Source organism: Bradyrhizobium sp. UNPF46 (genome assembly GCF_006658625.1).
In the GTDB taxonomy this organism is placed as follows: domain Bacteria; phylum Pseudomonadota; class Alphaproteobacteria; order Rhizobiales; family Xanthobacteraceae; genus Bradyrhizobium; species Bradyrhizobium nitroreducens.
Map to the genome: position 1 here is coordinate 1 of NZ_LFJB01000011.1, position 56,230 is coordinate 56,230.

General features: G+C 64.7%; 51 protein-coding genes (1 of these 51 cut by a window edge). 14 read left to right on the forward strand and 37 right to left on the reverse strand.

The annotated features are described in order from the left end of the window. Nucleotides 1-93: 93 nt before the first annotated feature. Nucleotides 94-1,032, reverse strand: coding sequence for a c-type cytochrome (locus UNPF46_RS06515; RefSeq protein ID WP_142249470.1), 939 nt, complete (start codon nt 1,030-1,032; stop codon nt 94-96). A 155-nt stretch (nt 1,033-1,187) separates the two neighbouring features. On the opposite strand from UNPF46_RS06515, the gene UNPF46_RS06520 reads away from it, so the two are divergent. After that, nucleotides 1,188-1,604 (forward strand): CHRD domain-containing protein, encoded by a 417-nt coding sequence (locus UNPF46_RS06520; RefSeq protein WP_142249471.1) that lies wholly within the window; start codon nt 1,188-1,190, stop codon nt 1,602-1,604. Between the two features lie 74 nt (nt 1,605-1,678). On the opposite strand, the gene UNPF46_RS06525 is transcribed toward UNPF46_RS06520, so the two are convergent. The 7 genes from UNPF46_RS06525 to UNPF46_RS06555 form a co-directional block, all read right to left on the reverse strand. Next, complete coding sequence (locus tag UNPF46_RS06525) at nt 1,679-2,962, reverse strand: cystathionine gamma-synthase family protein (RefSeq protein ID WP_142249472.1); 1,284 nt, start codon at nt 2,960-2,962, stop codon at nt 1,679-1,681. Nucleotides 2,963-3,304: 342 nt separating this feature from the next. Then, on the reverse strand, nt 3,305-3,751 hold the full coding sequence (locus UNPF46_RS06530; RefSeq protein WP_100177335.1) for a c-type cytochrome: 447 nt from the start codon (nt 3,749-3,751) through the stop codon (nt 3,305-3,307). A 167-nt stretch (nt 3,752-3,918) separates the two neighbouring features. Further along, nucleotides 3,919-6,228 (reverse strand): xanthine dehydrogenase family protein molybdopterin-binding subunit, encoded by a 2,310-nt coding sequence (locus UNPF46_RS06535; protein WP_142249473.1) that lies wholly within the window; start codon nt 6,226-6,228, stop codon nt 3,919-3,921. A 291-nt stretch (nt 6,229-6,519) separates the two neighbouring features. Next, nucleotides 6,520-7,437 (reverse strand): NADP-dependent oxidoreductase, encoded by a 918-nt coding sequence (locus UNPF46_RS06540; protein WP_142249474.1) that lies wholly within the window; start codon nt 7,435-7,437, stop codon nt 6,520-6,522. A gap of 568 nt (nt 7,438-8,005) precedes the next feature. Then, nucleotides 8,006-8,410, reverse strand: a complete 405-nt coding sequence (locus UNPF46_RS06545; RefSeq protein WP_142249475.1) for a DUF1127 domain-containing protein — start codon at nt 8,408-8,410, stop codon at nt 8,006-8,008. A gap of 347 nt (nt 8,411-8,757) precedes the next feature. After that, nucleotides 8,758-9,207, reverse strand: a complete 450-nt coding sequence (locus tag UNPF46_RS06550) for a c-type cytochrome (RefSeq protein ID WP_142249476.1) — start codon at nt 9,205-9,207, stop codon at nt 8,758-8,760. 225 nt (nt 9,208-9,432) lie between these two features. Further along, the gene (locus UNPF46_RS06555) at nt 9,433-9,729 is read right to left on the reverse strand and encodes a hypothetical protein (RefSeq protein ID WP_246668608.1); all 297 of its coding nucleotides are present in this window, start codon (nt 9,727-9,729) and stop codon (nt 9,433-9,435) included. Nucleotides 9,730-10,036: 307 nt separating this feature from the next. Between UNPF46_RS06555 and UNPF46_RS06560 the strand changes: the two genes are divergently transcribed. Beyond that, nucleotides 10,037-10,594: a hypothetical protein gene (locus tag UNPF46_RS06560; protein WP_100177339.1), complete on the forward strand. Its 558-nt coding sequence runs from the start codon at nt 10,037-10,039 to the stop codon at nt 10,592-10,594. Nucleotides 10,595-10,614: 20 nt separating this feature from the next. Here the strand turns inward: UNPF46_RS06560 and murJ are convergent, their stop codons facing one another. The 5 genes from murJ to UNPF46_RS06590 all read right to left on the reverse strand — a co-directional run bounded on the left by murJ (nt 10,615) and on the right by UNPF46_RS06590 (nt 17,153). After that, nucleotides 10,615-12,141: a murein biosynthesis integral membrane protein MurJ gene (gene murJ / locus UNPF46_RS06565; RefSeq protein ID WP_142249477.1), complete on the reverse strand. Its 1,527-nt coding sequence runs from the start codon at nt 12,139-12,141 to the stop codon at nt 10,615-10,617. Between the two features lie 226 nt (nt 12,142-12,367). Further along, entirely contained in the window at nt 12,368-13,519 is a 1,152-nt protein-coding gene (locus UNPF46_RS06575) for a DegT/DnrJ/EryC1/StrS family aminotransferase (RefSeq protein WP_174719308.1), read from the reverse strand. 39 nt (nt 13,520-13,558) lie between these two features. Next, complete coding sequence (locus tag UNPF46_RS06580; protein ID WP_142249478.1) at nt 13,559-14,563, reverse strand: Gfo/Idh/MocA family protein; 1,005 nt, start codon at nt 14,561-14,563, stop codon at nt 13,559-13,561. 180 nt (nt 14,564-14,743) lie between these two features. Further along, nucleotides 14,744-16,156 carry a mannose-1-phosphate guanylyltransferase/mannose-6-phosphate isomerase gene (locus UNPF46_RS06585; protein WP_181769819.1) on the reverse strand — a complete coding sequence of 471 codons (1,413 nt, stop codon included), beginning with the start codon at nt 16,154-16,156 and terminating at the stop codon, nt 14,744-14,746. A 7-nt stretch (nt 16,157-16,163) separates the two neighbouring features. Further along, nucleotides 16,164-17,153, reverse strand: coding sequence for an NAD-dependent epimerase (locus UNPF46_RS06590; protein WP_142249480.1), 990 nt, complete (start codon nt 17,151-17,153; stop codon nt 16,164-16,166). 209 nt (nt 17,154-17,362) lie between these two features. Here UNPF46_RS06590 and UNPF46_RS06595 point away from each other — a divergent pair, with 209 nt between their 5' ends. Both UNPF46_RS06595 and UNPF46_RS06600 read left to right on the forward strand, forming a co-directional pair. Further along, entirely contained in the window at nt 17,363-18,322 is a 960-nt protein-coding gene (locus UNPF46_RS06595; RefSeq protein WP_100177346.1) for a lysylphosphatidylglycerol synthase transmembrane domain-containing protein, read from the forward strand. 35 nt (nt 18,323-18,357) lie between these two features. Next, nucleotides 18,358-19,353 carry an MraY family glycosyltransferase gene (locus UNPF46_RS06600; protein WP_430649798.1) on the forward strand — a complete coding sequence of 332 codons (996 nt, stop codon included), beginning with the start codon at nt 18,358-18,360 and terminating at the stop codon, nt 19,351-19,353. Here UNPF46_RS06600 and UNPF46_RS06605 read toward each other — a convergent pair. The 5 genes from UNPF46_RS06605 to rfaD all read right to left on the reverse strand — a co-directional run bounded on the left by UNPF46_RS06605 (nt 19,341) and on the right by rfaD (nt 26,088). After that, nucleotides 19,341-20,327 (reverse strand): glycosyltransferase family 4 protein, encoded by a 987-nt coding sequence (locus UNPF46_RS06605; RefSeq protein WP_245448313.1) that lies wholly within the window; start codon nt 20,325-20,327, stop codon nt 19,341-19,343. The genes UNPF46_RS06600 and UNPF46_RS06605 overlap by 13 nt on opposite strands. Nucleotides 20,328-20,329: 2 nt before the next feature. Then, the gene (locus tag UNPF46_RS06610) at nt 20,330-22,243 is read right to left on the reverse strand and encodes an SDR family NAD(P)-dependent oxidoreductase (RefSeq protein ID WP_174718934.1); all 1,914 of its coding nucleotides are present in this window, start codon (nt 22,241-22,243) and stop codon (nt 20,330-20,332) included. 84 nt (nt 22,244-22,327) lie between these two features. After that, the gene (locus UNPF46_RS06615; RefSeq protein WP_100177350.1) at nt 22,328-23,614 is read right to left on the reverse strand and encodes an O-antigen ligase family protein; all 1,287 of its coding nucleotides are present in this window, start codon (nt 23,612-23,614) and stop codon (nt 22,328-22,330) included. Further along, nucleotides 23,611-25,083: a D-glycero-beta-D-manno-heptose-7-phosphate kinase gene (gene rfaE1, locus UNPF46_RS06620; protein ID WP_174719309.1), complete on the reverse strand. Its 1,473-nt coding sequence runs from the start codon at nt 25,081-25,083 to the stop codon at nt 23,611-23,613. The genes UNPF46_RS06615 and rfaE1 overlap by 4 nt, the downstream gene beginning before the upstream one ends. A 24-nt stretch (nt 25,084-25,107) precedes the next feature. Beyond that, nucleotides 25,108-26,088, reverse strand: a complete 981-nt coding sequence (gene rfaD / locus UNPF46_RS06625; RefSeq protein ID WP_100177352.1) for an ADP-glyceromanno-heptose 6-epimerase — start codon at nt 26,086-26,088, stop codon at nt 25,108-25,110. Nucleotides 26,089-26,248: 160 nt separating this feature from the next. On the opposite strand from rfaD, the gene waaF reads away from it, so the two are divergent. Further along, entirely contained in the window at nt 26,249-27,331 is a 1,083-nt protein-coding gene (waaF, locus tag UNPF46_RS06630; protein WP_100177353.1) for a lipopolysaccharide heptosyltransferase II, read from the forward strand. 61 nt (nt 27,332-27,392) lie between these two features. Here the strand turns inward: waaF and UNPF46_RS06635 are convergent, their stop codons facing one another. The 3 genes from UNPF46_RS06635 to UNPF46_RS06645 form a co-directional block, all read right to left on the reverse strand. Continuing rightward, on the reverse strand, nt 27,393-27,776 hold the full coding sequence (locus UNPF46_RS06635) for a helix-turn-helix domain-containing protein (protein WP_347338549.1): 384 nt from the start codon (nt 27,774-27,776) through the stop codon (nt 27,393-27,395). After that, a complete protein-coding gene (locus tag UNPF46_RS06640) occupies nt 27,776-28,072 on the reverse strand; it encodes a type II toxin-antitoxin system HigB family toxin (protein WP_174719310.1) in 297 nt (98 codons plus the stop codon). The genes UNPF46_RS06635 and UNPF46_RS06640 overlap by 1 nt, the downstream gene beginning before the upstream one ends. Nucleotides 28,073-28,268: 196 nt before the next feature. Continuing rightward, on the reverse strand, nt 28,269-29,306 hold the full coding sequence (locus tag UNPF46_RS06645) for a glycosyltransferase family 4 protein (protein WP_100177355.1): 1,038 nt from the start codon (nt 29,304-29,306) through the stop codon (nt 28,269-28,271). Nucleotides 29,307-29,432: 126 nt separating this feature from the next. On the opposite strand from UNPF46_RS06645, the gene galE reads away from it, so the two are divergent. The 3 genes from galE to UNPF46_RS06660 all read left to right on the forward strand — a co-directional run bounded on the left by galE (nt 29,433) and on the right by UNPF46_RS06660 (nt 33,104). Then, entirely contained in the window at nt 29,433-30,446 is a 1,014-nt protein-coding gene (gene galE / locus UNPF46_RS06650) for a UDP-glucose 4-epimerase GalE (RefSeq protein ID WP_100177356.1), read from the forward strand. Between the two features lie 118 nt (nt 30,447-30,564). Next, the gene (locus UNPF46_RS06655; protein WP_100177357.1) at nt 30,565-32,367 is read left to right on the forward strand and encodes an ABC transporter ATP-binding protein; all 1,803 of its coding nucleotides are present in this window, start codon (nt 30,565-30,567) and stop codon (nt 32,365-32,367) included. Nucleotides 32,368-32,402: 35 nt separating this feature from the next. Continuing rightward, nucleotides 32,403-33,104: a fumarylacetoacetate hydrolase family protein gene (locus UNPF46_RS06660; protein ID WP_100177358.1), complete on the forward strand. Its 702-nt coding sequence runs from the start codon at nt 32,403-32,405 to the stop codon at nt 33,102-33,104. A gap of 66 nt (nt 33,105-33,170) precedes the next feature. On the opposite strand, the gene UNPF46_RS06665 is transcribed toward UNPF46_RS06660, so the two are convergent. The 4 genes from UNPF46_RS06665 to UNPF46_RS06675 all read right to left on the reverse strand — a co-directional run bounded on the left by UNPF46_RS06665 (nt 33,171) and on the right by UNPF46_RS06675 (nt 35,937). Beyond that, nucleotides 33,171-33,629 carry a YybH family protein gene (locus tag UNPF46_RS06665; RefSeq protein ID WP_100177359.1) on the reverse strand — a complete coding sequence of 153 codons (459 nt, stop codon included), beginning with the start codon at nt 33,627-33,629 and terminating at the stop codon, nt 33,171-33,173. An 11-nt stretch (nt 33,630-33,640) separates the two neighbouring features. After that, nucleotides 33,641-34,570, reverse strand: coding sequence for an aspartyl/asparaginyl beta-hydroxylase domain-containing protein (locus tag UNPF46_RS06670; protein WP_100177360.1), 930 nt, complete (start codon nt 34,568-34,570; stop codon nt 33,641-33,643). Between the two features lie 143 nt (nt 34,571-34,713). Next, a complete protein-coding gene (locus UNPF46_RS37330; RefSeq protein WP_174718935.1) occupies nt 34,714-34,869 on the reverse strand; it encodes a hypothetical protein in 156 nt (51 codons plus the stop codon). A 144-nt stretch (nt 34,870-35,013) separates the two neighbouring features. Further along, nucleotides 35,014-35,937: a LysR family transcriptional regulator gene (locus UNPF46_RS06675; protein WP_142249481.1), complete on the reverse strand. Its 924-nt coding sequence runs from the start codon at nt 35,935-35,937 to the stop codon at nt 35,014-35,016. Nucleotides 35,938-36,144: 207 nt separating this feature from the next. Between UNPF46_RS06675 and UNPF46_RS06680 the strand changes: the two genes are divergently transcribed. Then, nucleotides 36,145-36,855, forward strand: coding sequence for an SDR family NAD(P)-dependent oxidoreductase (locus tag UNPF46_RS06680; RefSeq protein ID WP_100177362.1), 711 nt, complete (start codon nt 36,145-36,147; stop codon nt 36,853-36,855). 35 nt (nt 36,856-36,890) lie between these two features. Then, on the forward strand, nt 36,891-38,135 hold the full coding sequence (locus UNPF46_RS06685; protein ID WP_100181173.1) for a YbfB/YjiJ family MFS transporter: 1,245 nt from the start codon (nt 36,891-36,893) through the stop codon (nt 38,133-38,135). A 19-nt stretch (nt 38,136-38,154) separates the two neighbouring features. Here UNPF46_RS06685 and UNPF46_RS06690 read toward each other — a convergent pair whose 3' ends face one another. From UNPF46_RS06690 to UNPF46_RS06710, 5 genes are all read right to left on the reverse strand, one after another. After that, nucleotides 38,155-39,621 carry a flavin-containing monooxygenase gene (locus UNPF46_RS06690; RefSeq protein WP_100181174.1) on the reverse strand — a complete coding sequence of 489 codons (1,467 nt, stop codon included), beginning with the start codon at nt 39,619-39,621 and terminating at the stop codon, nt 38,155-38,157. A gap of 50 nt (nt 39,622-39,671) precedes the next feature. Beyond that, entirely contained in the window at nt 39,672-40,091 is a 420-nt protein-coding gene (locus UNPF46_RS06695; RefSeq protein ID WP_100177363.1) for a nuclear transport factor 2 family protein, read from the reverse strand. 163 nt (nt 40,092-40,254) lie between these two features. Continuing rightward, nucleotides 40,255-41,676 (reverse strand): adenosylhomocysteinase, encoded by a 1,422-nt coding sequence (ahcY, locus tag UNPF46_RS06700; protein WP_100177364.1) that lies wholly within the window; start codon nt 41,674-41,676, stop codon nt 40,255-40,257. A gap of 124 nt (nt 41,677-41,800) precedes the next feature. Then, nucleotides 41,801-42,997, reverse strand: a complete 1,197-nt coding sequence (gene metK, locus UNPF46_RS06705; protein ID WP_100177365.1) for a methionine adenosyltransferase — start codon at nt 42,995-42,997, stop codon at nt 41,801-41,803. Nucleotides 42,998-43,059: 62 nt separating this feature from the next. Beyond that, nucleotides 43,060-44,415: a hypothetical protein gene (locus UNPF46_RS06710; RefSeq protein WP_100177366.1), complete on the reverse strand. Its 1,356-nt coding sequence runs from the start codon at nt 44,413-44,415 to the stop codon at nt 43,060-43,062. A gap of 173 nt (nt 44,416-44,588) precedes the next feature. On the opposite strand from UNPF46_RS06710, the gene UNPF46_RS06715 reads away from it, so the two are divergent. Next, the gene (locus tag UNPF46_RS06715) at nt 44,589-46,307 is read left to right on the forward strand and encodes a caspase family protein (RefSeq protein ID WP_100177367.1); all 1,719 of its coding nucleotides are present in this window, start codon (nt 44,589-44,591) and stop codon (nt 46,305-46,307) included. A 163-nt stretch (nt 46,308-46,470) separates the two neighbouring features. Here the strand turns inward: UNPF46_RS06715 and UNPF46_RS06725 are convergent, their stop codons facing one another. The 6 genes from UNPF46_RS06725 to UNPF46_RS06750 all read right to left on the reverse strand — a co-directional run bounded on the left by UNPF46_RS06725 (nt 46,471) and on the right by UNPF46_RS06750 (nt 52,361). Further along, nucleotides 46,471-47,589, reverse strand: coding sequence for a cobalamin-independent methionine synthase II family protein (locus UNPF46_RS06725; RefSeq protein WP_100177369.1), 1,119 nt, complete (start codon nt 47,587-47,589; stop codon nt 46,471-46,473). 23 nt (nt 47,590-47,612) lie between these two features. Next, a complete protein-coding gene (locus UNPF46_RS06730; RefSeq protein WP_100177370.1) occupies nt 47,613-48,329 on the reverse strand; it encodes an ABC transporter ATP-binding protein in 717 nt (238 codons plus the stop codon). After that, nucleotides 48,322-49,077, reverse strand: a complete 756-nt coding sequence (locus UNPF46_RS06735; RefSeq protein WP_100177371.1) for an ABC transporter ATP-binding protein — start codon at nt 49,075-49,077, stop codon at nt 48,322-48,324. The genes UNPF46_RS06730 and UNPF46_RS06735 overlap by 8 nt, the downstream gene beginning before the upstream one ends. Then, a complete protein-coding gene (locus tag UNPF46_RS06740; protein WP_100177372.1) occupies nt 49,074-50,102 on the reverse strand; it encodes a branched-chain amino acid ABC transporter permease in 1,029 nt (342 codons plus the stop codon). Before UNPF46_RS06740 ends, UNPF46_RS06735 begins: the two co-directional genes overlap by 4 nt. Before the next feature lie 8 nt (nt 50,103-50,110). Next, a complete protein-coding gene (locus UNPF46_RS06745; RefSeq protein ID WP_142249482.1) occupies nt 50,111-50,980 on the reverse strand; it encodes a branched-chain amino acid ABC transporter permease in 870 nt (289 codons plus the stop codon). A gap of 202 nt (nt 50,981-51,182) precedes the next feature. After that, nucleotides 51,183-52,361, reverse strand: a complete 1,179-nt coding sequence (locus UNPF46_RS06750; protein WP_100177374.1) for an ABC transporter substrate-binding protein — start codon at nt 52,359-52,361, stop codon at nt 51,183-51,185. A gap of 597 nt (nt 52,362-52,958) precedes the next feature. Between UNPF46_RS06750 and UNPF46_RS06755 the strand changes: the two genes are divergently transcribed. Next, a complete protein-coding gene (locus UNPF46_RS06755) occupies nt 52,959-53,252 on the forward strand; it encodes a hypothetical protein (RefSeq protein ID WP_100177375.1) in 294 nt (97 codons plus the stop codon). A gap of 77 nt (nt 53,253-53,329) precedes the next feature. On the opposite strand, the gene purU is transcribed toward UNPF46_RS06755, so the two are convergent. Beyond that, complete coding sequence (purU, locus tag UNPF46_RS06760) at nt 53,330-54,193, reverse strand: formyltetrahydrofolate deformylase (RefSeq protein ID WP_100177376.1); 864 nt, start codon at nt 54,191-54,193, stop codon at nt 53,330-53,332. A 149-nt stretch (nt 54,194-54,342) separates the two neighbouring features. Between purU and UNPF46_RS06765 the strand changes: the two genes are divergently transcribed. Next, complete coding sequence (locus UNPF46_RS06765) at nt 54,343-55,182, forward strand: uroporphyrinogen-III synthase (RefSeq protein WP_100177377.1); 840 nt, start codon at nt 54,343-54,345, stop codon at nt 55,180-55,182. 123 nt (nt 55,183-55,305) lie between these two features. Beyond that, nucleotides 55,306-56,230, forward strand: the 5' portion of a protein-coding gene (locus UNPF46_RS06770; protein WP_100177378.1) for an MFS transporter. It continues 338 nt past the right edge of the window; the window shows 925 of its 1,263 coding nt (coding positions 1-925); its start codon is at nt 55,306-55,308; its stop codon lies off the right edge, out of view.

The following is a 56,230-nucleotide window of genomic DNA, read 5'->3' on the forward strand; positions in this document are numbered from 1 at the left end:
TTCGGTTCTGATTGAATCAGAACCGAAGCTCTAGATTCTTGTTTTGACGCGTTTTCTTCACGCGAACCGGTGTCCACTTCGCTCGAGAACGCTCTAACCGGCTTCCTTGCCGGTTTCCTTGCGCTTCGGCCGCGGCGGCCCTTCCACGGGCGGCAGCGATTTGAGGTACTCCGCCATCGCCGCAATATCCGCCTCGGACAATTGCGAGGTGTTCTTGATCACGCGCGTCATCGCGCCGCCGACGCTGTCGCCGTCGGGCAACTCGCCGTTCTTGAGGAAATAGGTGATATCCTTCGTGCTCCATTCGCCGAGGCGTTTCTGGGTGATGTTGGGCACCCAGCCCTCGCCTTCCGGATTGGGCCCGCCGGCGAAGCGCTGGCTGGCGATGATACCGCCGAGCGCGTTGCGCGGGCTGTGACATTCGGCGCAATGGCCAAAGCTGTTGACGAGATAGGCGCCGCGATTGAATTGCGGCGACCTGGTGCCGTCGGCAACGAGCGGCTTGTCGTCCAGAAACAGGAATTTCCAGATGCCGACATTGCGCCGGATGTTGAAGGGGAAACGCATGTCGTGATCGCGCACCTTGCCGGCCACGGGCGGCAGCGTCTTCAGGTAAGCGAAGAGATCGAGCACGTCCTCGCGCCTGGCGTGCTGGTAGGAGGTGTAGGGGAAGGCGGGAAAATAATGCTGCCCGCCCGGCGAAACGCCGTGCATCACCGCGTTGACGAAGTCCGCCTCCGTCCATTTGCCGATACCGTCGTTCGGATCGGGCGAGATGTTCGGCGCGTAGAACGTTCCGAACGGCGACTTGATCGCGACGCCGCCGCCGAGCTTGACGCGATCGGGCTGGTCGGGTGTGGCATGGCAGGACGCGCAGCCTCCCGCGTTGAACATGGTCTCGCCATTGGCAAGGTTGGCCACATGGGCCGGCGCATTGCCCGCGGCGGCCACCATGGGCGCGCTGAGCCACCAATAGACGCCGAGGGCCGCGACCAGTGCGAGCGCTCCTGCGAGAATTGTTCGTTGCAGCATGCGGATCCATTCACTCGTCGCGGCGAACCTAAGGCCGATGTCGTCGCGGCTCCAGCCACGAAGAATTTAGCCCGCCCCGCCCGGAAACGGGAATAAACTGAAATGCCGGCTGTTGGAAGGTTGGCAGCCCGAACGGGTTCAGCAGGGAGAACGTCATGAACAAGACCGTCATTGCCGCCTTAGCGCTCGGTGCCATTGCCTTTGCAGCTCCGGCCAGCGCCGAAAAGCTGAAAGCAACGCTCGACGGCAAGTCCGAGGTGCCGGCGACGACCAGCAGCGCCACCGGAACCGCCGATCTGAATTATGATGCCGCCAGCAAGAAGCTGTCCTGGACGGTCACCTATTCCGGGCTCTCAGGCCCCGCCACCGCCGCCCATTTCCACGGGCCTGCCGAAGCCGGCAAGAACGCCGGCGTGGCGGTCGCGATCCCGAATGCGGCCGCCAGCCCGGTCAAGGGCGAAGCGACGCTGACCGACGCGCAGGCCGCCGATCTGCTCGGCGGCAAGCTCTACATCAACATCCACACCGCGGCCAACCCTGGCGGCGAGATCCGCGGTCAGGTGACGAAGTAAGCCGCAACGCTGCTTCGTTGCGCGAAGGCCGGGCGCAGGAGGGGCGTCCGGCCTTTTCGATTCCGCTCCGCGGTTCAGGCCGCGTTCAGCGCTTGCGTGAGGTCGGCGATCAGGTCGGACGGGTTCTCGATGCCGATCGAGAGCCGGATCGTGGAATCCAGCACGCCGATCTTCCGGCGGATGTCGGCGGGCACGCCGGAATGAGTCATGGTGGCAGGCAGGCTCGCGAGCGACTCGGTGCCGCCGAGGCTCACCGCCAGTTTGAGGATCTGCAGCGCGTTGAGGAATTTCACCGCTGCGTCCTTGCCGCCGACGATGTCGAACGAGAATGTGGATCCAGCACCGAGACACTGCCGCGCAAATACACGTCCGGCCGGTGAAGCCTCCTCGTGATGACCGAGATAGTGCACCTTGGCCACCTTGGGGTGATCGCGCAAGAAATCCGCCACGAGGCGCGCATTCGCATCGGCCCTCTCCATGCGCAGGCTCAGCGTCTCGAGCGAGCGGCTGATCATCCAGCAGGAATGCGGATCGAGCTGGGTGCCGATGGCGCCGCGCAGCGCCTTGATGCCCTTCATGATCGCCTTCGAGCCGAGCGCGGCGCCCGCAATCAGGTCGGAATGGCCGCCGACATATTTGGTCAGCGAGTACAGCGACAGATCCGCGCCATGCTCGATCGGCCGCTGAAACACCGGCCCGAGCAGCGTGTTGTCGCAGGCGATGATCGGCGTGTGCCCCTGCGTCTTGCCGATGGCATCGGCGATGCGACGGATCATGGCGACGTCGACCAGGCCGTTGGTCGGGTTGGCGGGCGTCTCGATCAGGATCATCGAGACGCGGCCCTTGGCCATCGCCTCTTCCGAGGCCTGCCTGACGCCCGCTTCGTCGATCCCATCGGCAAAGCCGACCGCGCCGATCGACAGGCGCGCAAGCGTGTTGGTCAGCAGCGTCTCCGTGCCGCCATAGAGCGGCTGCGAGTGCAGGATGACGTCGCCAGGGCGGACGAAAGCGAGGATCGTGGTCGCGATCGCCGCCATGCCGGACGAGAACAGCGCGCAGCTCTCGGTACGTTCGTAGACCGCGAGCCTGTCCTCGACGATCTCGCTGTTGGGGTGGTTGAAGCGCGAATAGACCAGGCCCGCGCCCATGCCTTCCGGCGGCTCACGCCGGCCGGCGACGTAATCGAAGAAGTCCTGCCCGTCTTCGGCGGTCTTGAACACGAAGGTCGAGGTCAGGAACACCGGCGGCTTGATTGCGCCTTCCGACAGTTGCGGATCATAGCCATAGGTCAGCATCAGCGTCTCAGGATGCAGCATGTGATTGCCGATATGCGTCTTCGACGGGAACGGTTTGACCATGGCCTGTCTCGCTGTTGATTGAGATCCTCGCCGCGCGCTGGAGCTCCCGCTGTCATAAGACAGTCAGGAACGAGATACGCCTTATCGCATCAACGTCGCGGCGTTGCTGCGAAGATAACCCCTCCGAGCATCATCCGTCAGACCTTGCGGACAGAAAAAGGGCGGCTGCTTTCGCAACCGCCCCTCGTGATTCCTGTAGCCCGGATGGAGCGTAAGCGTAATCCGGGATGGACTTTCAACTCGGATAGAACCCCGGATTGCGCGGAGCCTGTCATCGGGCGGCGCTTTGCGCCGACCCGTTGGCTGCATCCGGGCTACGAAGCTTTATCCGAGCTACGAGCCTCAGCCGTTCTTGACGCGGTAGGTCTCGTGGCAGCCGCCGCATTCCTTGCCGATGGCAGGCATGTTCGCTTTGAGCGAGTCGAGATCCTTGATCTTGCCCTTGGCCTCGCTGACGATCTTGGCAAAGCCAGCGATCTTGGCGTCGAAGCCGGCTTTGTCCTCCCAGACCTTCGGCGAGGTCGAATAGTCGCCGTCGAGCTTCACGCCCTTGGCGCTGGCCGGAAACAGGTTCGGCAGCTTCTTGGCGGTATCCTCGAATTGCGCCAGCGCGCTATCCACCGTGGCCTGGTCGTAGGGCTTCTCGCCCTTCACCATCGCCGACATCGCGCCCGCGTTCTTGCCGTTGCCTTTCATGAGCGTCTGGACCTCCTTGACGGAGTCCTGTTGCGCCCAAACCGCGCCCATCCCGAGCAGCAGCGCGCCCCCAACGATCAACACTCGCTTCATTCGCAAAATCCCTTTCCTCGATCTCAGGATCGTGCCGACCCCTCCATGGGCCAACACCGATTGGCAGATTTCATTCCCGCCGGAGCGCGACGAAAAATCGTCGCACGCCGGCTGATGGGTGTGCAAACGCGTCCGCCCCGCAAAACGGGTGCCGCGTTTGCCGGATACTAAAGGCTGTGACGGCGATGGTGCTCGCTGATCGCGATCCACACCCGCTCAGGGGTCGCCGGCATGTCGATGTGGTCGATCTTGTATTCGCGCCAGAGCGCATCGACGATGGCGTTGACGACGGCCGGACAGGAGCCGATCGCGCCGGCCTCGCCCGCCCCCTTCACGCCCATCGGATTGGTCTTGCAGGGGACGTTGGCGGTCTCGAACACGAAGGCCGGCCCGTCCGCCGCCCGCGGCAGCGCATAGTCCATGAAGGTCGCGGTGATGAGCTGGCCGTCGGTCGGCCCGTAAACCACCTGCTCCATCAGCGCCTGGCCGATGCCCTGCATGGCGCCGCCATGCACCTGGCCGGCCAGCAGCAGCGGATTGAGCGTCTTGCCGAAATCGTCGACGATCACGTAGTTGACGATTTTGATGATGCCGGTGGCCGGATCGATCTCGACCTCCGCGACGTGGGTGCCGTTGGGATAGGTGCCGTCGGCGCTGGCAAAGGTCGCGCTGCCGTTGAGCTTCGACGGATCGACGCCGGGCCGCTTGGCGAGATCGGCGAACGAGATCGAGCGGTCGGTGCCGGCGATGCGCACGATGCCGTCGGTGATCTCGAGGTCGCCGGCGCTGGCTTCCAGCGCCTGCGCCGCTATCTCCTTCAGCTTCGAGCCGAGCTCGCGCGTGGCCCGCTCGACGCTGACGCCGCCCGAGGGAATCGAGGCCGACCCGCCGGTGCCGAGGCCCGTTGCGATCTCGTCGGTATCGCCCTGTCGGACGTGGACGCGCTCGGGCGCGACGCCGAACTGCTCGGCGACGATCTGCGCATAGGCGGTCTGGTGGCCCTGCCCGCTCGATTGCGTGCCGATCAGCACGGTGACGTCGCCATTGGGATCGAGGCGAACGTTGGCCGTCTCCTCGCCCATCACGCCACAGACCTCGACATAGCTCGCGAGCCCGATGCCGCGGATCAGGCCGCCCTTCTTGGCGAGCTTCGCGCGCTTCGGAAACTCCTTCCACTCGGCGATCTCCATCGCGCGCTTGAGATGCGCGGCGAAGTCGCCGGAATCGTAGACCTTGCCGGTCGCGGTCTTGTAGGGCAGCGCCTTCGGCGGGATGAAATTCTTGCGGCGGATCGCATCCGGCGTCATGTCGAGTTTTCGCGCGCAGGCATCGACGAGGCGCTCGATCACGTAGGCCGCTTCGGGACGGCCTGCACCGCGATAGGCATCGACCGGCACGCTGTGGGTGAAGATGGTGCGCACCCGGCAGTGGAAGGCCTGGATGTCGTAGAGGCCCGGCAGCATGCCGGCGCCGCCATGGGGAATATAGGGCCCGAAGGTGGACAGATACGCGCCCATGTCGCCCATCAGGTCGCAGTCCATCGCGAGGAACTTGCCGTCTTCAGTCAGCGCCATCTTGGCGGTGGTGACGTTGTCGCGGCCCTGCGCATCGCCCATGAAATGCTCGGTGCGGTCGGCCGCCCATTTCACCGTCTTCTTGAGCTTCTTGGCCGCAACCGCCATCAGGGCGTATTCGCGGTACGGGAACAGCTTCGTGCCGAAGCCGCCGCCGACGTCGGGGCAGATCACCCGCATCTTGTCGGTGGGGATGTTGAGCACGTTCTGGCAGAGGATGTCGCGCAGGCGGTGGCTGCCCTGGCTGCCGACCGTGAGCGTCAGATGGTCGCGCTTGGCATCGTATTCGCAGACCGCCGCGCGCGTCTCCATGAAGCTCGCGACCACGCGCGGATTGACGATGGCGATTTCGGCCACCGCATGCGCCTTGGCGAAGGCCGCTTCGGTCGCCTTCTTGTCGCCGATCGAGACGTCGAACAGCACGTTGCCGGCCTTGTCAGGCCAGACCTGCGGCGCGCCCTTCTTCACGGCGTTGACGACGCCGGTCACCGCCGGCAACGGCGACCATTTGACCTCGATCGCCTCGATCGCGTCGCGGGCCTGGTCGATGGTCTCGGCAACGACGAAGGCGATGGAATCGCCGACATGGCGCACCTCGTCCTTGGCCAGGATCGGGTAAGGCGGGCCGGTGAAGGGATCGGTCTCGAGATTGAACAGGCACGGCAGGTTGCCGAGATCCTTCACATCATCAGCGGTCAGAATCAGCGCGACGCCCGGCAGGCCGCGGGCGCGGCTCGCATCGATGGTGTATTTGGCGTGCGCATGCGGCGAGCGCAGCATCAGGCAGCGGAGCGCGGCCTGCGGCGCGTAATCGTCGGTATAGCGGCCCTTGCCGCGGATGAGCGCGTCATCCTCCTTGCGCAGCACGCTTTGGCCAACGCCGAACTTGATGGGAGCCGCCATTTGAAATTCCCGTTCTCATGGTTGTTTTGCCGGCATATTGCCGTGGAAAAACTGGCAAGGCAAACGGGTTTAGGCGGAGATCGTCCGTGAAAGAACGTCTCCGACCCGGCGGACGTCCCTGGCGCGCCCCCCTCTTTGTGGCCCACGACAAGCATTATTGATCGTGCGGTCCAGCGTCGGCCGATGGCGGCAAAGGGGAGGTTTGCAGATGGCGAGTGACCGCTCGGACATGCTCCAGCCGGCCGACCTCGACGAGCCGGCCGGCTGTGCGAATCAGCGGACGCGCATCGCTCAGGGGCGAACGCGGATGATCGTGCTGCCCTTGCGCCGCTCGGTCGGATTCAAGGCGGCGACGGCATTGTCGAGGGTCGAGACGTTGCCAATATTGGTCCGCAGTCGTCCGTCCCGCACCCGCTGGGCGATCTCAATCAGTTGGCCACGATCGGCCTCGACGACGAAGTCGATCGCCTGCCCGCTGGAAGGCCGCGCCTCCACCGGCCCGACGATGGACACCAGTGTTCCGCCGGCTCGAATGAGTGCTGCGGACCGCTTCTGGATGTCACCACCGATGACATCGAACACCAGATCGACTTGGCCGACGTCCTCCAGTGCGTCGTTGTCGAGGTCGACGAACGCGTTCGCGCCAAGATCGAGAACTGTCTGACGATCGGCGGCACGTCCGGAGCCGACGACGTAGGCTCCGGCCGCTCGTGCGAGTTGCGTCACCATGGATCCGACTGCGCCTGCCGCCCCGTGAGCCAGCACGCTCTGCCCCGCCTGAAGACGACCATGCTGGAATAGCCCTTGCCACGCCGTGAGGCCCGAGATCGGCAGGCTCGCGCCGACAGTAAAATCGACGTCGCCCGGAAGCGGCGCAAGGTTGCGCGCCTCGATCGCCACATACTCGGCCAGCGCGCCATCGCGATACCAGTCCGCGAGGCCGAACACCCGTTGTCCCACCGACAGCCCCATCGTTCCATAGCCAAGGGCAGAGACCACTCCGGCCAGTTCGTGCCCTGGGATCGACGGCGTTCGAGCGCGATCCAGACGATCGGCCCAGCTCGAGGGCCATTCAAGCTCGGTCGGGATAAATCTCGATGCGTGAACCTGGACGACGACATCGTTTATCGCTGCCTGCGGCTCGGGCCGGTGCACCAGCTTCATGCCGCCTGTTCCCGCGGCTTGCTCCGTTACAACGATTGCCTTCATGGGATTTTCTCCTTGGTCATTTGTCTCTTCGGTGAAAGCGTGAGGAAGCGCGCACGCGCCGGCTTTCCACAAAATGCAAGGCAGTGTGGAACTCCCGTCTCCGCGTCAGCGATCGAGTTGTCTGCGCTGACCGGAACTCCCGCTGAGCCCAATGGACCGTGCTCGCCCCGATCCATGGTCGCAGCACGTAGATGCGTTCGGCCGGGCTATAAAAAAGTACCAAGATCGATGATTACGACTGTACCAGCCGATGCGTGATGTCGGCCTCGAGACTGCGAGCCGAAGAGAATCGCAAAACTGGGGCTTTGCTGGTTGCTGCGGAAACCAACGGACTGCACTTGTCCGAGCTCACGGAGAGTCCTAACCGCGCACCGGCGAGACCAGCCATCCGTCGGCGAAAGACCACCTCGCGCCCTGTCAGAGCGGGATTGGGCGGAACGGCCGCAGCTCGGTCATTTCCCTGTGAAGATCGATGATCCTGCACCGCAGCGCGCGCCTTGCGAAACAAGCGACAGTCTTGACTATCACTTGTTCGCAGAGCGCATGTCCGCGTCGGGCCATTGATCGTTTACATCCCACTGCGATTCAGCAGATGCCTCGTACGGTCTCTCAACGCGTCGAGCGCTCGCCCAGGGGCGAGGTGGCCGATCTCGCCGCGCGTCAGGCCAATATCCATCAGTTCCCTGTCACTCAGGTCCTGCAGGGTGACCCGTGAATCCTGGTGCCATTGCCGAAATGCACACCAATATTGCTTGAGCAGACCGAGGACGCTGAGCCCCGGTTCGGCCACGGCACGAGCCGCTTCCCTACCCAACAAAGCGTCGCCCGGCGCTGCAACGGACGCATCAACGCGCGCCGCTGCCGCCAGGACCTCGTCCATGGCTCTCTTCGCCGCCGCGATCGAGCGGTTGAGGCGAAGCACCGCAGCATCTCGCTCGGCTTCGGATGTGATGGTCGTCAATTGCGGTGGCATCGGATGCTCCTGCTGTTGAGCCGGCAGGGAACGTGGCCACGAAAAAGGCCCCGTCCGATGCCGGCGGGGCCTGGTGGAAAAGATGTCGTCGTCGAATTGCTAGCGCACGACTCCTCCCACGGCCCAGCCGAAGCGGGTCATGTGGTTGCGGTTGACGATGCGCGAGCGTTTAGTCATGCAGCGCTGATATCACGGCAATCGCACAAAATCAAGAGATGTGGAGAGGTTGCATGCATCCTTGAGGCGAACACCTCGTTTCGGCGGATGCATCGTCCAAGGCCTCGGATCGCCTTCCGTAGGCAGGCGCTCCAGCGGAATGGGCGAGCGATCTCGATGCTTGCCGGCTGCTACTTTTGCTGAATACGACCGATATAATCGACGACAGAGAGGATGCGCTTTCGCACGACGACTTCCGGACTTTGCTCGGGGCCGGCTTTCTGCCAATAGGACGGATCGACATAGTGAGGCAAATTGACGATGGGGTTGAATCGTTCTCCCCAGATCGGCATTTCACGCGTGCCGTGGGCGGGAATCGTCTTCATTCCATCGATGACTTCATAGACGGTGTTCGTTGGAAACACGCCGTTGTTGTTTTTGGCCAGGATCGTCAAATCGGGCGGCGGTGTCTTGAGCTGATCGCTGACCGGTCCTTTGCCCCTGGCATCCGCACCATGGCAACTCGCGCACGAGGACTGAAATTCCAACTTGCCGACGTCGGGATCTTCAGCCTGAGCCGCCGCGGCGAAACCAGCGGCAAGACCGGCAATGATCAGACATTTCACAGCAGATTTCACCATGTCCTGCTCCCCCCCCCGCCTGGCCGGCAAAACTAGCCGCTTCGCCCGCCGGGAGTTTGACTCACATCAAGACTGGCTTCCAGCCTAAAGGTTGCGAAAACCTGTCGCGTACGATCGGTCCGCGCCTAAGCATGGTCCGGAAAAGTGCGAAGCGGTTTTCCGAAAAGATCATGCGCAAACAACAACCTAAAGCGCGATGATAATTGATCCAAATCTCATCGCGCTTTAGCCGCGCACCAGCGAGACCAGCCAGCCGCGGCCGAACAGGACGAGGATCGCGAGCGCGTAGACGATGACGCCACCGACCGCGAGCAGAACCAGCATCACTTCATCGTGGAAGTGCATCGGGCCCAGCGTGGGTCCGCCAAAGCGCGCAATCAGCCAGAACGCGGCGGCGAGGACGATCCCCCTCAGCAAAAATTTGCCGAGCGACAGCAGCCAGGCGCGGTCCAGCACGAGAAAGCCGCGCCGGACGGCGAAGAACAGCACCAGCAGCAGAATGTTCGTCAGTTGCGGTGGCATCGCATGCTCCTGCTGTTGTGCCGGCAGGGAGCGTGGCCAAACAAAAGGCCCCGTCCGATGCCGGCGGGGCCTGGTGGAAAAGATGTCGTCGTCGAATTCCTAGCGCACGACTCCTTCCACGGCCCAGCCGAAGCGGGTCATGTTCTAGAGGTTGACGTTGCGCACGGATTTGATCATGAGGCGTCAGTACCACGGCGATCGCACAAAATCAAGAGATGCGCGGAGGCTTGTTGCATCCTGGAGGCGAGCCCCTCATGCTGACCACGTTCCAAGCGCGTTCTGCTGCGGGCAAACTTCGCAGGTCCTGATGTCGATCCGAAAGATCATTTTGCTGAACGCCCTGCTCGTTTCGAGCGTTGGCGTATTGGGCGTGCTGACAGACGAGCCGTACTGGCGAGCCGTAGGACATGCCCCATGGCTCTACGACTATTTTTTCTGGCTGGCGCTGGCGCTTAACGGACCGTCCGGCTTCCTCGCTGACTACGCGGCCTGGCTCGCCATCGATAGCTTCCATCTCCATCGGCAAATGCGGGTGCTGGCGGAGCACGAATGGCAGTTTGCCATTCAGTATGCGCTTTGGCTTTTGCTTCTCTGGCCCCAGTGGCAGGCCTACGATATTCTCGTGCGCTGGTGCAGAGGTCATCCCCATCGCGAGGCCGCGCTCCGCATGGCGGCGTTGAGCATCGCCTTGGTTGGCTGCGTCTGGGCTTACCAATCCTGGCAACCGAGCCACCGGGTCGGGCTCTTTTTCATCGATCGCTTTTTTTGGGTTGCGCGCGCGATCGGTCTCGGACTCTCAGGTATCGTCGTCCTTCTCTATGGCCAACTGGAGCAGGTCCGCACTTCGCAGGTGAAGCGGATCTGACGAACCTAATCGATACGCGCCTAGCCGCGCACCAGCGCGACCAGCCACTTGCGGCCGAACAGCACGAGGATCCCGAGCGCGTAGACGATCGTGCCGCCGACGGCGAGCAGGACCAGCATCAATTCATCCCGGAAGTGCATCGCGCCCAGCCAGGACCAGCTGAAGCGCGCAATCAACCAAAACGCGGCAGCGAGGATGAGGCCGGTCAGCACGAACTTGCCGAGCGACAGCAGCCAGGCGCGGTCCAGCACGAGAAAGCCGCGCCGCACGGCGAAGAACAGCACCAGCAGCAGATTGGTCCAGACGCCGACGGCGGTGGCGAGCGCGAGGCCGATCTGCGCGAGCGACCCCATCAGGGCGACCTTCAGCGCGACATTGACGGCGATACCGGTCAGCGACGCCCGCACCGGCGTCGCGGTGTCCTTGCGAGCGTAGAAGGTCGCGACCGCGCTGCGGATCAGCACGAAGGGGATCAGGCCGATGGCATAGGCCGCGAGCGTGCCGCCTGCGGCAACCGCATCGGCCTTGGAGAATGCGCCGCGGGCGAACAGCGCGCGCATGATCTGGTCGGGCACGGTGAGGAAGGCCGCGACGAACGGAATCGAGAACAGCAGCGTGAAATCGAAGGCGCGGCGCTGCGCCTTCATCGCGCCGTCATGGTCGTTGGCCGTGATCCGTTTCGACATCTCCGGCAGCAGCACCGTGCCGATGGCGATGCCGATGACGCCGATCGGGAGCTGGTTGAGCCGGTCGGCATAATAGAGCGCCGACAGCGCGCCGGCGGGCAGGAAGGTCGCGATGATGGTGTCCGCGAACAGCGCGACCTGCGTGCCCATCGAGCCGAGCGTCGCGGGGCCCAGTGCCTTGAAGAAACCGCGCACGTCCTCGTCGAGCTTCAAGGGCGCAAAGCGCGGCAGGCCGCCATGGCGGGCGAGATCGCCGGCCAGCAGGAAATATTGCAGGAAACCGGAAATGAGAACGCCCCAGGCGGCGGCATGGCCCGCGGTCGGAAACCAGACGGCGACCGCCAGCGTCATCATCATCGCGACGTTGAGGAAGATCGAGGCGGCCGCGGCGCTGGCAAAGCGCTGCATCACGTTGAGCATGCCGCCGTAGAGCGTCACCAGGGTGATCAGCAGAAGGTAGGGAAAGGTGATCCGGGTCAGTTCGATCGCGAGCTTGCGCTGCTCGGCGTCTTCGGAAAAGCCCGGCGCCAGAATGCTCATGGCTTGCGGCATGAACAGCCAGGCAACGATCAGCAGCACCACCTGCGAGGCCAGGAGCAGCGTGAAGATGCGGTCGGCGAACAAATGTGCAGCCGCCTCCCCCTTCTCGCCATGGACATGCGCATAGGCCGGCACCCAGGCGGCGTTGAAGGCGCCCTCGGCGAAGATCGCACGAAAATGATTGGGCAGCCGCAGCGCCACGAAAAAGGCGTCGGCCACGGGGCCGGCGCCGAGGATCGCCGCGAGCATGATGTCGCGGGCAAACCCCGTCACCCGCGAGAGCAGCGTGTAACCACCGACCGTGAAGATGCGTCCGAGCATGCGTCTGTTTTAGAGACTTAGCGAACAGAGGTCGAATGCATCTTGCGATGCGCATTACTGAGCCCTCTCCCCTTGTGGGAGAGGGCGGCGCCGGAGGTAGACACAAACTCACTCGGGTGAGGGGTCTCCCTCGCAGCATTCCGTGCGGAGAGAGACCCCTCACCCGTCTCGCCGCTTCGCGGCGAGCCACCCTCTCCCACAAGGGGAGAGGGGAAGAAAAGCAAGCTCAGCCCGCCAGCGCGCCTTGCACGGCGGCGATCACCCGCTCCTGGTCGGCTTCGGTCAGATAGGCATGCATCGGCAGGCTGATGACGTCCTGCGACAGGCTCTCGCAACCCGGCAGGCCGCCGTCGGCGACCGGATAGTGCTTGTAGGCGGTCTGCTGATGCATCGACTTGCCGTAATAGATCGCGGTCGGCACGCCCTGGGCCTTCAGCGCAGCGGCAAAGCCGTCGCGGTCAGTGCCTTTGGGAAGACGGATCGTGTACTGCGCCCAGACCGAGGTATTGCCGGGCGCCAGGCGCGGCACGGTCACGACATTGGACAGCCCACGCGCGTAGCGCTCCGCTACCCTGTTGCGGGCCGCGATCTCGTCGTCAAAGATCTTCAGCTTCTCGATCAGCACCGCGGCCTGCATGGTGTCGAGCCGGCCGGTCAGGCCGAGGCGGACGTTGTCGTATTTGTCGACGCCCTGCCCGTGCACGCGGATGCTGCGCAAGGTCGCCGCGAGCTCGTCGTCATCGGTGAAGATCGCGCCGCCGTCGCCGAAGCAGCCGAGCGGTTTAGCCGGGAAGAAGCTGGTCGCGGTGGCGAGCCCGAAGGTGCCGAGCTTGCGGCCCTTGTAGCTGGCGCCAAAGCCTTGAGCGGCGTCGTCGAGCACGAACAGGCCCTCGGCCTTGGCGATCTCGGCGATGGCGTCGTGATCGGCGGGCTGACCGAACAGGTCGACCGGAATCACCGCAACCGGCTTGAGGCCGGCCTTGCGCGCGGTCGCGATGCCGCGCTTGAGCGAATCCGGGCTCATGTTGAAGGTGGTCTCGTCCACGTCGACGTAAACCGGCGTCGCGCCGGTTCGCGCCACCGGCGATGCCGTCGCGATGAAGGTGAAGGACGGACACAGCACGGCATCGCCGGGCCCGACGTTCTTCGCCATCATCACCATCAGGATCGCGTCGGTGCCGCTGGCGCAGGCGACGACGTGCCTGGCGCCGCTGTAGGCCGCGAGCTGCTTCTCGAGCTCGAACACCTCGGGGCCATTGACGAACTGGCAATGGTCCATCACGCGCTTGACGGCTTCATCGAGCGAGGCTCCGAGCCGGCGGCGCTGCGAGGCGACGTCGATGAAGGGAATGGGTTCGGAACGCAGATGCTGGTTCATGACGCCTTGCTGGTTTTGAGCGGTCGACATGGAAAGGGATCAGCCGGCAACGCGGCGCGGGCCCTTGAGGGCGGGCGATTTGGCCGCGGGCCGCGACGGCGTCTCGAGGCACTGGGTCGCGATCTCGAGGCTGGCGACGCCCTCGTCGCCGGTGACCGCCGGCGTCTCGCCGTTGCGCACCGCCTTGAGGAACGCGATCAGCTCGGCGCGCAGCGGCTCGTCATGTCCGACCGGCAGATGCCGCATCGAGTAGCTGCCATCCGGCTTGAAGCCGAAACATTCGGTGACCTGGCGCGTCAAGAGATCGCCCATCACGTATTTGCCGCGGGTCGCGACCGTGACGCTGCGCGCCTTGAACGGCGTCAGCCAGTTGGTGTTGATGTGCGCGAGCACGCCGTTGGCGGTGCGGAACTGCAACAGCGCGATGTCCTCGCGCTCGGCGACCGCGCTCGACAGCTGCGGCTGCACCTCGACGATGTCCGATTCGGTGAACCAGCGGATCAGGTCGATGTCGTGCACGGCGAGGTCGATGACGACGCCGACATTGGACATGCGCGGCGGGAACGGGCCGACGCGGGTGATCGCGATGGAGAGAATGTCCTCGCCCGCAATCGCCTGCTTGACGGCGGCGACCGCCGGATTGAAGCGCTCGACATGGCCGACCATCAGCGTCACGCCCGCCTTGTGCGCGGCGGCGACGATCTCGCGGCCCTCCGCCACCGTGGAGGCGATCGGCTTCTCGACCAGGACATGGATGTTCTTGGCGATGCAGGCGAGCGCGACCTCGTGATGCAGATGGGTGGGAGCCGCGATGGTGACGGCGTCGACGCCGGCGGCGAACAGCTCGTCGAGCGTCTCGAAGCTCGGACAGTTGGCGAGCTCGGTCGCGCGGGTGCGATGTGCGTGTGAAGGATCGACGACGCCGACGAGGTTGACCCCGGGCAGGCCGCTGAGCACGCGCGCATGGTTGCTGCCCATCACGCCGGCGCCAATGACACCGACGCGCAAGCCGGCCTTTGCCGGTGCAGATCCTTTGGAACTCATCTGAGCAAACCCCGATTCAACGCAAATCCCCGGCGCGCTTCTAGCACGGACGCCACATTTGTGGCGAATGCCACCCTCGCGGCCCGGACACGATTTGATTCAAAAAGTTACACGTTCCCCGGGCCTTAGCGGAAAAATATCGCCTGTGGGACCCGGGTCGCGTGATTCGGAGCTTGCTGGTTACGACCTTTGATAGTCGTCTTCAATCCGGATGATGTCGTCTTCCCCGAGATAGGAGCCGGTCTGGACCTCGATCAGTTCCAGCTGGATCTTGCCGGGATTCTCCATCCGGTGGACCGCGCCCATCGGGATGTAGATGGACTCGTTCTCGTGCACCGTCTTCACGGTCTCGTTCACGGTCACCTGCGCGGTGCCGCGGACCACGATCCAGTGCTCGGCGCGATGGTGGTGCTTCTGCAGCGACAGCCGCCCGCCCGGCTTCACCACGATGCGCTTGACCTGGTGGCGCTCGCCATTGTCCACCGACTGGTAGCTGCCCCAGGGCCGGTGCACCTTGAGATGCTCCTCGGTGACCTTCGGCGCGACCGTCTTCAGCTTGGTGACGAGCCGCTTCAGGCCGTTGGCATCCTTCTGGCGCGAGACCAGCACCGCATCCGCGGTTGCGACCACGATGAGATCGTCGACGCCTTCGAGCGCGACCAGCGCGGAATCGGTGGTGACGTTGCAATTGCGGGAATCCTCGAACACGGCGCTGCCGTGCGACGCGTTGCCTTGTGCGTCCTTCTCGGACAATTCCCACACCGCGTGCCAGGAGCCGACGTCGGACCAGCCGCAGGACACCGGCACGACCGCCGCACGCGATGTCTTCTCCATCACGGCATAGTCGATCGAGATCGCCTTCGCCGCGCCGAACGCCTCCGGCTCCAGCGTCACGAAGCCGAGATCGCGGCCGGCATTGTTGACCGCATGGGTGACGGCCTCGACGCTTGCCGCGTCGACCTTGCGGTATTCGTCGAGCAGCACGCTCGCCGGGAACATGAAGTTGCCGCTGTTCCAGAGATAGCCCGAATTGACGTAGTCGGAGGCCTTCACCGCGTCCGGCTTCTCGACGAAGCGCGCGACCGCATGCACCTCGCCGGAGATCACCTCGCCCGGATTGATGTAGCCGTATTCCGTCGCCGGCCGCTCCGGCTTGACGCCGAAGGTGACGATACGCCCGGTGCTCGCAGCAGTGAGACCCTCGCGGCAGGCGGCGACGAAAGCCGCATTGTCCTGCACCACGTGATCGGCGGCGAGCGCGAGCACAATGGCTTCACTGGCGCGGTTCTGCGCGAACACCGCGCCCGCGGCAATCGCTGGTCCGGAATCGCGCCGCATCGGCTCGAGGATCACGTCGGCCTCGATGCCGATCTCGGCGAGCTGCTCCAGCACCATGAAGCGATAGGAGGCGTTGGTGATGACGATCGGGCGATCGAACAGGGAGGGGTCGGAGACGCGCAGCAGCGTGTCCTGGAAGGTCGAGCGCGTACCGAACAGCGGCAGGAACTGCTTGGGCCGCACCTCGCGCGAAGCCGGCCACAGCCGCGTGCCGGCGCCGCCGCACATGATCAGGGGGATTATGCGTTTGTCCATCGTCATCTCAAACCTTGAAGTAGTCCCGATACCAGGTGACAAAATTATGGACCCCATGCTCGATCGGCGTTGACGGTGCAAAGCCGGTGTCGCGCATCAAATCCTCGACATCCGCGAACGTTTCCAGCACATCTCCCGGCTGCATCGGCAGCAATTCTTTGATCGCCGTCCGGCCCAGCTCCCGCTCCAGAAGACCGACAACGTGCATCAGTTCCTCGGGGCGGTGATTGCCGACATTGTAGAGCTTAAACGGCGCATTTGCGGCAGCCGGATCGTCCGCGGGCACGAGATCGATCAGCTTGGACACGACACGCGTGACGTCATCAATATAGGTGAAGTCGCGGCGCATCTTGCCATGGTTAAAGAGCCGGATCGGCTTGCCCGCCATGATGGCGTTCACGAACAGGAACATGGCCATATCGGGCCGTCCCCATGGCCCGTAGATGGTAAAGAAGCGCAGGCCCGTGACCGGCAGGCGATAGAGATGGCTGTAGGACTGCGCCATCACCTCGTTCGCCTTCTTGGTCGCGGCGTAGAAGCTGACGGGATGGTCGGTCCGGTCCGCAACCGCAAATGGCATTTTTGTGTTGGCGCCATAAACGGAAGATGACGAAGCGTAGACGAGATGGCGGCAGCCGTTGTTGCGGCAGCCTTCGAGCACGTTGAGGAATCCGACGAGATTGGAATCGACATAGGCGTGCGGCTGCTCGATCGAGTAGCGCACGCCGGCCTGCGCCGCCAGATGCACGACCTCGGTGAAACGATGCCGCGCAAACAGCGCCGTCATCGTCTCGCGGTCGGCCAGATCGGCCTCGACGAAGGAGAAACGGGAGTCGTTCTGCAACAGCGCCAGGCGTGCCCGCTTCAGCGCCGGATCATAATAGCTGTTGACATTGTCGAGCCCGACGACAGTGCGGCCCTCGCCCAGGAGCTGCCGGGCGACGTGGAAGCCGATGAAGCCGGCCGCCCCCGTGACCAAAATCGCCTGATCTGTCATCCTGTTCCCTGGGGCTCGCTTGCCCCAACCTGTTTAGCCGCCACTTTGATGGGGTCGCAATAGGCGCACCGCTCCCCATGAGGCTTCCTCATGGCGTCCTTAACGACGGCTATTGCAAGATCGGCGCCAAAACCATACCAAAGCGGCCGAATTCGGCGCCTCGCGTCGGGTTGCCTCAAATCATCGCAAACCGAGCTCAAGCGGGCGAGATGCGCCGAATTCTGCTGTCGACGGCCAAAATCCTGATTTCCGTAGCGCTGCTCTACCTGGCACTGCGCAAGGTCGACCTGACCGAGCTGCTGTCGCGCTTCACCGTGACCAGTCTGTTCTGGATTGGCCTCGCGATCGCGATCACGTTCCTGCAGATCTTCGTCGGCGTGCTGCGCTGGCGCGAGATCAGCGCAGTCTGTGGTGCACCGCTCGAGCTCGGCCGGGCCATGCGCTACAACGTGATCGGCTCCTTCTTCAACCAGACCCTGCCCTCGGCAATCGGCGGCGACGCGGTCCGGCTGTGGCTCGTCGCGCGCGCAGGGGCCGGCTGGCGTGCGGCCACCTACTCGATCTTCGTCGACCGCGCGATCGGCCTGATCGCGCTCGCGGTTCTCATCGTCGCGAGCCTGCCCTGGAGCTACACCCTCATCACCGACGCGCACGGCCGCTCGGCGCTGCTGCTGGTCGACCTCCTGGCGCTTGCCGGCGGCGTCGGCTTCTTGATCTTCGGCGCGCTGAATTGGCGGTGGCTGAAGACATGGTGGGCGACCCATCACCTTCACGCCTGCGCGGTGATCGCAAACCGCGTGATCTTCAGCCGCAGCCGCGGGCCGGCCATCGCCATCCTCTCCATCCTCGTCCACGTGCTCGCCGTCGTCATCGCCTGGTGCGTGGTGCAGTCGATCGCGGCCCCTGTTCGCTTCAGCGACGTCTTCCTGCTCGTACCGCCGGTGATGCTGATTACGATGATGCCGATCTCGATCGCCGGCTGGGGCGTGCGTGAGGCCACGATGGGCCTGGCGTTCGGCTTCGCCGGACTTGCCGCCAATGAGGGGGTCAACGTCTCGCTGCTGTACGGCGCCGTGTTCTTCATCGTCGGTGCGTTCGGCGGCCTGGTCTGGATCCTCAGCGCGGAAAAGGCCGCGCAAGGAACGGCTCCGATCGGGGTGCCGGAGTGACGACGTTCGTCTCGGGTCCGGACCTTGCGGCCGGACTGGTGCCGCTCGCGCTTCTGCCGGCCGTGCTGGCTGGACTGATATCCGCCTGCATCACCTGGCTGAGCATGCCGTTGCTGCAGCGCTATGCGCTGGCGCGCCCGAACGCGCGCTCGTCGCACAAGATCCCGACCCCGCAAGGTGCGGGCATCGCCGTCATCGCCGCCACCCTGCTGGTCGCTGCGCCGTGGTCGGCGTGGGCCACCGGCGCAATTCCCCTGCCCTTGATCGGCTCCGCGCTCGTGATCGCTCTGGTCGGACTTGTCGATGACATCAGGCCCCTGCCCGTCCTGGCCCGCCTGGTGTTGCAGGCAGCAGCCGTGGCCGCCGTCGTCTTCTCGGCACCGGAGAGCGCACGCATCGTGCCGGCGCTGCCGCTCGCGCTGGAGCGCGGTCTCATTTTGCTTGCCGGAATCTGGTTCGTGAACCTCGTCAACTTCATGGACGGGCTCGACCTGATGACAGTGGCCGAGGTGGTGCCCGTGACGGCCGCGCTCGGACTGCTCGGCTGGTTTGGCGAGCTCTCGTCGTCTGCCGGACTGCTGGCCACGGCGCTGTGCGGGGCCATGCTCGGCTTTGCGCCGTTCAACCGTCCGGCCGCGAGAGTCTTCCTGGGCGACGTCGGCAGCCTGCCGATCGGTCTTCTGCTCGGCTGGTGCCTGCTCGAGCTCGCCTGGCACGGACATCCCGCCGCGGCGCTGCTGCTGCCGGCCTATTACCTTGCGGATTCCACCATCACGCTGTTCCGGCGCATCGTCAGGCGCGAGCCGTTCTGGGCGGCCCACCGCACGCACTTCTATCAGCGCGCCACCGACAACGGGTTCACGGTCCGACGCGTGAGCGGCGAGGTCTTCACGCTCAATCTCGTGCTGGCTTTGCTTGCCTTCGTCACCGTTCGCGCCGGCTCGACGGCGATCACGATCCTGTCCTTGCTCGCAGGTGCCGTCGCGGTCGCTTTGGTGCTGCGGCGCTTCTCCCGCGCTCAGGCGTCCTGAGCCGCCAGCGCCAGCCGCAACCCCTCGTCGAGCGAGACCTGCGGCTGCCAGCCGGTCGCGATCGCCTTGGAGATGTCGAGCTCGAGCGAGCCGATCAGGCCGTCATACGTATCCTGCCGGCCCATAGCGCCGAGCAGCGTGCCGAGCACGCTCGGCGGCACGTTCGCCGCCGCCTGCAATTGCTTCAGCCGTTCGAAACCGATGCCCCAGCCCGACAGCATGAAGTGGATGTCCGTCTCGTCCTGCAGCAGGCGCGCCGCCTCGAACACGATCTCCGGATCATGGGTGAAGCCGAGATTGCCCGACAGACCGACGATGAAGCGCGCGGCAATCGCCTTGCGGAACGGATTGTCCGGCGTGACCGGCCGCGGCGCGGGCACCAGCGTCGCCCAGTTCGGGATGAAGCGGATCTTGTTTCGCGTCATTCCGGAATAGCTCAGGAGCGGCCGCTCCGCGTCGCGGCCGATGGTGATGACGGCATCGAGTCCGCGGAACATCAGGCCGTTGACCGCCCGCATCGTCCGCGTCACCAGCGAGCCGGGCTTCAGCAGGCCCGCCATTACCAGCACGTCGGGAAAGAGGTCGTGCATGATCAGCGCCGAGCGCGCGCCCTTCAGCCTCGCGGCCGCCGCCACCGCATAAGGCAGCGTGAACGGCGCGGTGACCGTGAGCACAACGTCGCCTCGCCTCAGCTCCCGCGCCAATGCGAAGAACGTGCGTGCCACGAACAGGAGCTCCGACACAGCGCGCCGCACCAGCGCCGCCTTGCCCGAAATGCGGTTCCTGATCGCAACCACGCGCGGCTTGCCCGGACCGGTCTGCGAGGGCGGCAATGCGCCCGGCCAGCCCGAGAGCACGACGACCTCGTGCTCGCTGGCGAGACGGCAGGCGATCTCGGCCATGATCGCCGCCGTCGTGCTGGTATCCGGCGGGTAATGCTGGCTCGCAACGACGATCTTGCCCAAAGGCTGCATGGTCAGGCCGCGGTCGACCCGAATTCGGGCACCGCATCCTTCAGGATGGTCCTGATGGTGGCGCGATCGTCGCGCGCGATCGCCTGCTCCAGCGCCCCGATCCATTTGCGCAGCGTCTGCATTGGCGGCTCGTTCGGCTGCGCCGCCATGATGCCGGCGACGCCGATCTCGCGGGTCGGCTCCTCGGAGGCGAACAGGATCTCGTGCAGTCGTTCGCCCGGCCGCATGCCGGTGAACACGATCTCGATGTCGTGGCCGGGCTGCAGTCCGGAGAGGCGGATCATGCGCTCGGCGAGATCGACGATCTTCACCGGCTGGCCCATGTTGAGCACGTAGACCGAGACGTCGGGACGCTGCGTTCCGAGTGCGTGGGTGGCCGCGGTGATGACGAGATCGCAGGCCTCGCGAATGGTCATGAAGTAGCGGACCATGTCGGGATGCGTCACCGTGACCGGGCCGCCGGCCTCGATCTGCGCCTTGAATTTCGGGACCACCGAGCCGTTCGAGGCCAGCACGTTGCCGAACCGGACCGAGATCAGGCGCATTGGCGGCTTGGCACCGTGCGCGCCGGCAGCGAGATCGTGATCCAGCGCCTGGCAGTACATCTCGGCAAAGCGCTTGGTCAGGCCGAGCATCGACACCGGCTCGATCGCCTTGTCGGTCGAGATCATCACCATGGCCTCGGCGCCGGCGGCCACGGCGGCGTCCGCCACGTTGATGGAGCCGAAGATGTTGGTCTTGACGCCCTCGCTCCAGTCTCGTTCGAGGATCGGCACGTGCTTGAGCGCTGCGGCGTGGAACACGATGTCCGGCCTGAATTCCATCATCAGGCGCGTGATGCGCTCGCGGTCGCGAATGTCGGCAATCCGCCCTTCGATCTCGGCGGACGCGCCCCTCGCGGCGAGCGCTTCGGTGATCGCGTAGAGCGCCGGCTCCGAGTTCTCCACGATCAGGAGCCGCGCAGCGCCGAAGGCGACGACGCGCTCGCAGATCTCGGAACCGATCGAGCCGCCGCCGCCGGTGACGATCACCGCCTTGCCGTTGATCAGCGCCTCCAGGCGGTCATAGTCGATCGTCTCGCTCGGCCGCAGCAGGAGGTCTTCGACCGCGACGGCCGTGAGGCGTGGCGTATCGCCGCTCTCCAGCGAGGGCATCCGGTTGACGATCACGCCCAACTTGCGCGCCCGCATCAGGATCGATTCCGGGTGCGCCTCCGGCTCGAACGCCGACGGCGTCATGACGAGGCGCGCGATCGCCTTGTTGCGCTTGGCGAAGTCGGCGATGACGTCCTCGACGTCGTCGATGCCGCCCAGCACCGGCACGTTGCGGATGAACTGGCCGCGATCCGAGCTCGATGGCGACAGCACGCCGACCGGCCAGATGCGCTTGATCGCCCCGCTCTCGATGCCGCGCAGCAGCACCTCGGCATCCGCGGCGCGGCCGATCAGCAGCGTCGGCGCGGCATCCTCGCCTCGGGCGTGACGCCGCACCCGCGTATAGCGGAAGTAGCGGTAGGCCATGCGCAGCGCGCTGAGAAAGGAGATCTCGAGGAACCAGTAGAGGACGATCGTCACCTTGCCGAGAAAGAAGGCACCGCGGACGTTGGGGGCGACGAAGATGTAGTCGAGCACCAGCAGGGCGACCGTCAGCACGGTCGCGACGCGGATAATGTTCAGCGCGTCAGGCAGCGAGATGAAGCGCCATTTCGTCGTGGTCAGGTTGAAGATGAAGAACACGACCACGCTGAAGGCGAGGAAGTAGGGCAGAAGCTGGAACAGCAGCGGCAGGCGGTCGAAGAAGCCCTCGCCGCCCTCGAATCGCAGATAGAAGGCGGCAAAAAGCGCCGCCGTGGTCGCCAGCAGGTCGTGGAGTGCGATCAGGAAATTGCGCAAGGTGAGATGCGAAAGACGCGTCATCCGCCGACCGATGAAAACCCAGTTAGATGCAACCTGACCGCGCTGATAGCCCATCTGGACCAGACTTGCCAGCCGCGCAGCCGCTCAGGAACCGGCTTCCCCCATCTTCGCCTCGGCCTGTTGTGTCCGGAGCACCATGCCGCCGGCGACACCGACGCCGATGACGTACATCCAGCCCTCGTGGAAATCGAACAGATGGGAATTGAACAGCGAGGTGAAGACATTCTGCACCACCACCAGGAGCCCGATCCAGTTGGCAAGCCCGTCGCCGCGAAACAACCGCAGATGCAATATCCAGATCGCATAGAGAATGGCGATACCGATCACGCCCCATTGCACGGCAACGTTGAGCGTCTGGTTATGCGGGTTGCCGATCACCTCTGCAGACGCCTGGTACCGACCGGCTGGCGTCGCGACGCGCTCGAACAATCCGCGCGTCGAACCGGTGCCGTGCCCTATGATCGGGGCCTCCACGAAGAAGCCGAGCGACTTCCGCCAGAATTCGAGCCGCAGGCCGAGCGAGGTCGGCTCGCCCTTTTCGACATAACGCGTGTAATCGTCGGAAAACCTCTCGGCCGTATGGCGCAGATAGGGCGAAGCCTGCCAGGCGACAATGGCGACGGCGAGCAAGCCGGCGGAGATGAGTGCGATGCTGCGCCCTTTGAGGTGAAGCAGCGCGAACACGCCGAGCATGATCGGCACGGTGACGAGCGCGGTGCGCGACACCACGACGAAGGTCATGTTGACGAAGAAGCCCAGTGCCAGCGCCGTCAGCAGCCCGGCGAACCAATATCGCTTCTCACGCAACAGCATCACGATCGGAAAGGCGAGCGCGACCGCGCACAACGCGAATTCCTGGCTCTGGTCGATGTAATTCTTGACGAAGATGCCGCGCTCGGGCGGATCGGTCTTGAGTGCGAGGTTCGGGTAGAAGGCGACCAGCCAGGACATCACCGACAGCAAGGCGCAGGACACCAGAAAGGCGACGAAGATCCAGTGGCCGCGGCTGGATCGCTCGAAATGATAGAGCAGAACCGGCAGCACGAGCAGCTTCATGGTCGGGTTGACCGCATAGAAGCGCGCGCCCCAGCTCGCGTCCGACCAGAGTGTCCCCACCAGCGCGAGCAGGACCAGCGCGATCGGCGCAATGCAGATCGGACGCTTCAGCGATTGCAGGAACGCGCGGACGTCGAGGAACGGCACCATGCAAAGCAGCATCAGTGCATTGAAGATCCCGGCAAGCGAGGTCGACCAGGGCAGCGAGGCCGCGGTCAGCACCGCCAATATATCGACGGTCTCGCGCCAGGCAGCCGGGCTGCGCAGACGGCGAAGCAGCATTTCGCCGGTCGTCTCGCGGGCAAGCGCCGTCACTTGCCGCCTCCCCGGGCGCGATGGACCAGGGCCGTCGTGCTGAAGCCCTGGAGGATGTCGACCAGCACGACCACCCCGCCCGCTGCCTCGACGACCTCGTGGCCGACCACCTGCTCGCGGGTGTAGTCGCCGCCCTTCACCAGCACGCCGGGCTTGATGCGCCTGATCAGGTCGATCGGCGTGTCCTCTTCGAAGATGACGACGAGATCGACGGCCTCGAGCGCGGCGAGCACTTCCGCGCGCGCGCGTTCGTCCTGGACGGGACGATCCGTGCCCTTGAGCCGCCGCACCGAGGCGTCGCTGTTGAGCCCCACGATGAGGCGGTCGCAGGCGGCGCGTGCCGCGGTCAGTACCTTGACGTGGCCGGGGTGGAGGATGTCGAAACAGCCATTGGTGAAGCCGACGCGCTGGCCCTGCCGCTTCCACTCGGCGAGCTGCGGATCGAGCGCGGCCGGATCGAGCACGATCTTCTCCTCGGCCGCGAGGGTGGCATGTGGCAGGATTTTTCGGCGTAGCTCGGCCGCGCTCACGCTGGCGGTGCCTTGCTTGCCGACGGCGACGGCAGCAGCGGCGTTGGCGATGCGCAGCGCAGCGTCCCAGTCGGCGCCGGCCGCAAGCGAGACCGCAAGCGCAGCGGCGACGGTGTCACCGGCGCCGGAGACGTCGCGCACCTTCACCGGGAACGCCGGAACGTGAACGGCCTCGCCTGCCCGCGGCACCAGCGTCATGCCGTGCTCGCCTTGGGTGACCAGGATCGCCTCGCAATCGGCAAGCCGCATCACGTCCTCGCTGGCATCGACGATGCTCTGCGGCGTGTCGGCGCGGCTGCGTGTCGCCTCCGAAAATTCCTTGCGGTTGGGCGTGAGCAGCGTGGCGCCGCGATAGATCGCCCAGTTCAGGCTCTTGGGATCGACGATCACGGGCTTGCCGAGTTTCCGCGCGGCGTCGATGGTGTGGCGGATGACGCGTGCCGTCAGCACGCCCTTGGCGTAGTCCGAGAGGAGCACGATGTCGGCGCGCGCGATCTGCGGCAGGATCGCCTCGATCAGCTTCGTCTCGATGTCATCGGAGGCAGGCGCCGCCTGCTCCCAATCCGCGCGCAGCATGTGCGTGGAGAAGTGCTCGGAGACGAAACGGACCTTTCGCGTGGTCGGCCGCGACGGGTCGCACACCAGGATGCATTCTATTCCGGCCTGCTCGCCAAGCGCCGAAGCGAGCCGCTTGCCCGCATCGTCCTCGCCGACGAGGCCGACGAAGATGCAGCGCGCGCCGAGCGAGGCGACGTTGCGCGCGACATTGCCGGCGCCGCCGATATGAATCTCGCTGCGCTGGGCCGCGATGACGGGCGTCGGCGCTTCCGGCGAGATCCGCGACACCTCGCCATAGACGAACTCGTCCAGCATGATGTCGCCAATGCACAGCACCGTGCGGCCTGAGATGGCTTGCGCGATGGCGTCGAAATCGAGAATGGGCGTCGGCATGGTCAAAAAGCCTCAGCGGAAGCGATCGGGCCGGTCGAGGTAGTCCCCGACATAGGCCTTCACCGCGTCCTCGAGCGTCGTGAAGCCGCAATTATAGCCGGCGCGGTGCAGGCGATCGACCTCGCTCTGGGTGAAGTATTGGTAGGCCGCGCGGATCTGCTCGGGCATGTCGATATATTCGATGTTGGGCCTGGTGCCGAGCGCCGCATAGGCAGCCAACATGAGATCCTTGAAGCTGCGCGCCTTGCCGGTTCCGACGTTGAAGAGCCCGGACACCGACGGCGTTGCCAGGAGCCACATGACGACGCGCACGACATCGTCGACATAGATGAAATCGCGGCGCTGATCGCCGTCGGCAATGCCCTCGCGATGCGACTTGAACAATTGCACGACCCGGCCGGCCTTGACGTCGTCGAAGCGGCGCGCCAGCACGCTCATCATCGAGCCCTTGTGGTATTCGTTGGGACCGAACACGTTGAAGAACTTCAGGCCCACGCATTGCGGCGGCAACGGATCGCCGTTCGTGCGGCGCTCGACCACCGCGAGATCGAACATGTGCTTGCTCCAGCCGTAGAGATTCATCGGCCGGAGCTTCTTCAACGCGGGGATCGAGGCATCGTCGTCGAAACCGGTCTCGCCATCGCCATAAGTCGCCGCCGAGGAGGCGTAGATGAACGGCACCGCGTTCGCCGTGCACCAGTCCAGAAGGCGCGTCGACAGGCGGAAATTGGTCTCGAACACGAGGTCGCCGTCGGTGGCGGTGGTCGCCGAAATCGCCCCGAGATGGATCACGGCATCGAGCTTGCGGCCCTTCAGCCAGTCCATCAGCTCGGCCGGGGGGACGATATCCACAAGCTGCCGCTTGGCGAGGTTGCGCCACTTACCCTCGCTGCCGAGGACATCGCAAACCACGACGTCGCTTCGGCCCGACTCATTGAGCGCGGCCACGACATTCGACCCGATAAAACCGGCCCCGCCGGTCACCAGCAACATTCCGAAATCCCTGCCCGATTTTGTGCGGCCCGGCCCTGCCGTAGCGCATGAGCCGGCAAAGTGTAAGCGGTTTTGGGATGGAGCGGTCTGGCGGCTTTACCTGCCGGCCCGGAACAGCTACCGAACCGCCACAAATCAGATCGCCCGACCCCATCAACGAATGAACCAAGATTCGCAATTTAGCGGGAACGCAGATCGGGACGACACTCGCCCGATTCTGATCATTCCCTACATGTGGATCGGCGATTTCGTCCGGAATCACACCGTGGTCCGGGTCCTGAAGGAGCGCTGGCCGAACCGTCCGGTCGATCTCCTGACCACACCCCTGTGCGCCCCACTGGTCGATTACATGCCCGGCGTGCGTCAGGGCATCGTCTGGGACCTGCCGCGCGGCCGGCTCGCGGTGGGCCGCCAGCTGGGCCTGGCCAAGCTCCTGCGCGAGCGGGACTACGGCACCGCCCTGGTGCTGCCCCGGACCTGGAAGGCGGCCATTGCGCCCGCTTTGGCCGGTATCCCTGAAAGGGTCGGCTTCGTCGGCGAGTTCCGGTTCGGCCTGCTCAATCGCTGGCGCTGGGGCGAGAGGAAGCTGCCCCGCTTCATCGACAAGAACGCCGCCCTGGCCCAGCCCGACGGCGCCCCCCTGCCCCCGGAATGGCCGGTGCCGCAATTGCGGGTCCCGGCAGAGGACGTCACGCGCTGGCGCCAGGCCAACGGCCTCAGCGCGGGGGCGGCGGTGGCGCTCGCCCCAGGCTCGGTCGGCGTGTCAAAACGCTGGACCTATTATCCGGAAGCCGCCCGCCTGCTGGCCGAGCGCGGGCTGGAGGTCTGGGTCGTCGGCGGCCCCGCCGAAAAGGGCCTCGCCCAGGAGATCGTCGCGGCCGGCGGTGCTGGGACCGCTGGCGGCCCGGGGGTGCGGGACCTCACCGGCAACGACTTGCGCAACGGCGTGCTGGCCATGGCCGCGGCGGGCGTTGCCATCTCCAACGATTCCGGCCTGATGCACATCGCAGCCGCGCTCGGCACGCCCACCATGGGCATCTTCGGCCCGACCAGCCCCTATCTCTGGGCGCCACTGAACGGCCTTGCCGCAACCGTGGTGCAGGACAAGGAAAAGCTGTCCTGCCAGCCCTGCCAGAGCACGATCTGCAGGATGAACGACCACCGCTGCATGCGGAACATTGCGGCCAGCGAGGTGGTGGGGATTGCGGAGCGGGTGCTGAGCGAGGTGGGGGCGCCGGTTTAGCCGTCATATGCGAGGACGGCTCGTTATCTTGGGGACGTGAGCGTCAGAATTCGCCAACGGACTACGCAGATGCACGCCCCAGCTCATATTGAGCCGTCAGAGCACCAATCGGAATATTCCATTCCTTGCTGATGGTCCGGATCATGTCCAGCGTCAGCGGGCGGACGCGATTCAAAATCTCGGACGCACGATTGCGTCCAATCAACGCCGCCAATTCTGCCTGCGATCGCCCCATGGACTCGATTGCGAAATGGAGGACATCGATCGGATCGCGGTGAGTGATCGCGAAGTGATTGTCTTCGTATTCCTTGATGAGCGACGACAAGACTTCGAAGCGATCACCGTCAGGCGTGCCAGGAAGCGGCTCGGCCTCGAAATAGCGAGATACTTCGCGGATGGCCCAGTCGTAATCCTGTTCGTTGTGGAGAGGCCTTACGTCCATCATCACACGATCTCCGCGTCTATTCCGTCGTACTCTGCGTGCGTGCCGACAAACTTGATGAGGGCTGTCTTGAACTTGTAGGAGAAGTGAACCACAAGGCGATACTTGTTGCCGCCTATGTCGAAGATGGCTCTGTTGTCACCAACGAAGTCCACGTTGTTTCCAAACGCCCTCTTGAGGTCTGCCGGACCGCTCCAGTCACCCTTCGAAACGATTTCGTACCAAACGCCCAAGGGGGTCTCCGCTTGGGGGTATCGGCCCCAAAAGACCTTGAGCGCCTTCCTCGCAATTACGTTCATAGCCATAGCATGTTCCCACTATGGGATCAATTCAAATTCCCAACACGGGAACGCTACCTCGCCTGCCCCATGGATCGAACCAGATTCGTAAATCTGCACTCTGCCCCAGGGGACTCCAAGCCGTTGATTTTGCTGGCCCCGCCTACTGTGCATGGGGTTGTTTTCGCGATTTTTGTTGGCCGGCGAGATGGCGGGCTCAAAGCAGCGGCCGATAGACCTCGCCGATCCGCGCTGCTTCCGCATCGAGGCTGAATTTTTCGAGCACCCGCGCCCGCCCGCGTTGCCCCATCGCCGTGGCGGCAGCCACATCGCGCATCAACGGCTCCAGCGCCGCCGCCAGCGCATCCGCGTCACCGGTCGGGACCAGCACGCCGCTGACGCCATCCTCGACCACGAGCTCGGCCGCGCCGGCGCGCGCGGCAACGAGGGCGCTGCCCGCCGCCATCGCCTCGATCAGCGTCAGGCCAAAACCTTCATTGCGCGAGGTGAAGGCGTAGATCGTCAGCCGCTGATACCAGCGCTGCACGTCTTCGATCGGCAGCTCGCCGGTGATGACGATGCGCGATTGCAGGCCCGCGGCCTCGATCCGCTTCTTCAGAGCGTTGGCAAAGGGCGTCTGCTCGGCCGTAACTTGCCCCACGACGACGGCGGTGAAATCCGGATAGAGCGGCAACAGGCGGCACATCGCGTCGACGAACACATCAGTGCCCTTCTGCGCGCGCACGCGACCGAAGCAGCCGATGGCGTAGCGGCCCGGCAGACCGCTTTCGGCGAAGGCCGCAGCGCGATCGACCGGCGGCGCGTAGACGTCGGTGTCGACGCCATGCGGGATCACGGTCGCCTTCACCTTCAGGAACGAGGCCGAGATATCGCTCGTCGCGATGATCGCGTCCATGCGCCAGATCAGCCAGCGCGTGATCCAGCTGTGATGCCGCTGCGCCGCCGAGGTGAACACGAGCTTCAGCGGCCAGCCGAGCGCGCGCAGCACGACGCCCGCGATCATCTCGTTGTTGCGCCGCGCGTGCCAGATCAGCGGCGCCTTGCGGCGCCATAGCTTCAGGAAACCCGCACCCCCGAGCCGCGCGATGCCCTCCGGCGCGTCCGAGCCGAACCAGGCGGCGCGATACAGTTTCGCCAGCCGCGGCGCCACCATCCGGTTGGTCGCGGTGACCCCGGAATAGCGCCTGTGCAGATTTGGCACGATCAATTCGAGATCGCCGGGGGAATTGGCCACGTCATGCTCCGTTTGACCGGCCCCCTATACGCAACATTAAGCATAGTGACCAGTTCAGCTACGCCGAAACCCCCTCTTCACCGCGCAAACGTTAACGTGCCGCGTTGATCGAAGACGGGTGAGATCATGACTGTGCTAGTCACCGGCGGCGCCGGCTATATCGGAAGTCACACGGTCCTCGCGCTGGCGGAAGCCGGCGAGGACGTCGTCGTGATCGACGATCTCTCCACGGGCTTTTCCGCTTATCTGCCCGAGGGCGTGCCGCTGTTCATCGGCGATGCCGGCGACGAGAACCTGCTCGAAGGCGTGATCGCCCAGCACAACATCGAGAGCATCATCCATTTCGCCGGCTCCGTCGTCGTGCCGGATTCGATGCGCGATCCGCTCGGCTACTACCGCAACAACTTCATGACCGCGCGCAACCTGCTCAACGTCGCGGTCAAGCGCGGCATCAATCGCTTCATCTTCTCCTCGACCGCGGCCGTCTACGGCAATCCGGACCAGGTGCCGGTGCCCGAGCACGCGCCGACGCGGCCGCTGTCGCCGTACGGCTCCTCGAAGCTGATGACCGAGATCATGCTGCACGACGTCGCCGCCGCCTACGGCATGCAGTACGTCACGCTGCGCTATTTCAACGTTGCCGGCGCAGATCCGCAGGCGCGCATCGGGCTCGCCACCGCCGGCGCCACGCATCTGCTCAAGATCGCGGTCGAGGCCGCGACCGGCCAGCGCGCCAAGATCGACGTGTTCGGCACCGACTATCCGACCCCCGACGGCAGCTGCATCCGCGACTTCATCCACGTCACCGACCTGTCGCAGGCGCATCGTTCGGCGCTCGCTTATCTGCGCAATGGCGGCGCCTCGACGACGCTGAATTGCGGCTATGGCCGCGGCTATTCGGTGCTGGAGACCATCGACGCCGTGCGCCGGGTGTCGGGCCGCAGCTTCGCCGTGCAATACGCGCCGCGCCGGCCGGGCGACATCATGACCATGGTCGCCGACACCAGCCGCATCCGCGGCCTGCTCGACTGGAAGCCGCAATACGAGGACCTCGAGACCATCGCCGCCCACGCTCTGGCGTGGGAGGACAAGCTGTTCCACGAGCGCCATGGCGAGCTCCGCCACGCCGCCTCGGCCTAGAATCGCCCCAAGCGCAAGCCCTTAATTGGGCTTGAAAAGCCCCGCTCGAGCGGGCACAGAGGCCCATCGATCCCTGACGCGCGGGCAGGCTTTGTCCTGCGCCGTCAATGGACACCGGATGGCTCAGTTTCCAAAGAAAATCACCGACGATCCCTATGCGGCAGCGACCCTGATTCGCCGCCTCGTCATGGAGCAGGGAGTCGTGTACTGGCGGCGCTACCTCGTCGCCTTCACGCTGATGGCGGTGGCCGCGGGTGCGACCGCATGCGCGACCTACGTGCTCGGCCAGGTCATCAATCAGGCCTATGTCGACAAGAACATCCCGGGCATCGCGATGTTCTCCGGCATCACGGTGCTGCTGCTCTTCATCAAGGGCGTGGCCACCTACGGCCACATGGTGATCCTGACCAAGATCTCGAACGCGATCCTCGCCACCAATCAGCGCCAGCTGTTCGCCAAGCTGATGCGCGAGAGCGTCGGCTTCTTCTCCGAGCGGCACTCGTCAGAGTTCCTGGCGCGGCTGACGGCCGGCGCAAAATCCATCACCGACGTGCTCAACATGCTGGTCAACGCCGTCGGCCGCGACCTCCTGATGCTGCTCGCCATGATCGGCGTGATGGTGTGGCAGGATCCGCTGATGTCGTTCATCGGCCTCGTCGCGGTGCCGCCGGCGATGCTGGTGCTGCGCAAGCTGGTCAAGCGCATCAAGGGCCTCGCCTTCAACCAGTTCACCGGCACCGCCGACATCATGGAGACGATGCAGGAATCGCTGCAGGGCATCCGCACGGTCAAGGCGTTCACGCTCGAAGACACCATGCAGAAGCGCATCGACGAGAACATCGCGATCGTCGAGCGCAATGCCAACAAGATGGCGCGCGTCGCCAACCGCTCCAACCCGCTGATGGAAATGCTCGGCGGCTTCGCGGTTGCGGGGTGCCTGATGTACGGCGGCTATGCCGTGGTCGCGCTCAACGCCACGCCCGGCGCGTTCTTCTCCTTCATGACCGCCTTCCTGATGGCAACCGAGCCGGCCAAGCGGCTGGCGCGGCTCAACATCGATCTCAACAGCCAGCTCGTCGGCGCGCGCATGCTGCTCGAGATCATCGACAGTCCGGCCAGCGAACATGCCGACGACGACAAGCCGGCGCTGAAGCTCTCCGATGCCCGCATCGAACTGCGCGACGTCAGCTTCTCCTATCGCGCCAACGAGACCATCCTCAACCGCATGAGCTTCACGGCCGAGCCCGGCACGGTCACCGCTTTGGTCGGCCCGTCCGGCGGCGGCAAATCGACCGTGCTGGCACTGCTATTGCGCTTCTACGAGGTGACGCAAGGCGACATCGTGATCGACGGCCAGTCGATCGGTGCCGTCTCGCGCAGATCGCTGCGGGCGCAGACCGCTTATGTCGGCCAGGACGTCTACCTGTTTCGCGACACCATCCGCAGCAACATCGCCTTCGGCAAGCCGGGCGCGAGCGAGGACGAGATCATCGAGGCGGCGAAAGCGGCCTGCGCGCATGATTTCATCATGAGCTTCCCGCTCGGCTATGACACGCCGGTCGGCGAGCACGGCACGCAACTGTCCGGCGGGCAGCGCCAGCGCATCGCGGTGGCGCGCGCGCTGATCAGGAACGCGCCGATCATCCTGCTGGACGAAGCCACCGCCGCGCTCGATTCCGAGTCCGAGAAGCAGGTGCAGGAGGCGATCGAGCATCTCTGCCGGAACCGCACCACCATCGTGATCGCGCACCGGCTGCACACCATCATGCACGCAGACAGCATCCTGGTGGTCGAGGGCGGCGAGATCGTCGAGCAGGGCCGGCACGACGAGCTGCTCAGCCGCAGCGGGCGCTATGCCTCGTTCTTCCGCCTGCAACATCACGATTCCGGCGCTCTGGCGCCGATCAGCGCAACCGCCTAGAATTCCCAGTCAACCTCAAGAGCCGCGAGACCCGCATGAACGCCGCCTCCTACGTCATCCCGCTTCCGCCCCAGGCTTCGCTTCCCGTCGTCGGCGAGAGCGGCCGCTATCCGGTCCGCCGCATCTGGTGCGTCGGCCGCAACTATCTCGAACACATCCGCGAGATGGGCAATGACGAGCGCGCCCCGCCGTTCTTCTTCGCCAAGCACGCCGACATGCTGGTGCCCGACGGCGCCACCATCCCCTATCCGCCGCTGACCAAGGATCTGCATCACGAGGTCGAGCTGGTCGTCGCGATGAAGAGCGGCGGCCTCAACATCCCCGCCGACAAGGCGCTCGACCATGTCTACGGCTACGCCGTCGGCATCGACCTGACCCGCCGCGACCTCCAGATCGCTTCGCGCAAGAAGGAGCGTCCCTGGGAGATCGGCAAGTCGTTCGACGGCTCGGCGCCCTGCTCCGCGGTGCAGCCGGCCGCCAAGATCGGCCATCCCGCCAAGGGCAAGATCTGGCTGACGGTCAACGGCAAGGAAGCTCAGAAGGGCGACCTCACCGAGCTGATCTGGAACGTGCCCGAGATCATCTGGCAGCTCTCGCAGCAGGTGAAGCTCGCCGCCGGCGACATCATCATGACCGGCACGCCCGCCGGCGTGTCGCAGCTCCAGCCCGGCGACAAGCTCGAATGCGGCGTCGACGGCGTCGGCACGCTGAAGGTCTCGATCGGCCAGCCGGAATAAGCCGCAGGGGCGAACTCAAATCGAAAGGCCCCGACGTGTCCGGGGCCTTTTCTATTCCGATCGCATCTACCAGGCCTTCACCGGCCGATTGGCGTGGCTTGCCTGCGGCACACCCCGGTTGAGCGACATGTGCGAGTGCACGCACAGCCAGCCATCGTCCTCTCTCGAAAACACCATCGTAGCCCGGCCGGGACGGGCAAACGTGCTGCCGTCGGGGTGATAGCCCGTGCTCGTCCAGGGCGCGATCACGGTCGCCATCGCGCCATCGGGGGATGCCAGGATCGAGGTCTGCTCGAGCACGAAGCGAAAGTCGGCCGTCTTCGGCCAGACATTGTCCCACTGCGTCGAGACCCACTGATCGAGACCGGGAATGACGTCGTTATGCGTGCCGAAGGCCAGCACATCCGGATGGAAGAGCGGCCGGGCCGAGGCGTAGTCGACCTCGCGGACATAGCCCGCGAAGGTCTCCAGCCATTGCCGGAAGAACCCTGCGATCTCCGCGTTCGCCGCCGGCAGTGATGCCATTCCGCTACCCGTCACCTCAGCGCCGAATACACGATCAAGCCGAGGATCAGCGCCGTCAGCGAATATTTCAGCGTGTAGTAGACGTTGCGGTTCCACTCCTTGACCTTACGGCTGCCGAGATGAATCTCGTAGAGCTTGCCGAACACCTTGTTCAACGCACCGACATGCTCGCCGTCGACGTTCTGGGTGGCCGACGCCTTGACGATGTGATGGCTGACCCAGCGGTTGATCGCGGTCATGAAGCCGTATTTCATCGGCCGCTCGACGTCGCAGAACAGGATGATGCGGTTGACGTCGGTCGCATTCTCCGCGCTGTGGATGAAGGTCTCGTCGAACATGAAGGCTTCGCCGTCGCGCCAGACGCATTCGACGCCGTCGACGAGGATGCGGCACTTGTTCGAGTTCGGCGTGACGAGGCCGAGGTGATAGCGCAGCGAGCCGGCGAAGGGATCGCGGTGCGCGCCGAGCTTGCCGCCCGGCGGCAGCATCGCGAACATCGCGCCATGCACGCTCGGGATCGACTTGAGCAGCTCCACCGTCTTCGGGCACAGCGTGTTCGCCGACGGCAGGAAGTCGTCGTACCATTTCAGGTAAAACCGCTTCCAGCCGCTCTTGAAGAACGAGTAGAAGCCCCAGTCGTTGTTCTTCGCGGCAGCGCGAATGAAGCCTTCGTCGAACAGACGGACGGCCTCGTCGCGGATCGTTTCCCAATTCTCGCTGAGCGGCTTGAGCTCGGGAAACTGCTCGACCGAGATCACCGGCTTGTTCGGCACGGCCGAGCCCGCATACATCAGCACATTGTAGGGGGCGAGATAGGTCGAGTGATCGCCAAGCTGGCGCGCGAAGCGCAGTCGCTGCTTGCCGCGGAAGTGAACGTAAATCGTCGAAGCCGCGAGCACATAGAGAATGACAAGTTGCGGCGCAAAAAGCTGTTTCAGCATTTCCCCAAATCCCGAGTAACCCAGCCGGGACGTCATCTACTCCGGCCGGGCCCGAGCGACAAGTTATTCACCGATGGGTTGCAATCACGCTGGGGAGAGCTTCTGGGCGGAACTTGGGGCCGAAAGGGCCGAAACCGCCCGAATTACGCCCGGGACAGGGCCTGCAAGCCCTTGAAGGTCAGGCGCTTGGGATCTCTGACGCCAGCGAGATAGAGCTGGCGGATAAAGGCGATGACGGCGTCGCGGTCGCAATCGGTCAGCGCGACGACGGCGTCGACCGCGATCTTCTGGGCTTCCATTGGGCTCACCTCGGCCTTGCGAGTAACCCGGCCGAGACAGGCTAGGACTCACCGGTTAATCCGGCGTTAACCGTTTGGGCAGCATGGCCGATTCCGCCCAGGTCCCGTATACGCAAAACAACGCATTGCGGGAGACGCAGCGGATCAGCGCGCATTGATGCTTTTCTTCAATAGCGCAAACTGCTTCTTCAGCCGGGGCACGGCAAAGTCGGTGAAGGCGCGCACCTTCGGCACCGAGAGCCGGCCCTGCGGGCAGATCAGGTGGGCGGGCATTTCGGGATCCGCATCGCCAGCCAGCACGATCTCGAGCTCGCCGCGCGCGACCTGCTCGGCCACCTGATACGAATACATCCGCGCCACGCCGCGTCCGGCGACCGCGGAGGCCACCGCCGCATAGGTGCTGTTGACGACCAGCCTCGGAGTGAACTGGACTGTCCGGGCAGCCGACGACCCGGCCCGCGGCGCAAAAGTCCAGAAATGGGGAAGATGGGCCATCGCCACGATCTGGTGCTTGGCGAGATCACCGGGCTCGGTAATGCGCGGGTGCTGCTTCAGATAGCGCGGCGCTGCAACGACGACGCGGCTGATCTCCCCGACCCGCATCGCCACCATCGCCGAACCCGCCAGTGGGCCGATCCGAAGGGCGATATCGATGCCCTCCTCGATCAAATTGACCGCGCGATCGAACAGCAGCAGCTTGGCCGACACCGTCGGATAGGCATCGAGAAACGCATCGAGGATCGGCCGCAGCACCATCTCGCCCGACACCACGGGAGCCGTGATCGTGAGCAGGCCGCGCGGCGCGGTGCGCGGACCGGCCGCGATGTCGTCGGCCTCCTCCAGCTCGGTGAGCACGCGGCGCCAGACCGCGACATAGCGCTCGCCCTCCTCGCTCAGCTTGATCGCGCGCGTCGTCCGGTGCAGCAGCTCGGCGCCGACGTGTTGCTCCAGAAAGGCGATGGCGCGGCTCACTGCAGCCGGCGAGCGGCCGAGCTGGCGCCCGGCGGCCGCGAGGCTGCCCTCGTCCACGGCAAGGACGAACACCTTCATCGCATCCAGACGATCCATACGCCTCGCGCCGCCCCCTGAGATTCCACTCGCAAGCTAGGCGGTCCCCTCCGGGGCGACAACCGTTGCCAATGGCAGGTCCGGCATTCGTTCGCGCCGCGAAAGAGTGTCTGCCGGAGAGCGCGTCTTCGCGAACGCGCCGCCGCGGCGTACCTGAACGGCCAAGCCAGCCAGTGCTGGTGCAGATATCAACAACAGGAGCCCGTCATGGGTATCGAGCAGAAAGTCGCCATCATCACCGGTGCATCGCAGGGCATCGGCGCTGCCCTGGTCCAGGGTTTTCGCGATCGCAATTATCGCGTGGTCGCCACGGCGCGGTCTGTCAAGCCATCGGGCGACGACGACGTCCTCGCCGTTCCCGGCGACATCGCCGACCGGGCCACCGCCGAGCGCGTGGTCGCGCAGGCCGTCGCCCGCTTCGGCCGCGTTGACACGCTGGTCAACAATGCCGGCATCTTCGTCGCCAAGCCCTTCACGCAGTATACGGCAGAAGACTATGCCGCCGTGATGGGCACCAACGTCGCCGGCTTCTTCAACGTCACGCAGCTCGCGATTGCCGAGATGGAGAAGCAGGGGTCCGGCCACGTCGTCCAGATCACGACCACGCTGGTCGACCAGGCCAATTCGAACGTACCCTCGGTGCTGGCTTCGCTGAGCAAGGGCGGGCTGAACGCCGCGACCAGGTCGCTCGCGATCGAATACGCCAGGCGAGGCATCCGGGTGAATGCCGTGGCGCCCGGCATCATCAAGTCGCCGATGCACGCCGTCGCGACGCACGCGCAGTACGGCGCGATGCATCCGCTGGGCCGCATGGGCGAGATGTCCGACATCGTCGATGCCGTGCTCTATCTCGAGGGCGCCTCCTTCGTCACCGGCGAGATCCTGCATGTCGATGGCGGCCAGAGCGCCGGCCATTGAAAGCGTCCGCGCGCGCTCGCGCGCAGGAGGATGACATGACCAAGACAGACACGAAGCAACGCGTTGAAACCCGGCCGCACCCGCGGCCGGGGTCGACGTCGCACCAGGCTTCTCCGAAGCAAGGCTGGCGATGTGCGATGGCGGGCCTGTCCGCGTCACTGGTAGGGCTCGGCCTCGCCCGCTTCTCCTACACGCCGCTGATCCCGGCTCTGATCGCGGCAAGATGGTTCAGCGCCTCCGACGTCGTCTTTCTCGGCGCGGCGAACCTCGCCGGCTATCTCGCCGGCGCGCTCGCGGCGCGCGCTGCGGCCACCCGGATCGGCGCGGTCCGCGCGCTGCGGGCCATGATGCTGCTCGCCACCCTTTCCTTCTTCGCAAGCTCAGCCCCGGTGTCATTCACCTGGTTCTTCGCCTGGCGCTTTCTGTCTGGATTCACCGGCGGCATCATCATGGTGCTGACAGCCTCCGTGATTCTGCCGCACACGTCAGCCGCCAGACGCGGCATCGTCGGCGGCATCATCTTTGCTGGCGTCGGCCTCGGCGTCGCGGCATCGGGCACGCTGGTACCGCTACTGCTGCAACAGGGCTTGCAGCAGAGCTGGTATGGGCTCGGCGTGCTCTCAGCCCTGCTGACGCTTGCGAGCTGGTGGAACTGGCCTGCCGAAGCGAAGTCCGATACAGCACCTTCACATCAGGCAAAGCGTCATCAAGCTTCACCGGCCGCCCGCGCGCTGCTGATCCAGTACGGCCTCAACGCCGTGGCGCTGGTGCCGCACATGGTCTTCATCGTCGATTTCGTGGCGCGCGGCCTCGGCCAAGGCATTGGCGCGGGATCGAACTATTGGGTGCTGTACGGCCTCGGTGCGATCGTCGGCCCGCTCGTCACCGGCCATCTCGGCGATCGCACAGGGTTCGGCCCGGCCCTGCGCGCGGCGTTCCTGATCGAGGCGGCCGCCGTGCTGCTGCCAACCGTCAGCACCGCGCCTGTCTCGCTGATCATGTCGAGCGTCGTGGCCGGCGGCTTCACGCCGGGCATCGTGCCGCTGGTGCTTGGACGCATCCATGAGCTCGTGCCTCATTCGACCGAACAGCAGCGCGCGACCTGGAGCCACGCCACCACCAGCTTCGCGCTGTTCCAGGCCGCTGCCGCCTATGGCTTCTCCTGGATCTATGCGCAGACCGGCGGCGACTATCTGGTCCTGTTCGGCCTTGGTGGCGGCGCGGTCGTCCTTGCGCTGGCGATCGACCTTGGCCTCGCGCTGACCACGCGCAAGGCGTAACCGCGGACGGCGGCGTAATTCAGGAATAGCGCATCACGCCGTCGTCGATCCGGCCGAAGCGCAAGGAGACGATGTCGAGCGCGTAGTTCTGGTACAGCCGCCACGGCTGCTTCGAGCCCTGCTTCGGCATCTTGGCCACCGAGCGCTGCACATAGCCCGAGGTGAAGTCCAACGATGGCTGCGCCGTGATCTCGGGGTCGTCATTGTGCGGCATGCACTGACGGAAATTGTGCCGGTCCATGTAGTTGATGAGCCGGCAGACATATTCGCAGGTGAGATCGCATTTCAGCGTCCAGGACGCGTTGGTGTAGCCGAAGGCCGAGGCCATGTTCGGCACGTCGGCATACATCATGCCCTTGTAGGTCAGCGTGCTCGCGAAATCGACCGCGCGGCCGTCGACGCTGACGTCGAGACCGCCGACGACCTGAAGCACCAGCCCGGTCGCCGTCACGATGATGTCGGCGGCAAGCTCGCGGCCGTCCTTCAGGCGGATACCGTCATGCGTGAACGTGTCGATCTCGCTGGTGACGACGCTGGCGCGCTGCTCGCGGATCGCCTTGAACAAATCACCGTCGGGCACCAGGCAGAGCCGCTGATCCCAGGGATTGTAGCGCGGCGTGAAATGGGTCGCGACGTCGTAGTCGGGACCGAGCGCCATCCGCACGCCCTTGAGGATGAGGTCCTTCACTTTCGCAGGCTTGCGCCGGCTGAGCTGGAAGAAGAACATCCCCCACATCACGTTGCGCCAGCGGATCACATGATAGGCAAGCCGCGTCGGCAGATTGCGGCGGATCTTGTTGGCGACTGGGTCCTGCGCCGGACGCGACACCACGTAGGTCGGCGAGCGCTGCAGCATGGTGACCTGCGCTGCCTTCTTGGCGAGCTCCGGCACCAGCGTCACCGCGGTGGCGCCTGAGCCGATCACGACCACGCGCTTGCCCGCATAGTCGATGTCCTCGGTCCATTTCTGCGGATGCACGATGCGGCCGGCATAATCCGCAACGCCCTTGAACTCCGGCGTGTAGCCCCCCTCGTATTTGTAATAGCCCGAGCACATGAACAGGAAGTTGCAGGTGAAACGCACCAGCTCGCTCGCGCCCTCGCCCGTGATGCGCTCGGCCTCGATGGTCCAGCGCGCGTCCGGCGTCGACCACGAGGCGCGTTTAACGCGATGGCGGAAGCGGATGTGCTTCTCGATGCCGTTCTCGGCCGCGGTCTCGCGCACGTAGTTCAGAATCTGCGGCCCGTCCGCGATCGCCTTCGGATCGGTCCACGGCTTGAAGGAATAGCCGAGCGTGAACATGTCGCTGTCGGAGCGGATGCCGGGATAGCGGAACAGGTCCCAGGTGCCGCCGATGCAGTCGCGCCCCTCCAGGATGACGTACCTCTTGGTCGGACACCTCGTCTGCAAATGATAGCCCGCGCCGATGCCGGACAGGCCGGCACCGACGATAAGGACGTCGAAATGTTCTTTGGCTTCGGTCATGGCGTTCTCCCTCGCCGCAGCATGGGCAGCGCCGCGCCGAATTGCAACCATCATGGAACGGTGGCGCCGTAGACCTTGGCGGTGTCGAAATACTCGTGGAATTCGACCGCCTTGCCGTCCTCGAAGCGCCAGTAGTCGATCTTCGGTGTCTTCGCGACCTTGTTGGTCTTCTTGTTGGTCCACGCACATTCGCCGCGCGCGATCACGGTGTCGCCCTGCGCGACGAATTCGCTCATCGTGTAGTACTGCATGCTCCAGTCAGCCAGCAGACCGTTGAAATAGCCGCGCAGTGCGGTGCGATCGTCATAACTCCTCGCAAACGGCACCGCTGCGTCCCCCTGAGGGATCGAGTCGAACTTGATCTGCGGGCCGATGACGTTGTCGAACCAGTAGTCCACGTTTTGGCCCTTGCTATCGCTCCACTCGCGATAGGCTTCCTTCAACAGCTGAACATTGGCTTCGCTGGACATCGCATTTCCTCCATATGCATTGTGACAATGAACGTAGGAAAAAGCGGCCGCCCGCTCTGGAAGTCGCAGGCTCGTTTTGGCTCTACCTGAAAGCGTACCACAGGCGAGCCCCCAAAAAAAAGCCCCGGATCGCTCCGGGGCCTTTGTGTCGCAACTGCGTCGCTCAGTACCGGTAATGATCCGACTTGTACGGGCCTTCCTGCTTCACGCCGATATAGTCGGCCTGGTCCTTGCGCAGCTCGGTGAGCTTGACGCCGATCTTGGCGAGGTGGAGGCGGGCCACCTTCTCGTCCAGCGACTTCGGCAGCACGTAGACTTCCTTCTTGTACTTGCCGTCCTTGTTGTTGGCGAACAGCTCGATCTGCGCCAGCGTCTGGTTGGTGAAGGACGCCGACATCACGAAGGACGGATGACCCATCGCGTTGCCGAGGTTCACCAAGCGCCCCTCCGACAGCAGGATGATGCGGTGCTTGTCGGGGAATTCGATCTCGTCGACCTGCGGCTTGATGTTGGTCCACTTCAGGTTACGCAGACCCGCGATCTGGATCTCGTTGTCGAAGTGACCGATGTTGCAGACGATGGCGCGATCCTTCATCGCGCGCATGTGCTCGATGGTGATGATGTCCTTGTTGCCGGTCGCGGTGACGAAGATGTCGGCACGGGGCGCCGCGTCTTCCATGGTCACGACCTCGTAGCCTTCCATCGCGGCCTGCAGCGCGCAGATCGGATCGACTTCCGACACCATGACGCGGCAGCCGGCCTGGCGCAGCGAGGCGGCCGAACCCTTGCCGACGTCGCCGAAGCCGGCGACCATCGCGACCTTGCCCGACATCATCACGTCGGTGCCGCGACGGATGCCGTCGACCAGCGATTCACGGCAGCCATAGAGGTTGTCGAACTTCGACTTGGTGACGCTGTCGTTGACGTTGATGGCGGGCCACAGCAGCGTGCCGGCCTTCTGCATGTCGTAGAGACGATGCACGCCCGTAGTGGTCTCTTCCGAAACGCCCTTGATGCTCTCGGCGATCGCGGCGAAGTAGCCCTTCGGCTTCTCCTTGAGCTGCTTCTTCAGCAGTGCGAAGAAGACTTCCTCTTCTTCAGAGCCGGGCTTGTCGAGGAAGGCGGTGTCACCCTTCTCGGCGCGCAGACCGAGATGAACGTACATCGTGGCGTCGCCGCCGTCGTCGAGGATCATGTTCGGGTAACCGCCGCCGTGCCAGTCGAACAGCTTGGCGGTGTAGTCCCAATATTCGGTCAGGCTCTCACCCTTGACGGCGAAGACGGGAATGCCGGCGGCCGCGATCGCGGCGGCAGCGTGATCCTGGGTCGAATAGATGTTGCAGGAGACCCAGCGAATGTCGGCGCCGAGCGCGGCCAGCGTCTCGATCAGCACGCCGGTCTGGATCGTCATGTGCAGCGAGCCGGCGATGCGCGCGCCCTTGAGCGGCTGCTTGGGGCCGTACTCCTCGCGGGTGGCCATCAGGCCGGGCATCTCGGTCTCGGCGAGCGAGAGCTCCTTGCGGCCGAAGTCGGCGAGCGAAATGTCCTTGACGATGTAATCGGTGAAGCCGGGCTTCGCGTTCATGGGAGGTTCCTGTTTGTTTGGCTCGTCGTTCCGGATCCGCGCGTGAAACGAGCGAACCCGGAACCCAGCAGTTCGAGATTCCGGGGACGCCGCTGTTGCGGCCCCCCGGAATGACGCAAGTGACTCAGAGCGCGCGCTTGAGCTGCTCGACGAGGTCGGTCTTCTCCCAGGAGAAGCCGCCCTCGTTGTCGGGCGTGCGGCCGAAATGGCCGTAGGCCGAGGTGCGCGCGTAGATCGGACGGTTGAGATCGAGATGGGTGCGGATGCCGCGGGGCGTCAGATCCATCGCCTCCGCCGCCGCCTTCTCGAGCTGCTCCTCCGGAACCTTACCGGTGCCGTGGGTGTCGATGTAGATCGACAGCGGACGCGCCACGCCGATGGCGTAGGCGAGCTGCAGCGTGCAACGGTCGGCAAGACCGGCGGCAACGATGTTCTTGGCGACGTAGCGCGCGGCATAGGCCGCGGAGCGGTCGACCTTGGTCGGATCCTTGCCGGAGAACGCGCCGCCGCCATGCGGAGCCGCGCCACCATAGGTGTCGACGATGATCTTGCGGCCGGTCAGGCCGGAATCGCCGTCTGGACCGCCGATGAAGAACTTGCCGGTCGGGTTGATGTGCCAGATCGTCTTCGGCGTGATCCAGTCCTTCGGCAGCGCCTCGCGCACATAGGGCTCGACGATGTCGCGGATCTGCTTGGACGAGATGTCCTCGACCAGATGCTGGTGCGACACCACGATCTCGCGCACGCCGACCGGCTTGCCGTTCTCGTACTGGACGGTGACCTGGCTCTTGGAGTCCGGACCGAGCACCTTCTCCTTGCCGGAGTGGCGGGCTTCGGAGATCAGGCGCAGGATCTTGTGGGCGTAGAAGATCGGCGCCGGCATCAGATCGGGCGTCTCGTTGGTGGCGTAACCGAACATGATGCCCTGGTCGCCAGCGCCCTCTTCCTTGACCTCGCCCGGCTGCAGCGCGTCGACGCCCTGGGCGATGTCGGCCGACTGCGGATGCAGGAGGATCTCGATGTCGCAGGTCTTCCAGTGGAAGCCTTCCTGCTCGTAGCCGATGTCCTTGATCGCGCCGCGGACGACGCCTTCGATCTGCTCGTTGGTCACCGACTTCGGACCGCGGGTCTCGCCGGCAATCACCACCTTGTTGGTGGTCGCGAGCGTCTCGCAGGCGGCGCGGATCTGCCAGGGGTCGATGCCGGCCTTCGGCCCTTCGCGGTAGAACAGATCGACGATCTCGTCGGAAATCCGGTCGCACACCTTGTCCGGATGACCCTCGGACACGGACTCGCTGGTGAAGAGATAGGACGCGCGCATCAGTAACCCCTTGTTCCGCCGCTAAGCCGGCGGGCGTTTGCGATATTTACCTGTGAATGAAGTCAATCACGCCGGCGCGAGATGACGTAGGATTCGTCGAGAAACCAGAGCCCATTGTACTTCCGCAGCACGTCCCTGGCGGCATCCAGAGTGCGGCCGTTTTGAGTCATTTCTGTCAACCGGTCGTCCTCAATCTGAGCGACATACACCGCCGCATTCCACGCTGCAAAGGCCGTCGAGGTTCCGATCGTCCCGGTTACCTCGTTGGGCAGCGCTTCCATATCATACCTGAAGATCGAGCGGTTATCCGCATAAGCATTAAAATTTAAGTCGCGGCCCAACGATCCGAGTTCATACTTAACGGCGCGCAATAGCTCATGACGGCTCACTGCGAAAGGATTTTCTCCGGGCCAGATCGCCTGGATCATTTCCATACCCGGATCCTGGCCATGGGAGTGGATTCCGATCAGCCGCCCTCCCGGCCGGAGCGCTTTTGCCAGAGGTGCGATGATCCGCTTGGCGCGGAAGTTGACCGAGGACAGGGCGCGGTAGGGCTGGGACGCGATGACGAGGTCGAAATTGGCCTCGGTCTGGCCCGGGCGCGGAATGGTCGAATCGAGCAGGAACCTGTGGTCCTCGCGATACAGCACCAGAACCACGGGCCGCTCATACAGCGGCATGGCGGTGCGCGGGCTGATCGCGGCACGCCAGTTCTGCTCCAGGAATGGCCGGAGCTCGGCGATCTGCTGCTCGAACTCGCCCGACGAGGCGCCCCGCAGCGGGACCTCGTGCCAGACCGTCGCAGCCGCCGCCGCGGGCGATGCCGGCGTCAGCCAGGGCGCCTCGGAGTAGAACATGTTGGTGAAGACGAACACCGACGCCGGATGCTCGAAAATGCGGTCCGGTACCTTCTCCAGCGTCAGGCGCAGGTCCTCGAGGCTGAGCTCCTTGCCAGCCACATAGAATGGCATATGCGGGTAGCGCTGATGTGTCGCGCGCAGCACCCGCGCCAGCACCGTGCCGTCGCCAACGCCGGCGTCGAACAGGCGCAGGGCCGGTGGGCGCGGATGGATCGAGGCGAGCTCCAGCGCCACCCGATCCGCAACCACCCGCTTTTCGCTGCAGGTGTGGACGAACAGCAGGTACTTCTGGCGGTTCTCGAAGAAGCGGAAATTGCCGCGCGGATCGCGCTTCTCGGGCGGCACCTGAAGTCCGCGCGGCGGCGGCACGCCGCCAGCCATCGAGGCCGCCATATAGGCCTGGATCCGCTCCAGCGTGTCGATGGTGATGCGCTTGCCCTCGCGCAGGCGGTGCACCAGCTTCCCATCGTTCACCGCACGCCGGCCGAACGTCGATTCCGCCATGTCCGCCTTGCGGCAGAACTCCGTGATCTGGCTCAGGATTTCGTCGTTCTTCATGGGTGGGACGCGGTGGGCAGGAGAGTTGGGACCCACCTCGTAGCAAAATCTGCCCACTCAGGGAATAGCGATTAAGGCTGCGTGCCCCGCCGCTTGTGCCATGCGCCCTGATGAACCCCTGCGCCCCGCCGGGCAACAAACACGCGCTTCACTGTTCTGATGGGGTCACCGCCATGCGCCGCCTGCTCGTCGCGCTCAGCCTGCTCGCCGCAACCCTGTGGTCCGCGCCCGCGGCCGCCCAGGCGCGCAATCAGCTTGGGCCGCTCTGCACCACCGACACGACACCGGCCGACAAGATGATCGATGCCTGCAACAAGATCATCGCGTTGAAGGTGTTTCGCGGCGAGCAGCTCGCGACGATCCATTTCTGGCGCGCGGTGGGCTGGAACAAGAAGGGCGACTATTCGAAAGTCATTACGGACGCCACCGAGGCGATCCGGCTGCAGCCGAGCCAGGCCGCCTACAATCTCAGAGGATCGGCCTATTACGACAAGGGCGACTACGAGATCGCGATCAGCGATTTCGACGACGCGCTGAAGCTCGGACCGCCCAGCGGCACCATCTTCCACAATCGGGCCAACGCATGGCGCGGCAAGCACGACTATGCCAAGGCCATCGCCGACTACGACTTGGCGATCAAGGCCGATCCGAAATCGGCATTCTCGTTCCAGAACCGCGGTATCTCGAAACAGGCGCTCGGCGATCTCGACGGTGCGCTCGCCGACATCAACCAGGCGATCCGGCTCGATCCGACACTGCCGCAGCCCTTGATCAACCGCACCGCGATCTGGCGCGCCAAGGGCGATCTCGATCGCGCCATCGCCGACGGCAGCGAGGCGATCCGGCTGGCGAAGGAGAAGCCGCCCGTCAACATCATGACGCCGCCGAACAGCGTGCTGATCTCCGGCTACACCCATCGCGCGCTGGCCTATGAAGCGAAGGGCGATTACGGCCGCGCGCGCGAAGACTACAATGCGACGCTGGCGATTGTGGCGTCCGACGCCGGCAGCAAGGCCAACCAGGCCACCGCAAAGGTTCGGCTGTCGCTGGTGACCGACGCCGCCGCGCCGATCCCGCGCGATGCGCCCTCACCCGCAACGCAGCCGACGACCACGCCTGCTCCGCAGCGGACCGACGCGGCACCGGCGCCCTCGCCCGGTCCGGCCGCTCGCGGCGCACGGATGGCGCTGATCATCGGCAACGGCGCCTACGTGCATGTGAAGCCCCTGCCCAACCCGGCCAACGACGCGCGCGCCGTTGCCAAGAGCCTGCGCGACATCGGCTTCACCGTGTCCGAGGGCGTCGATCTCGACCGCGCCGCGATGCAGAAGATGACGCGCGACTTCCTGCGCGAGGCGGCCCGTGCCCAGGTCGCGGTGGTCTATTATGCCGGCCACGGCGTGCAGGTCGACGGCCGCAACTACCTCATTCCCGTCGACGTCGCGCTCAAGCCGGGCGCGGGCATGACGGAAGCGATGATCGACATGGACACGATCATGGCCGGCCTCGACGACCAGGTCCGCACCAACATTCTGATCTTCGATGCCTGCCGCAACAATCCGATGGCGCAGCAGGTCGCATCCGCCGGCAGCAGCCGTGCCATCGAGGGCGCCTCGGGCCTCGCGGCGCCGACAAGCCTCGGCACGGGCGCAACGCTGGGCGCCGGCACATTGATCGCGTTCGCCACCGCACCGGGCCAGGTCGCGCTCGACGGTGAAGGCGCCAATTCGCCATTCTCCGCCGCGCTGTCGCGCCACCTCGGGACACCCGGGCTGGAAGTGCAGCAGATGCTGACCCGAGTGCGGGCGGAAGTGGTGTCGAGCACCCGGAACAAGCAGGTGCCGTGGTCGAACTCGTCGCTGCTGGGCGAGGTCTATCTGGCGGAGAAGTGAGGGCGGGTTTGTGTATGAGCACCGCTATCCGCAAAACCCGTAGCAGTCATCGCCCGGCTTGACCGGGCGATCCGGTATTCCAGAGACGCCGACGTGATACGGAGAGGCTGCGGCGTACTGGATTCCCCGCCTTCGCGGGGAATGACAGCAGCCGCGCGGTAAATCAGTTGCCCCACACTTCCTTCGCGATTTCGACCGCAAGGCTGAGCTTGGCCCATTGTTCTTCCTCGGAGAGGATGTTGCCCTCTTCCGTCGAGGCAAAGCCGCATTGCGGGGAGAGCGCGAGCTGCTCCAGCGGCGCGAACTTGGAGGCTTCTTCCAGACGGCGCTTGATGTCGTCCTTCTTCTCGAGCTCGCCGAACTTCGAGGTGATGACGCCGACCACGACGACCTTGTTGCCCTTGGGCAGGAAACGCAGGGGCTCGAAACCGCCGGCGCGGTCAGAGTCGTATTCGAGGAAGTAACCGTCGTAATTGGTGCCGGCGAGCATGGTCTCGGCCACGGGCTCGTAGCCGCCCGAGGAGATCCAGGTCGAGCGGAAATTGCCGCGGCAGACATGGGTCGTCACCACCATGTCGGCAGGCTTCTCGGCCAGCGCGTAGTTGATGATGCGCGCATAAATTTGCTGGAGGCCGTCCGGATTGTCGCCGCGCTCGCGCGCCTTCTGCAATTCGTCCTGCGAGCAGAGATAGGCCCACACGGTGTCGTCGAACTGGAGATAGCGGCAGCCGGCGTCGTAGAACGCCTTCACCGCCTTGCGATAGGTCTTGCCGAGGTCCTCGTAGAACGCGTCGAGATCGGGATAGACATCCTTGGAGATCGACTTGCGACCGCCGCGGAAGTGCAGCACCGCCGGCGAAGGGATCGTCATCTTGGCGGTGACGTGAGCCTGGTCGGCGTACTTCTTCAGGAAGCGGAAATGGTCGAGCATCGGGTGGTCGGCGGGGAAGTCGAGCTTGTCGATCACCCGCACAGCGTCGTGACGGGTTTGCACGCCGGCGAACTGGATGCCGGCATCAGGATGGAACAGCTCGCAGCCGGTGAGCTTGGCCAGGAAGTCGAAGTGCCACCAGGAGCGGCGGAATTCGCCGTCGGTCGCGAGCTTCAGGCCGATCGAGGCCTGCTTGTGCACGACTTTCTCGATCTCCATGTCCTCGATCTTGCGCAGATCGTCGGCCGAGATCTCGCCCTTCTCGAGCTTGGTGCGGGCCTCCTTGATCTTGGCCGGGCGCAGAAGGCTGCCGACCTCGTCGGCGCGGAAGGGGGCTTTGGTTCGCTGCATGTCTTACTCCCTGAAAATTTGGTCTAGTGGGCCGCCGCCCCGGCGACGCCGAGATGGCGTTCCAGAAGCGATGGGTCGGCCTTCAGTGCGGCGCTCGGGGCGTCGTGGACGATCGTTCCGCGCTCCAATATCACAACGCGGTCGGCGAGCCCCAGAATCTTTTGCGCATTCTGCTCGACGATGATCGAGCAGATGCCGCCCGCGCGGGTGATGGCGCCGATCGCCTTCAAGAGCTCCTCGACGATGATGGGGGCAAGGCCCTCGGTCGGCTCGTCCAGCAGCAGCACTTTCGGGTTCAGGGTCAGTGCGCGGCCGATCGCCAGCATCTGCTGCTCGCCGCCGGAGAGCTGGTTGCCGAAGTTGCTGCGTCGCTCCTTCAGCCGCGGGAACATCTCGTAGACCTTCTCGACCGTCCAGGGGCCCGGCTGGGCCACTGCGGTCATGTTCTCCTCGACGGTGAGCGAGCGGAAGATATTGCGCTCCTGCGGCACCCAGCCGATGCCGGCGCGCGCCCGCTGGTCGGGCCGGAGCGAAGTGACATCCGTGCCGGCGAGCGCGACGGTGCCGGAGAAGCGGCGAGTGACGCCGACGATGGAGTTGATCAGCGTGGTCTTGCCGGTGCCGTTACGGCCGAGCAGCGCCAGCACCTGCCCCTCGGCGAGCCGCAAGCTCATCTTCGGCAACACCACGGCCTCGCCATAGCCGGCGCGCAGGGATTCGATCGCGAGCAGGTCAGACATTGACCGCCTCCTCGCCGAGATAGACCGCCTTGACCTGCGGATCACGCGCGACCTGCTCGGGCGGACCCTCGGTCAGCAGCGCGCCGGAGACCAGCACCGAGATGCGGTCGGCAAAGGAAAAGACGAGGTCCATGTCGTGCTCGATCAAGAGCACCGTGACGTCGCGCGGCAGCGCGCCGACCACGGCGAGAATGTCATGGCGCTCGCTCTCGGGCACACCGGCGGCAGGCTCGTCGAGCAGCAGCACGCGCGGCTTGGCGGCGATCGCGACCGCGATCTCGAGCAGGCGCTGCTTGCCGTAGGGCAGCGTCACGGTCTGCTCGTTCATGACGTCGAGCAGATGGAAACGCGTCAGCAGCTCGGCGATCTCGCCATTGACGTTGCCGCGCGTCCCCATCCGCCGCCACCAGTCGCCGCCATGGCCGAGGCGCTCGGAGACGGCAAGACCGATGGTTTCGAGCGGGGTCAGGTCGGGATAGAGCTGGTTGATCTGGAAGGTGCGCGACAGGCCCCGCAGCACGCGCTTGTGCACGGGCAGATCGGTGATGTCCTGCCCTTCGAGCAGGATGCGGCCCGAATTCGGCTTCAGCACGCCGGTAAGCTGGTTGATGACCGTGGTCTTGCCGGCGCCGTTCGGGCCGATCAGCGCGTGGCGGGCGCCCTGCTCGACCCTCAGCGAGAGATCGCGGGTGACGCGCAGGCCACCAAACTGCTTTTCGAGATTTTGGGTTTCGAGCGCGATGGTCATGAATCGCTCTCCGGCACGGCGACGACCGCTTTACGGCCCGCGACCTGCTTGATGATCAGGTTCGGCACATAGAGCACCCAGCGATGCAGGCGCTGGCGGCCGACCAGCACGATCACGACCAGCACGAGGCCGATCCAGAACTGCCAGTATTGCGGAGTGATGGTGGAGAACAATTCCTGGAGCATGCGGAAGATCACCGCGCCGATCAGGCCGCCATAGAGATAGCCGGTGCCGCCGATGACGAGGACCAGCATGAGGTCGGCAGAGCGCTCGAAGGCGAAGACGTCGAGCGAGGCGATCGCGGTGGTCTGGGTGAACAGCGCGCCGGCAATGCCGGCATAAAACGCTGCCAGCGTATAGATCGCGATCAGACGGCGGTTGACGGGAATGCCAATGGCGGCGGCGCGCAGCGGATTGTTCTTGATGGCGCGCAGCGACAGGCCGAACGGCGAATGTACGACGCGGCGAGCGAACAGGAAGAGGAGGAACAGCACGGCAAGCGAGTAGAAGAAGCCGGCCTTGCCGAACATGTCGAACGGGATCTGGCCGAGGATCGGCTGCATCTCGATGCCCTGCAGGCCGTCGGTGCCGCCGGTGATGTTGGAGAAGCGTTCGGCCAGCGCTTCCAGCAGCAGCGCGATGCCGAGGGTCACCATCAGGCGCGTCAGGTCGACGCCTCGGATCACCAGGAAGCTGGTGGCAAAGCCGAGCACCATCGCGGCAAGGCCTGCGGCGATCAGCGCCAGCACAGGCTCGTTGACGATACCATGAAGCGCGAGCAGTCCCGCCGCATAGGCGCCGACGCCGAAGAAGGCGGCATGGCCGAGCGAGACGATGCCGGCATAGCCGAGGATCAGATCGAGCGACATCGCAAACAGCGCCAGCCGCAGGATGTCGGTCATGATCAGATAACGCGAGGGAAACGCGAAGCCGCAGGCCAGCACGACCAGCCAGAAGGCGACTTCGCCATAGTGCCAGCGCGCATGGCGCTGGGCGGAATAACCGACGTCGGAAGCAGCGTTCATCGGCGAACTCAACGCGCGGCCGTGCGGCCGAACAGGCCGTTCGGGCGCCAGATCAGGATCACGATCATCATGGTGTAGATCACGAACGGGCCCATCTTCGGCACGTAATATTTGCCGGCGACGTCGCCGATGCCGAGCAGGAGCGAGGCCAGGAACGGCCCGGTGATCGAGGAGGAGCCGCCGACGGTAACCACGATCAGGAAGTAGATCATGAATTTCAGCGGGAAGTAGGGATCGAGGCCGAGGATTTCGGCGCTGAGCGCGCCGCCGAGGCCGGCGAGCCCGCAACCGAAGGCAAAGGTGAAGGCGAACACCTGCGGCACGTTGATGCCGAGGCCGCTCGCGGCCCTGGGATCGTCGACCGCAGCGCGCAGGCGGCTGCCGAAACGGGTCTTGGCCAGCACCATCTGCAGGCCGACGGTCAGCAGGCCGCAAATCACGATGATCATCAGGCGGTAGCGGCCGATGCCGACGCCGAACAGGTCGAACTGCCCCTGAAGCGCGGCCGGCAGGTTGATGAAGACCCGCGAGGAGCCCTGGATGTAGTCCACGGCTGCGACCGACATGAAGGTCAGGCCGATGGTGAACAGCACCTGGTCGAGATGGCTGCGCGCATAGAGGTGGCGGTAGAGCGTGCGCTCGAGCGCGATGCCGACCGCCGCTGACGAGACGAAAGCGAGCGGCAGCGCTGCGAAGAACGGCCAGCCCATCCGGTTGACCAGCACCATGCAGACATAGCCGCCGGCCATGGCGAAGGCGCCATGAGCGAGATTTACGAAGTTCATCAATCCGAGCGTGACCGCGAGCCCGCAGGCGAGCACGAACAGCAGCATGCCGTAGGCAACGCCATCGAACAGGTTGGTGAGAATTGCGGTCATCGGGCGTTAGAAATCATCACAAGTGCAGCCACGGGCCATTCTGCGTTCCCTCCCCCGCTTGCGGGGGAGGGTTGGGGAGAGGGTGCCTCAACAACGAAGGCTCCTCCAGAGGAGAGAGCCCTCACCCGGCGCTTTGCGCCGACCTCTCCCGAAAGCGGGAGGGGTAAGCCGCGAGAGCCCCGGGATGACGCGCTTTCGCGCGTCACTTCTTGGTCTTGCCGAGATCCTTGACGGCTTCGAAGGTGGCGAACTCGACATTGTAGAGCTCGCCGTCGACCTTCTCGACCTTGCGGATGTAGATGTTCTGCACGATGTCACGGGTCTCGGGATCGATCGAGATCGGACCGCGCGGGCTCTCCCACTTCTGGCCCTTCATCGCCTCGATCAGCTTGTCGCCGTTGGTGTCGCCGTTGGTCTTCTTCAGCGCCTCGTAGATCAGGTGGATGCCGTCATAGCCGCTCACCGCCATGAAGCCCGGACGGTTGCCGAAGGCCTTCTTGTAGGCGGCGACGAAGTCCTTGTTCATCTGCGAGGGATGCGCCGCCGAGTAGAGATGCGCGGTGACCGTGCCGAGCACGGCATCGCCCATATTGTTGAGCAGGTCGTCGTCGGTGACGTCGCCCGGCCCAATCACCTTGATGCCGGCCTTGTCGAGGCCGCGCTCGGCATATTGCTTCATGAAGTTGCCGCCCTGGCCCGCCGGCACGAACACGAAGATCGCGTCCGGCTTGGCGTCCTTCATGCGCTGCAGGAACGGCGCGAAGTCGGGATTGGCGAGCGGCGTCTTGACCTCTTCGACCACCTCGCCGCCGCCCGCGGTGAAGGTCTGCTTGAAGAAGTTCAGCGCGTCATTGCCCGGCGCATAGTCGGAGGTCAGGGTCGCCACCTTCTTGATGCCGTTCTTGGCCGCCCAGTCGCCGATGATGGTCGAGGACTGCGCCAGCGTGAAGCTGGTGCGCACGATATAGGGCGAGCGCTCTGTGATGATGGAGGTGCCGGCCGCCATCACGACCTCCGGAATCTTGGCCTGCGTTGCGAGCGGGGCGGCCGCGAGTGCCGCCGGCGTCACGCCGAAGCCAGCGATGAAGTTGACCTTGTCGTTGACGATCAGCTCCTGCGCAGCGGTCTTGGTCTTGTCCGGGATTGCCGCGTCGTCCTTGAGGATGATCTCGATCTTCTTGCCGGCGACAGTGTCGCCCTTCTGCTGCATGTAGAGCTTGATCGCGTTCTCGATCTGCTTGCCGGTCGAGGCCTGGCCACCGGTCATCGGCAGGATCAGGCCGACCTTGACGCTGTCCTCGGCCTTGGCGGGCGCGATAGCCGCGAGGCTCGCGATGGCGGCCGCTGCCGCGGCGCGCGAAATAATCTTGTGTTCGAACATCAGATGTCCCTCCCCTTCATTCCTGACCTGTTGTGCGCCGGACCGAGTACCCGGTCCTTGCCGCGCTCTAACCTACGGACAAGCCATGCCGCACGGCCACATGGCGTCCTCTGCAACCCCGTTGTCAATCGGACGTTGGGCGACCATTCGGCGCAAGCCGCACGGGCCACCTCGACAACGGCAAGAACATATTTGTACGATCGTACAAATAAACTGGTCTTGTCAACGAAAATCCCTGCGCGGCCAGTCCGCGGGGTTTTCCGCTGCGCCACTTTAGGAAGTCCCTCGGCGGCGTGGATGGATAATTCCGCCTCTCATTTGCAGAATCTGAACATTCCAGGATCTGAACATTCCAGGACGCTTCGCCGTCAGCAGCACCGCGGCGCCCGCCGATTCTCCGCCCACTGAATACGTAATGTATACAGTATCAACAAAACAACGTCGCTCAAGCGCTGACATACCCTACTATGGTACCGTAATGTATACAGGATAATCCACCCTCGAATAGGCCAATTTTACATATTGAGGATTAGAGTCCGCCGTTGGCGCCCATCCCGGGCGCACCTCACCCGCGCCCGATCGGGTCCGATCTAGAAGATGCCCATGCGTTTCCGTTCGCTTTCGATCGCTGCCGTCGTCGCCCTGCTGGCTTCCAACCTTGCAGGCTGCGGCACGGTCAACGAAAAACTCTCCGCCGGCATGGGCGACTCCATCCCGCAGTGGGCCGGCGGCCTGCCGGCCGACGCCCCGCCGCGGCCGGGCACGCCGCAATACGACGCCTACATGAAGGAACGCGAACGCAAGCGGCTGCTGCCGGCGGCGGATCGCGAGAAGGAAGAGCAGGCGCAGAAGGGGGCGACGGGAACGACGTCGGCTGGCGCGGTGCGGTAGGAGGCAAATGGCGACTAGGGAGTAGCGAATGAGGAAGCTCTCCCGCCTCCATTCGCCACTTCACCACTCCCTATTCGCTAATCCACGAACACCACGGTCTTGCGGCCGTTGAGAATGACGCGGTCGTCGAGATGGTAGCGGATCGCGCGGGCGAGCACGCGACGCTCGATGTCGCGGCCCTTGCGGACGAGATCCTCAGGCGTGTCGCGATGGCTGATGCGCTCGACGTCCTGGTCGATGATCGGACCTTCGTCGAGGTCGCGCGTGACATAATGCGCGGTCGCGCCGATCAGCTTGACGCCGCGCTCATGCGCCTGGTGATAGGGTTTCGCGCCCTTGAAACCGGGCAGGAACGAGTGGTGGATGTTGATGCAGCGGCCCGAGAGCTTGGCCGACAGATCATCCGAGAGAATCTGCATGTAGCGGGCGAGCACGACGAGATCGGTCTTCGTCTTGCCGACGAGGTCCATGATCTGCGCCTCCTGCTCGCGCTTGGTCTCCCTGGTGACCGGCAGATGGTGGAACGGGATGTCGCCAAAATCGAGCCCGGCATAGACCTCGCGCGGATGGTTGGAGACGATGCCAGTCAGCGTCATCGGCAATTCGCCGGTGCGCCAGCGATAGAGGATGTCGACCAGGCAGTGGTCGGACTTCGACACCAGCAGCATCACCTTGCGGTGCGCGGCGCGGTCGCGCATCTGCCATTCCATGCCGAAACGCTCGGCGATCGCCGCAAAGCCGGTCTGCAGCGCCGACAGTTCCACGGCAAGGTCGGCCGCGGTGAACACCACCCGCATGAAGAATTTCTTGGTCTCGATGTCGTCGAACTGCTGGGCGTCGAGAATGTTCTGTCCGTTGTGGGCGAGGAACGTCGACACCGCCGAGACGATGCCGGGCCGATCCGGACAGGACAAGGTCAGGACATATTGATGATCGGGCATGTTGATGAACAGACTTGGCTCTTGATGAAGCTTGTGCAGCGGAACGATCCGCGATTTGCACCTGCTCTAGCACCGACGCGACCCTTGCGCCAATCCCGGGCCAAGAGTCAGGATGAACGGACGATTGCGATTTATACCGGAGCATCCCCATGGCCGACCGCTTGAACGGCACCCGCATCCTCATCCTGGAAACACGCGAGGAAGCGCAGTTTTCCAAACTTCTGGCCGAGCAAGGTGCCGAGGTCGTGCAATGCCCGATGTTCACCATCCAGGATGCGCCCGACCCCACTCCGGTCGAGGCCTGGATCCGCCGCGCCGTTGACGAGCCCCTCGACGATCTCGTGCTGATGACCGGCGAGGGCCTGCGGCGGATCATGAAGCTTGCCCGCGCCCGCGGGCTCGATGCCGCCCTCGTCGCAGCGCTCGCCAAGACGCGGAAATTCACCCGCGGCCCGAAGCCCGGCAAGGCGCTGCGCGAGATCGGTCTGGACGCGCAGCAGATGACCGAGAAGCCGACCACCGAGGGCGTGATCGAGATGCTGGGCAAGCTCGATCTGAAGGGACGGCGCCTCGGCCTCCAGCTTTATCCGGACAAGGACCACAGCGCGCTGACCGGCGCACTCGCCGCGCAAGGCGCCGCGGTCGATAGCGTGCTGCCTTATGTCTACGACCCCGCGGCCGCGGATGCCAATATCGTCGCCGCCATCGACGACATGGCTGCGGGCCGGATCGATGCCCTCGCGCTGACCAATCTCGGCCAGGTCCGCCGCCTGATCGAGGCCGCGAAAGCGCATGGCAGCGAGGCCAAGCTGCGTGCCGGCCTCGAACGGACGCTGATTGCGTCGGTCGGCCCGGCGGTCTCCGGCGAGCTCGCCGCGCACGGCCTGCGCACGGACGTATCGCCGGCGGATGACGCCTATTTCATGCGTCCGCTGATCTCGGCGATGGCCACGGCTCTGGCAGAGCGGAAGCCGGCAACGACCAGATAGGAGCTGAGCGCGGGAGCGGCATGCAGCGGTTCTGATTGACACGCGCGTCCTCGGCCCTAGGTTGCCGGAAATGAAAAGAAACCACACGGGGCAGGGAATCGCCGTGACACGAGCCATCGCGCCTTGAGCACAGCCTTACGACCTTCTGCGCTCGCGCCGTTCCGCATCCGCAACTATCGCTTTCAATGGCCTTCCGATCTGCTCACCTCCTGGGCGTTCGAGGTCGAGACGCTGGTGCTCGGCTGGTACATCATGGTCGAGACCGGCTCGGTGCTGCTGCTGACCGTGCTTGCCTCGCTCCAGTTCGTCGGGACATTGGTCGCGCCGGTGTTCGGCATGATCGGCGACCGGATTGGCCACCGCGATCTCCTGGTCGTGATGCGACTTGCCTATACGGTGCTGTCGTCGACCATCATGGTTCTGGCGCTGAGCGGTCATCTGTCGCCGCTGAGCGTCATGATCATCGTCGCGATCATGGGCCTGATCCGCCCCTCGGATCTCGGCGTGCGTGGCGCGCTGCTCGCCGAGATCATGCCGGCCGAACAGCTGGTGGGCGCCATCAGCGTTGCGCGCACGACCCAGGACAGCGCGCGCATCGCCGGAGCGTTGACCGGCGCCGGGCTGTTCGCCGTCCTCGGCATCGGCTTCGTCTATGTGGCGATCGCCTGCCTCTACTTCACGGCCGCGCTTCTCATGCTCTGCCTGACCCGGCCGAAAAGAACCGTCACCACGAGCGATCTTCCCGCGAACAGCCACGCCGTTTCCCGGCTGTTCGGCGACCTCAAGGAGGGCATCGTCTACGCCTGGAACGGCCCGGGAATGCGCGCGGCGCTGTGCGTCGCGTTCCTGGCCAACCTCACCGCATTTCCCTTCACCGGCGGACTTCTGCCTTACATCGCGCGGGAGATCTTCCAGACCGATCAGACCGGCCTCGGCTATCTCTCGGCGAGCTTCGCCGTCGGCTCGCTGATCGGCTCCATCACGCTGAGCCTCGTCGGCGGGCTGCGCATCGCACGGCTTCTGATCGGCGCGACGCTGGCCTGGTACG

Excerpts from the sequence above, each read along its gene's own strand:
- UNPF46_RS06515 (WP_142249470.1), bottom strand. The coding sequence starts at position 1,032 with ATGCTGCAACGAACAATTCTCGCAGGAGCGCTCGCACTGGTCGCGGCC.
- UNPF46_RS06520 (WP_142249471.1), top strand. The coding sequence starts at position 1,188 with ATGAACAAGACCGTCATTGCCGCCTTAGCGCTCGGTGCCATTGCCTTT.
- UNPF46_RS06525 (WP_142249472.1), bottom strand. The coding sequence starts at position 2,962 with ATGGTCAAACCGTTCCCGTCGAAGACGCATATCGGCAATCACATGCTG.
- UNPF46_RS06530 (WP_100177335.1), bottom strand. The coding sequence starts at position 3,751 with ATGAAGCGAGTGTTGATCGTTGGGGGCGCGCTGCTGCTCGGGATGGGC.
- UNPF46_RS06535 (WP_142249473.1), bottom strand. The coding sequence starts at position 6,228 with ATGGCGGCTCCCATCAAGTTCGGCGTTGGCCAAAGCGTGCTGCGCAAG.
- UNPF46_RS06540 (WP_142249474.1), bottom strand. The coding sequence starts at position 7,437 with ATGAAGGCAATCGTTGTAACGGAGCAAGCCGCGGGAACAGGCGGCATG.
- UNPF46_RS06545 (WP_142249475.1), bottom strand. The coding sequence starts at position 8,410 with ATGCCACCGCAATTGACGACCATCACATCCGAAGCCGAGCGAGATGCT.
- UNPF46_RS06550 (WP_142249476.1), bottom strand. The coding sequence starts at position 9,207 with ATGGTGAAATCTGCTGTGAAATGTCTGATCATTGCCGGTCTTGCCGCT.
- UNPF46_RS06555 (WP_246668608.1), bottom strand. The coding sequence starts at position 9,729 with ATGCCACCGCAACTGACGAACATTCTGCTGCTGGTGCTGTTCTTCGCC.
- UNPF46_RS06560 (WP_100177339.1), top strand. The coding sequence starts at position 10,037 with ATGTCGATCCGAAAGATCATTTTGCTGAACGCCCTGCTCGTTTCGAGC.
- murJ (WP_142249477.1), bottom strand. The coding sequence starts at position 12,141 with ATGCTCGGACGCATCTTCACGGTCGGTGGTTACACGCTGCTCTCGCGG.
- UNPF46_RS06575 (WP_174719308.1), bottom strand. The coding sequence starts at position 13,519 with ATGAACCAGCATCTGCGTTCCGAACCCATTCCCTTCATCGACGTCGCC.
- UNPF46_RS06580 (WP_142249478.1), bottom strand. The coding sequence starts at position 14,563 with ATGAGTTCCAAAGGATCTGCACCGGCAAAGGCCGGCTTGCGCGTCGGT.
- UNPF46_RS06585 (WP_181769819.1), bottom strand. The coding sequence starts at position 16,156 with ATGGACAAACGCATAATCCCCCTGATCATGTGCGGCGGCGCCGGCACG.
- UNPF46_RS06590 (WP_142249480.1), bottom strand. The coding sequence starts at position 17,153 with ATGACAGATCAGGCGATTTTGGTCACGGGGGCGGCCGGCTTCATCGGC.
- UNPF46_RS06595 (WP_100177346.1), top strand. The coding sequence starts at position 17,363 with ATGCGCCGAATTCTGCTGTCGACGGCCAAAATCCTGATTTCCGTAGCG.
- UNPF46_RS06605 (WP_245448313.1), bottom strand. The coding sequence starts at position 20,327 with ATGCAGCCTTTGGGCAAGATCGTCGTTGCGAGCCAGCATTACCCGCCG.
- UNPF46_RS06610 (WP_174718934.1), bottom strand. The coding sequence starts at position 22,243 with ATGACGCGTCTTTCGCATCTCACCTTGCGCAATTTCCTGATCGCACTC.
- rfaD (WP_100177352.1), bottom strand. The coding sequence starts at position 26,088 with ATGTTGCTGGTGACCGGCGGGGCCGGTTTTATCGGGTCGAATGTCGTG.
- waaF (WP_100177353.1), top strand. The coding sequence starts at position 26,249 with ATGAACCAAGATTCGCAATTTAGCGGGAACGCAGATCGGGACGACACT.
- UNPF46_RS06635 (WP_347338549.1), bottom strand. The coding sequence starts at position 27,776 with ATGATGGACGTAAGGCCTCTCCACAACGAACAGGATTACGACTGGGCC.
- UNPF46_RS06640 (WP_174719310.1), bottom strand. The coding sequence starts at position 28,072 with ATGAACGTAATTGCGAGGAAGGCGCTCAAGGTCTTTTGGGGCCGATAC.
- galE (WP_100177356.1), top strand. The coding sequence starts at position 29,433 with ATGACTGTGCTAGTCACCGGCGGCGCCGGCTATATCGGAAGTCACACG.
- UNPF46_RS06655 (WP_100177357.1), top strand. The coding sequence starts at position 30,565 with ATGGCTCAGTTTCCAAAGAAAATCACCGACGATCCCTATGCGGCAGCG.
- UNPF46_RS06660 (WP_100177358.1), top strand. The coding sequence starts at position 32,403 with ATGAACGCCGCCTCCTACGTCATCCCGCTTCCGCCCCAGGCTTCGCTT.
- UNPF46_RS06665 (WP_100177359.1), bottom strand. The coding sequence starts at position 33,629 with ATGGCATCACTGCCGGCGGCGAACGCGGAGATCGCAGGGTTCTTCCGG.
- UNPF46_RS06670 (WP_100177360.1), bottom strand. The coding sequence starts at position 34,570 with ATGCTGAAACAGCTTTTTGCGCCGCAACTTGTCATTCTCTATGTGCTC.
- UNPF46_RS37330 (WP_174718935.1), bottom strand. The coding sequence starts at position 34,869 with ATGGAAGCCCAGAAGATCGCGGTCGACGCCGTCGTCGCGCTGACCGAT.
- UNPF46_RS06675 (WP_142249481.1), bottom strand. The coding sequence starts at position 35,937 with ATGGATCGTCTGGATGCGATGAAGGTGTTCGTCCTTGCCGTGGACGAG.
- UNPF46_RS06680 (WP_100177362.1), top strand. The coding sequence starts at position 36,145 with ATGGGTATCGAGCAGAAAGTCGCCATCATCACCGGTGCATCGCAGGGC.
- UNPF46_RS06685 (WP_100181173.1), top strand. The coding sequence starts at position 36,891 with ATGACCAAGACAGACACGAAGCAACGCGTTGAAACCCGGCCGCACCCG.
- UNPF46_RS06690 (WP_100181174.1), bottom strand. The coding sequence starts at position 39,621 with ATGACCGAAGCCAAAGAACATTTCGACGTCCTTATCGTCGGTGCCGGC.
- UNPF46_RS06695 (WP_100177363.1), bottom strand. The coding sequence starts at position 40,091 with ATGTCCAGCGAAGCCAATGTTCAGCTGTTGAAGGAAGCCTATCGCGAG.
- ahcY (WP_100177364.1), bottom strand. The coding sequence starts at position 41,676 with ATGAACGCGAAGCCCGGCTTCACCGATTACATCGTCAAGGACATTTCG.
- metK (WP_100177365.1), bottom strand. The coding sequence starts at position 42,997 with ATGCGCGCGTCCTATCTCTTCACCAGCGAGTCCGTGTCCGAGGGTCAT.
- UNPF46_RS06710 (WP_100177366.1), bottom strand. The coding sequence starts at position 44,415 with ATGAAGAACGACGAAATCCTGAGCCAGATCACGGAGTTCTGCCGCAAG.
- UNPF46_RS06715 (WP_100177367.1), top strand. The coding sequence starts at position 44,589 with ATGCGCCGCCTGCTCGTCGCGCTCAGCCTGCTCGCCGCAACCCTGTGG.
- UNPF46_RS06725 (WP_100177369.1), bottom strand. The coding sequence starts at position 47,589 with ATGCAGCGAACCAAAGCCCCCTTCCGCGCCGACGAGGTCGGCAGCCTT.
- UNPF46_RS06730 (WP_100177370.1), bottom strand. The coding sequence starts at position 48,329 with ATGTCTGACCTGCTCGCGATCGAATCCCTGCGCGCCGGCTATGGCGAG.
- UNPF46_RS06735 (WP_100177371.1), bottom strand. The coding sequence starts at position 49,077 with ATGACCATCGCGCTCGAAACCCAAAATCTCGAAAAGCAGTTTGGTGGC.
- UNPF46_RS06740 (WP_100177372.1), bottom strand. The coding sequence starts at position 50,102 with ATGAACGCTGCTTCCGACGTCGGTTATTCCGCCCAGCGCCATGCGCGC.
- UNPF46_RS06745 (WP_142249482.1), bottom strand. The coding sequence starts at position 50,980 with ATGACCGCAATTCTCACCAACCTGTTCGATGGCGTTGCCTACGGCATG.
- UNPF46_RS06750 (WP_100177374.1), bottom strand. The coding sequence starts at position 52,361 with ATGTTCGAACACAAGATTATTTCGCGCGCCGCGGCAGCGGCCGCCATC.
- UNPF46_RS06755 (WP_100177375.1), top strand. The coding sequence starts at position 52,959 with ATGCCCATGCGTTTCCGTTCGCTTTCGATCGCTGCCGTCGTCGCCCTG.
- purU (WP_100177376.1), bottom strand. The coding sequence starts at position 54,193 with ATGCCCGATCATCAATATGTCCTGACCTTGTCCTGTCCGGATCGGCCC.
- UNPF46_RS06765 (WP_100177377.1), top strand. The coding sequence starts at position 54,343 with ATGGCCGACCGCTTGAACGGCACCCGCATCCTCATCCTGGAAACACGC.